The sequence below is a fragment of the Paraglaciecola aestuariivivens genome, assembly GCF_052983255.1.
In genome coordinates this window covers 288,357-346,027 of sequence record NZ_JBRKBA010000005.1, presented here as the reverse complement: position 1 = coordinate 346,027, position 57,671 = coordinate 288,357, and the positions used below count along the sequence as shown (strand labels likewise).

General features: G+C 41.2%; 42 protein-coding genes and 1 rRNA gene (2 of these 43 cut by a window edge). 19 read left to right on the top strand and 24 right to left on the bottom strand.

Features of this window, described 5'->3' with window-relative positions; genetic code table 11:
- Together ACVCDT_RS10180 and pssA are read right to left on the bottom strand one after the other, a co-directional pair.
- Positions 1–4: ribosomal RNA gene (locus tag ACVCDT_RS10180) — 16S ribosomal RNA — on the bottom strand (its annotated part extends 324 nt beyond the left edge of the window); the annotation flags it as partial.
- Between the two features lie 558 nt (positions 5–562).
- A complete protein-coding gene (pssA, locus tag ACVCDT_RS10175) occupies positions 563–1,375 on the bottom strand; it encodes a CDP-diacylglycerol--serine O-phosphatidyltransferase (protein WP_447132663.1) in 813 nt (270 codons plus the stop codon).
- A 239-nt stretch (positions 1,376–1,614) separates the two neighbouring features.
- Between pssA and prsT the strand changes: the two genes are divergently transcribed.
- Positions 1,615–4,404 carry an XrtA/PEP-CTERM system TPR-repeat protein PrsT gene (gene prsT, locus ACVCDT_RS10170; RefSeq protein ID WP_447132662.1) on the top strand — a complete coding sequence of 930 codons (2,790 nt, stop codon included), beginning with the start codon at positions 1,615–1,617 and terminating at the stop codon, positions 4,402–4,404.
- A gap of 82 nt (positions 4,405–4,486) precedes the next feature.
- On the opposite strand, the gene clpB is transcribed toward prsT, so the two are convergent.
- From clpB to rluD, 3 genes are all read right to left on the bottom strand, one after another.
- Positions 4,487–7,057 (bottom strand): ATP-dependent chaperone ClpB, encoded by a 2,571-nt coding sequence (clpB, locus tag ACVCDT_RS10165; RefSeq protein ID WP_447132661.1) that lies wholly within the window; start codon positions 7,055–7,057, stop codon positions 4,487–4,489.
- A gap of 107 nt (positions 7,058–7,164) precedes the next feature.
- On the bottom strand, positions 7,165–7,929 hold the full coding sequence (gene pgeF, locus ACVCDT_RS10160; protein WP_447132660.1) for a peptidoglycan editing factor PgeF: 765 nt from the start codon (positions 7,927–7,929) through the stop codon (positions 7,165–7,167).
- Between the two features lie 2 nt (positions 7,930–7,931).
- Positions 7,932–8,915 carry a 23S rRNA pseudouridine(1911/1915/1917) synthase RluD gene (gene rluD, locus ACVCDT_RS10155; RefSeq protein ID WP_447132659.1) on the bottom strand — a complete coding sequence of 328 codons (984 nt, stop codon included), beginning with the start codon at positions 8,913–8,915 and terminating at the stop codon, positions 7,932–7,934.
- Between the two features lie 172 nt (positions 8,916–9,087).
- Here rluD and ACVCDT_RS10150 point away from each other — a divergent pair, with 172 nt between their 5' ends.
- Positions 9,088–9,861, top strand: a complete 774-nt coding sequence (locus ACVCDT_RS10150) for an outer membrane protein assembly factor BamD (RefSeq protein ID WP_447132658.1) — start codon at positions 9,088–9,090, stop codon at positions 9,859–9,861.
- Positions 9,862–9,923: 62 nt separating this feature from the next.
- On the opposite strand, the gene ACVCDT_RS10145 is transcribed toward ACVCDT_RS10150, so the two are convergent.
- The 3 genes from ACVCDT_RS10145 to ACVCDT_RS10135 are packed head-to-tail and all read right to left on the bottom strand — an operon-like array spanning position 9,924 to position 11,831.
- Positions 9,924–10,592 (bottom strand): ChrR family anti-sigma-E factor, encoded by a 669-nt coding sequence (locus tag ACVCDT_RS10145; protein ID WP_447132657.1) that lies wholly within the window; start codon positions 10,590–10,592, stop codon positions 9,924–9,926.
- Positions 10,585–11,199, bottom strand: a complete 615-nt coding sequence (locus tag ACVCDT_RS10140) for a sigma-70 family RNA polymerase sigma factor (RefSeq protein ID WP_447132656.1) — start codon at positions 11,197–11,199, stop codon at positions 10,585–10,587. Before ACVCDT_RS10140 ends, ACVCDT_RS10145 begins: the two co-directional genes overlap by 8 nt.
- A 56-nt stretch (positions 11,200–11,255) precedes the next feature.
- A complete protein-coding gene (locus ACVCDT_RS10135) occupies positions 11,256–11,831 on the bottom strand; it encodes an LON peptidase substrate-binding domain-containing protein (protein WP_447132655.1) in 576 nt (191 codons plus the stop codon).
- A gap of 166 nt (positions 11,832–11,997) precedes the next feature.
- On the opposite strand from ACVCDT_RS10135, the gene ACVCDT_RS10130 reads away from it, so the two are divergent.
- The 5 genes from ACVCDT_RS10130 to ACVCDT_RS10110 are packed head-to-tail and all read left to right on the top strand — an operon-like array spanning position 11,998 to position 16,325.
- The gene (locus ACVCDT_RS10130; RefSeq protein ID WP_447132654.1) at positions 11,998–13,263 is read left to right on the top strand and encodes an NAD(P)/FAD-dependent oxidoreductase; all 1,266 of its coding nucleotides are present in this window, start codon (positions 11,998–12,000) and stop codon (positions 13,261–13,263) included.
- On the top strand, positions 13,263–13,991 hold the full coding sequence (locus ACVCDT_RS10125) for a DUF1365 domain-containing protein (protein ID WP_447132653.1): 729 nt from the start codon (positions 13,263–13,265) through the stop codon (positions 13,989–13,991). Before ACVCDT_RS10130 ends, ACVCDT_RS10125 begins: the two co-directional genes overlap by 1 nt.
- 3 nt (positions 13,992–13,994) lie before the next feature.
- Positions 13,995–15,248, top strand: a complete 1,254-nt coding sequence (locus tag ACVCDT_RS10120; protein WP_447132652.1) for a class I SAM-dependent methyltransferase — start codon at positions 13,995–13,997, stop codon at positions 15,246–15,248.
- Positions 15,232–15,774, top strand: coding sequence for a chalcone isomerase family protein (locus ACVCDT_RS10115; RefSeq protein ID WP_447132651.1), 543 nt, complete (start codon positions 15,232–15,234; stop codon positions 15,772–15,774). Before ACVCDT_RS10120 ends, ACVCDT_RS10115 begins: the two co-directional genes overlap by 17 nt.
- Positions 15,771–16,325, top strand: coding sequence for a DUF3833 domain-containing protein (locus tag ACVCDT_RS10110; RefSeq protein ID WP_447132650.1), 555 nt, complete (start codon positions 15,771–15,773; stop codon positions 16,323–16,325). Before ACVCDT_RS10115 ends, ACVCDT_RS10110 begins: the two co-directional genes overlap by 4 nt.
- A gap of 65 nt (positions 16,326–16,390) precedes the next feature.
- On the opposite strand, the gene ACVCDT_RS10105 is transcribed toward ACVCDT_RS10110, so the two are convergent.
- From ACVCDT_RS10105 to pomA, 3 genes are all read right to left on the bottom strand, one after another.
- Complete coding sequence (locus ACVCDT_RS10105) at positions 16,391–16,969, bottom strand: porin family protein (RefSeq protein WP_447132649.1); 579 nt, start codon at positions 16,967–16,969, stop codon at positions 16,391–16,393.
- Positions 16,970–17,253: 284 nt separating this feature from the next.
- Positions 17,254–18,171, bottom strand: coding sequence for a flagellar motor protein MotB (locus ACVCDT_RS10100; RefSeq protein WP_447132648.1), 918 nt, complete (start codon positions 18,169–18,171; stop codon positions 17,254–17,256).
- Between the two features lie 4 nt (positions 18,172–18,175).
- Positions 18,176–18,940, bottom strand: coding sequence for a flagellar motor protein PomA (gene pomA, locus ACVCDT_RS10095; RefSeq protein ID WP_447132647.1), 765 nt, complete (start codon positions 18,938–18,940; stop codon positions 18,176–18,178).
- A gap of 296 nt (positions 18,941–19,236) precedes the next feature.
- On the opposite strand from pomA, the gene xseB reads away from it, so the two are divergent.
- The 3 genes from xseB to dxs are packed head-to-tail and all read left to right on the top strand — an operon-like array spanning position 19,237 to position 22,292.
- Complete coding sequence (gene xseB, locus ACVCDT_RS10090; protein ID WP_447132646.1) at positions 19,237–19,479, top strand: exodeoxyribonuclease VII small subunit; 243 nt, start codon at positions 19,237–19,239, stop codon at positions 19,477–19,479.
- Positions 19,479–20,369, top strand: coding sequence for a (2E,6E)-farnesyl diphosphate synthase (ispA, locus tag ACVCDT_RS10085; protein WP_447132645.1), 891 nt, complete (start codon positions 19,479–19,481; stop codon positions 20,367–20,369). Before xseB ends, ispA begins: the two co-directional genes overlap by 1 nt.
- A gap of 51 nt (positions 20,370–20,420) precedes the next feature.
- On the top strand, positions 20,421–22,292 hold the full coding sequence (gene dxs / locus ACVCDT_RS10080; RefSeq protein WP_447132644.1) for a 1-deoxy-D-xylulose-5-phosphate synthase: 1,872 nt from the start codon (positions 20,421–20,423) through the stop codon (positions 22,290–22,292).
- 59 nt (positions 22,293–22,351) lie between these two features.
- On the opposite strand, the gene ACVCDT_RS10075 is transcribed toward dxs, so the two are convergent.
- The 11 genes from ACVCDT_RS10075 to ACVCDT_RS10025 form a co-directional block, all read right to left on the bottom strand.
- Positions 22,352–22,858 (bottom strand): phosphatidylglycerophosphatase A family protein, encoded by a 507-nt coding sequence (locus tag ACVCDT_RS10075; RefSeq protein WP_447132643.1) that lies wholly within the window; start codon positions 22,856–22,858, stop codon positions 22,352–22,354.
- A 33-nt stretch (positions 22,859–22,891) separates the two neighbouring features.
- Positions 22,892–23,854 carry a thiamine-phosphate kinase gene (thiL, locus tag ACVCDT_RS10070; protein WP_447132642.1) on the bottom strand — a complete coding sequence of 321 codons (963 nt, stop codon included), beginning with the start codon at positions 23,852–23,854 and terminating at the stop codon, positions 22,892–22,894.
- 76 nt (positions 23,855–23,930) lie between these two features.
- Positions 23,931–24,353, bottom strand: coding sequence for a transcription antitermination factor NusB (gene nusB / locus ACVCDT_RS10065; RefSeq protein ID WP_447132641.1), 423 nt, complete (start codon positions 24,351–24,353; stop codon positions 23,931–23,933).
- Positions 24,354–24,830 carry a 6,7-dimethyl-8-ribityllumazine synthase gene (gene ribH / locus ACVCDT_RS10060; RefSeq protein ID WP_447132640.1) on the bottom strand — a complete coding sequence of 159 codons (477 nt, stop codon included), beginning with the start codon at positions 24,828–24,830 and terminating at the stop codon, positions 24,354–24,356. It lies immediately after the preceding gene.
- Positions 24,831–24,923: 93 nt separating this feature from the next.
- On the bottom strand, positions 24,924–26,024 hold the full coding sequence (gene ribBA, locus ACVCDT_RS10055; protein WP_447132639.1) for a bifunctional 3,4-dihydroxy-2-butanone-4-phosphate synthase/GTP cyclohydrolase II: 1,101 nt from the start codon (positions 26,022–26,024) through the stop codon (positions 24,924–24,926).
- 40 nt (positions 26,025–26,064) lie between these two features.
- Entirely contained in the window at positions 26,065–26,736 is a 672-nt protein-coding gene (locus ACVCDT_RS10050; protein WP_447132638.1) for a riboflavin synthase, read from the bottom strand.
- Positions 26,737–26,754: 18 nt separating this feature from the next.
- On the bottom strand, positions 26,755–27,900 hold the full coding sequence (gene ribD, locus ACVCDT_RS10045) for a bifunctional diaminohydroxyphosphoribosylaminopyrimidine deaminase/5-amino-6-(5-phosphoribosylamino)uracil reductase RibD (RefSeq protein WP_447132637.1): 1,146 nt from the start codon (positions 27,898–27,900) through the stop codon (positions 26,755–26,757).
- Positions 27,901–27,946: 46 nt separating this feature from the next.
- Positions 27,947–28,396, bottom strand: coding sequence for a transcriptional regulator NrdR (gene nrdR, locus ACVCDT_RS10040; RefSeq protein ID WP_447132636.1), 450 nt, complete (start codon positions 28,394–28,396; stop codon positions 27,947–27,949).
- 170 nt (positions 28,397–28,566) lie between these two features.
- On the bottom strand, positions 28,567–31,740 hold the full coding sequence (locus ACVCDT_RS10035) for a TonB-dependent receptor (RefSeq protein ID WP_447132635.1): 3,174 nt from the start codon (positions 31,738–31,740) through the stop codon (positions 28,567–28,569).
- A 260-nt stretch (positions 31,741–32,000) separates the two neighbouring features.
- Positions 32,001–33,257 carry a serine hydroxymethyltransferase gene (gene glyA, locus ACVCDT_RS10030; protein WP_447132634.1) on the bottom strand — a complete coding sequence of 419 codons (1,257 nt, stop codon included), beginning with the start codon at positions 33,255–33,257 and terminating at the stop codon, positions 32,001–32,003.
- Between the two features lie 151 nt (positions 33,258–33,408).
- Positions 33,409–34,404, bottom strand: coding sequence for a Gfo/Idh/MocA family protein (locus ACVCDT_RS10025; RefSeq protein WP_447132633.1), 996 nt, complete (start codon positions 34,402–34,404; stop codon positions 33,409–33,411).
- 180 nt (positions 34,405–34,584) lie between these two features.
- On the opposite strand from ACVCDT_RS10025, the gene ettA reads away from it, so the two are divergent.
- From ettA to ACVCDT_RS09990, 7 genes are all read left to right on the top strand, one after another.
- Complete coding sequence (gene ettA, locus ACVCDT_RS10020; RefSeq protein WP_447132632.1) at positions 34,585–36,252, top strand: energy-dependent translational throttle protein EttA; 1,668 nt, start codon at positions 34,585–34,587, stop codon at positions 36,250–36,252.
- 90 nt (positions 36,253–36,342) lie between these two features.
- Positions 36,343–37,536 (top strand): methyltransferase, encoded by a 1,194-nt coding sequence (locus ACVCDT_RS10015; RefSeq protein WP_447132631.1) that lies wholly within the window; start codon positions 36,343–36,345, stop codon positions 37,534–37,536.
- 269 nt (positions 37,537–37,805) lie between these two features.
- On the top strand, positions 37,806–39,959 hold the full coding sequence (locus ACVCDT_RS10010) for a S8 family peptidase (RefSeq protein WP_447132630.1): 2,154 nt from the start codon (positions 37,806–37,808) through the stop codon (positions 39,957–39,959).
- 378 nt (positions 39,960–40,337) lie between these two features.
- Positions 40,338–42,392, top strand: a complete 2,055-nt coding sequence (locus tag ACVCDT_RS10005; protein ID WP_447132629.1) for a S8 family peptidase — start codon at positions 40,338–40,340, stop codon at positions 42,390–42,392.
- 193 nt (positions 42,393–42,585) lie between these two features.
- A complete protein-coding gene (locus ACVCDT_RS10000; protein ID WP_447132628.1) occupies positions 42,586–47,127 on the top strand; it encodes a hybrid sensor histidine kinase/response regulator in 4,542 nt (1,513 codons plus the stop codon).
- Entirely contained in the window at positions 47,093–48,889 is a 1,797-nt protein-coding gene (locus ACVCDT_RS09995) for a two-component system response regulator (RefSeq protein WP_447132627.1), read from the top strand. Before ACVCDT_RS10000 ends, ACVCDT_RS09995 begins: the two co-directional genes overlap by 35 nt.
- Positions 48,889–51,885, top strand: coding sequence for a sigma 54-interacting transcriptional regulator (locus ACVCDT_RS09990; protein ID WP_447132626.1), 2,997 nt, complete (start codon positions 48,889–48,891; stop codon positions 51,883–51,885). The genes ACVCDT_RS09995 and ACVCDT_RS09990 overlap by 1 nt, the downstream gene beginning before the upstream one ends.
- 21 nt (positions 51,886–51,906) lie before the next feature.
- On the opposite strand, the gene radA is transcribed toward ACVCDT_RS09990, so the two are convergent.
- The gene (gene radA / locus ACVCDT_RS09985) at positions 51,907–53,268 is read right to left on the bottom strand and encodes a DNA repair protein RadA (protein ID WP_447132625.1); all 1,362 of its coding nucleotides are present in this window, start codon (positions 53,266–53,268) and stop codon (positions 51,907–51,909) included.
- A 208-nt stretch (positions 53,269–53,476) separates the two neighbouring features.
- On the opposite strand from radA, the gene ACVCDT_RS09980 reads away from it, so the two are divergent.
- Positions 53,477–55,996: a PilZ domain-containing protein gene (locus tag ACVCDT_RS09980; protein WP_447132624.1), complete on the top strand. Its 2,520-nt coding sequence runs from the start codon at positions 53,477–53,479 to the stop codon at positions 55,994–55,996.
- A gap of 24 nt (positions 55,997–56,020) precedes the next feature.
- Here the strand turns inward: ACVCDT_RS09980 and serB are convergent, their stop codons facing one another.
- Positions 56,021–57,076, bottom strand: coding sequence for a phosphoserine phosphatase SerB (serB, locus tag ACVCDT_RS09975; RefSeq protein WP_447132623.1), 1,056 nt, complete (start codon positions 57,074–57,076; stop codon positions 56,021–56,023).
- 169 nt (positions 57,077–57,245) lie between these two features.
- Between serB and tsaA the strand changes: the two genes are divergently transcribed.
- Positions 57,246–57,671 carry the 5' portion of a tRNA (N6-threonylcarbamoyladenosine(37)-N6)-methyltransferase TrmO gene (gene tsaA, locus ACVCDT_RS09970; RefSeq protein WP_447132622.1) on the top strand. 276 nt of this gene lie beyond the right edge of the window, so 426 of the gene's 702 nt are visible here — the first part of the coding sequence; the start codon lies at positions 57,246–57,248; its stop codon lies beyond the right edge, outside the window.

Sequence of the window (57,671 nt, the reverse complement as noted above, 5' to 3'; positions counted from 1 at the left end):
ATTAAATATATCGAAAATATGAATTTTTTTGGTGAACGCTCACTTCGTGAGTGTCCACACAGATTGTCTTGTTCTAATTGTTAAAGAGCATTGCTAACCTGAGTTAGCGGCTTAAGATACTGTCCGAAGACCCTCTCAAGCGGGAGGCGCATATTACGCTATCTCCATTTGATGTCAAGAATTTATTTAAAATATTTTCAAATTAAATCTTGCTGCATCCCGCATCAATCATAGCCTTGGCTATTTTACAAAGTGTTAACAAGGTCAACATTTTGTGGGATTCCTAAGTGGCCTCCCTTGAAGCGAGGGCGCATTATAGAGATAACAGATTCCCATGCAAGGGCTTTTTTAAAATAAATGTTTGAATGCTGATTTTTTGAACAAAAAGACGATTGTAAGCTATAAAAATGACGGTAATAGAGTATTTTAGAGCTGAAACACCTAAAAGCGTAAATTACACTTTGTAGCAGCCTAGTTATATATAGGCTTAAAAAAAAAAGCACTTAATCAGATTAAGTGCTTCTGCAGTTTAGATAGTTAAGCTAATTACTAATTAAGTAAACTAGTCTTGGGTTTTATTCTTGGTTTCAGTATTAGTAGAGGATTCGCTTTCTGCTTGAAAATCGTGGTCGTGCTCATCAGCATCGCCAACTACATGCTCAAGTCTTACCTTGTCGACTGTTCTAAAGGTATTAATTGGACCTGCTAATGCATAAAGCGCAAATACAATAAAGAGAACCAAGGCTGGCTCTGTTGCTACCACCACAAAAATCAGCATGATCAATAATAAAGCCACAAAGGGGACTTTACCGTGCCAATTTACTTCTTTAAATGAGTTGTATTTAAAGTTACTAACCATTAACAGCCCAGCCAGGCCAGTAACAATCGCAACAATAATGCCGTAATCGTCACCCTTTATGTCATATTCTACCCCAACCCAAATCAAGCCCGCGACTAAAGCGGCTGCAGCTGGACTAGCTAAACCTTGGAAATAACGTTTGTCGGCAATGCCTATTTGAGTATTAAAACGGGCTAAACGCAGTGCAGCACCTGCTACATAAATAAAGGCTGCTAACCAACCAATTTTTCCTAAACCAGTTAACCCCCAGTTATAGGCTACTAATGCGGGCGCTACGCCAAATGAAACCATGTCGGCCATTGAATCGTATTCTGCGCCAAATTCACTTTGAGTATTGGTCATGCGTGCCACTCGACCATCTAACCCATCAAATACCATAGCCACAAAAATTGCGACAGCTGCAGCCTCGAATCGGCCGTTCATAGAAGAAACAACGGCAAAGAATCCTGAGAATAACCCAGCTGTAGTTAATAGATTGGGTAATAGATAAATACCCTTACGTTTTTGTTCTGTCATTTAAGTACCTCGACTGTTTGACAATAGAATATCACAGTCAAGCTGTTGCAAAAGTAAATTACTAATATTTGTTAAAAACCAAGTGGTTTAGGAGTCATTAATTATTAACAATATTTTTCTAGTTTTTAATAAATCGTGTAAGAAATATATAGCGTTAAGTCATTATGATTTATTAGTGCTTAACAAAAGTATTGCATAGAGGTTAAAATATTTAATCATAACTAAAAAAGGTTGAATAAATGAAGTCTACATTGAAGCAGCTGTTGTATTTTTTTGTTCTTTTTTGCTTTTTAGCTGACCTCAATGCCACTAATAGTCATTATGAAAATGCATTACAGTCATTTCATAAGCAGGAATATAACAAAGCTCAAAACTCGTTAAAAAACGCACTACAAACCGACCCTAAAAACTTACCAGCAAAGTTATTATTGGGACAAATACACACTATAAACGGTTACTATGCTGCGGCAATCAAAGAATTAAAAGAAGCCATAGAATATAAAATAGACATACATTTGGTATTAGAACCATTGGCTAAGGCACTATTATTTAATCAGCAATATGAAGAGGTCATAGAATTAGGCCTGAGTCATGAATTGAATGATGAGATCACTTTTGAATGGAAGATTTTATCGGCTGTAGCTTATAGGAATATGAATAACCTTCAAAAAGCTCGAGAAGAATATAAAAATGCATTGACAGTTTTTAAAACCAATACTCGGGCCATTTTAGGGTTGGCTTACTTAGATCTACTAGAGAATAATTTAGAGCAGGCAGAAAAAGCTAGTAAATTGCTATTAAAAACAGCCTCTAAAGATTATAGAACCTGGCATTTAAAAGGAAAAATAGCTGAGTTCAAAAAAGATTATAAAAGTGCGATAGCAGATTACTCTCAATCTCTAGCATTATATTCCAATGATCTGATAACAAAACACTCGTTGGCCTACTCTTTGATTCTTGATAATCAAAACGACTTAGCTATCAAAGTGCTTGACGAAATTATTTCTCAATCAGGCAACGCTCCATTTGCAAAAATGTTAAAAAGTTGGGTTAACACGTCAAATAAACAAAAAGATATGGCCCATGAAATTGTTAATAAACTAACAGGTAAACTCACGTTAGTTCCAGATGAGATATATAACAAAAATGAATCAATATATTTAGTACAAGGGATGACTCATTATTTTGATAATAATTTAGAGCAAGCTCGTCGCTCTTTAATTAGACATATAAATATTAATCCTCCTGAAATTCTTTCGTCTGTAATGTTAGCAGATATTTACTTATCTTTAGGCCAACCAAGGACTGCAATTCAAGAGTTAGAGAAAATAGAAGAGTTGTTAATTGACGAACTAGATATCGCGTTAAAATTAATAGATTTATACATTCAAAATGGAAAGGATTTTAAAGCAGAATATTGGTTAGCTGAATTAAGAAATCGACACCCTACAGAAGTTGAAGTCATCTTAATGTCTTCTAAAGCACTCACAGCAAGAGGGATGGTTACACAAGCCATTAATCTAATAGAGCAATATTTACAAAAATTCCCAAATACAAATAGTTTGCTTCTAGCAAAAGGTTATTTATATATTCAGAGTGGTCAGTTTGATAATTCACTGGATATTGCAGAAACCCTAATTAATAAGGATAGACTTAACCTTGATTATTGGAATTTAAAAAGTTCTGTTTTACTAAAGATTGGAAGATATAAAGACGCTGAAATTGCCGTCAATAACATGTTGACCCTAAACCCTAATCATTTTTTAGGGCGATTTAATAAAGCCCTTTTATTGAAAAATACTGAACAGTTAATTCAGGCTAAAACTCTTCTTCAACAACTTGTTGAGGAGCAACCCCAACATAGCCCATCACAATTTCAATTAGCATTAGTTGAATCAGAATTAAATTTACCCACTTTGGCAATTAATCGCTTGGAAAAACTTACAAGCATTGAGTTTAATAACTTTAGTGCACAATTGTTGTTATTGGATCTATATCTATCAACTCAACAAACAAACTTAGCTCTTATACGAATTAATCAACTAAATAAAGAGTTTCCAACTGAGCCTGAATTTGCAGTAAAGAAAGCTGAAATTTTAATTAGCCACAAAGATTTTGCTAGCGCCAAGTTGCAATTAAATAAGCTCTATAATTTATGGTTAGAAAATCCTAATGACTTGTACCGCCTAAGTAGCATGCAACAGAGTGTAAATGATTACTCCGGAGCGAATGATTCTTTAACTAGAGCACTCACCTATGCACCAGAAAATCTCATACTCAATTTAGAATATGCAAAACTAAATTTACAATTGGGTGAAATATTACTAGCAGAGCAAGTAGTCGATTCAATGGTAAAGGTTTATGGGCTCACTCCCCTTATTTCTCTAATTCAAGGAGATATTGCTCTAGAGAAAAAAGCATATAGTGAAGCACATAATTATTATGTTCAGGCCATTTCCGAAGAGTCAGACTCTCAATCTGCAATTACTCGTTTATTTGAATTAGCACAATTAAAAGTAAAAGAGCCAGAGTTTTTAACTTTAATAACTGATTTAGTAGATGCTCAACCGTCAAATGATTGGCGTAGAAAAGTACTCGCTGATCATTTAATGAGCCAAAATAAAAAACAACAAGCTAAAGTCCATTATTTGAGATTGCTTGAAAACCAACAATCTCAAGTAAGTTATATGGTATTAGTAAATTTAGCCCAAATTTACATGGAAGAAGAAATTCAGCAAGCTTATGAATATTCACAAAAAGCATTAGATAAAGCCCCAACCGAGCCCAAGGTATTAGATACTCATGGATGGTTACTAGTGAAAATGGGACAATTAGAAGATGGATTAAAGACACTTCGTCAAGCACACGCAATTAGCTCCAATGAACCGACAATTCGCTATCATATTGCACATACCTTACAGCAATTAGGCCGAATATCGGAATCTCGAACCGAAGTTGAAGAAATACTTTCTATTTATAAGGACTTCCCTGAATACGAATCGGCCAAAAAATTGCTAGCTAGTTTGTAATATACGCACCTCTGTTAAAAAAATGGCTTGATGAAAGTATCAAGCCATTTTTTATTTAACCACTAAAAATTGAATATTTTAGTTAGGTTATTTCAAGTTTATTTTCTAACAAATCAATCTTAATCAATCCATCTTGTGATAATTCGCCAGATAATATTTTCTGCGCTAACGGATTCTCAATTTCCGTTTGGATCGCACGTTTTAATGGTCTTGCTCCGTAAACTGGGTCAAACCCAGCTTCTGCTAGCTTATCTAAGGCTGAAGCGGTTAATTCTAAGGTTAACCCTTTTTCAGCTAAGCGTTGTTGTAGTCCACTTAACTGGATTTTTGCAATGGCTTTAATCTGCTCTTTAGCCAGTGGGTGGAATACCACTAAGTCATCAACACGATTTAAAAACTCAGGTCTAAAGTGCTGACTGACTACGCCCATCACCATCTCTTTCATTTGCTGATAATGACTTTCACCGCTGACTTCTTGAATGATATCTGAGCCTAAGTTTGAGGTCATAATAATTACAGTATTCTTAAAGTCTACTGTGCGCCCTTGGCCATCGGTTAAGCGCCCATCGTCTAATACTTGCAATAAAATATTAAATACATCTGGGTGCGCTTTTTCTACTTCATCTAACAAGATAACAGAATAAGGTTTACGCCTTACTGCTTCGGTAAGATAGCCGCCTTCTTCGTAGCCAACATAGCCTGGAGGCGCACCAACCATACGTGCAACTGAGTGTTTTTCCATAAACTCAGACATATCTATGCGTACCATGGCTTCTTCTGTATCAAATAAAAAGCCAGCCAAGGTTTTACAAAGTTCGGTTTTACCTACGCCTGTTGGTCCTAAGAATAAAAATGAGCCTATAGGGCGGTTAGGATCAGATAACCCTGCGCGCGATCGTCTAATGGCATTGGCCACAGCAGTGACCGCTTCGCTTTGGCCCACTACCCGCTCATGTAAGGCTTGTTCCATAGATAATAACTTGGCTTTTTCACCTTCGAGCATTTTCGACACAGGTATACCCGTCCAGCGTGACAACACATCGGCAATTTCGTTTTCGGTAACTTTATTTTTTAATAAAGTGGTTTCTACATTCTCAGACTCAGAGGCAAGTTCTAACTTGGCTTCTAACTCAGGGATGCGCCCATATTGTAATTCCGACATACGGCTTAAATCTGAGGCTCGGCGGGCAATTTCTAAATCGAGTTTAGCTTGCTCTAACTCAGAACGAATCGACTGTGTGCCTTGCATGGCTTGTTTTTCAGCATTCCAAATTTTTTCAAACTCAGCAAACTTATGCTCGGCTTGCTCTCGCTCAAGCTCAATCACTTCTAAGCGTTTGTGACTGGCTTCGTCTTTTTCTTTTGCTAGGGCTTGTTCTTCTAACTTTAACTGAATAATACGGCGCTCGAGTTTGTCCATATCTTCGGGTTTAGAGTCCATTTGCAAGCGAATACTTGAGGCCGACTCATCAATTAAATCAATGGCTTTATCGGGCAATTGCCTATCACTAATATATCTATGAGATAAAGATGCGGCCGCGACTATAGCCGGATCAGTAATTTCCACCGAATGATGTAACTCATACCTTTCTTTTAGCCCACGTAAAATTGCAATAGTATCTTCAACACTAGGCTCATCCACCAACACCTTTTGGAATCGGCGCTCTAAAGCTGCATCTTTTTCGATAAACTGGCGATACTCGTTTAAAGTGGTGGCGCCAACGCAGTGCAACTCACCGCGCGCTAACGCTGGTTTTAACATATTGCCGGCATCCATTGCACCTTCACCTTTGCCTGCTCCCACCATAGTATGGAGCTCGTCGATAAATAGTATTACCCGCCCTTCTTCTTTGCTTAGTTCATTCAATACAGCTTTCAGTCGCTCTTCAAACTCACCTCTAAATTTCGCACCCGCCACTAAGGCGCCCATATCCAAAGACAACACTCTTTTGTTTTTTAGACCTTCTGGTACTTCAGAATTAATAATACGTTGAGCTAAGCCTTCGGCTATGGCGGTTTTACCCACACCAGGCTCACCAATTAACACGGGGTTGTTTTTGGTTCGCCTTTGCAACACTTGAATAGTGCGACGGATTTCATCATCGCGACCAATTACTGGGTCAAGTTTGCCTTGTTCAGCACGCTCGGTAAGATCTGTGGTGAATTTTTCTAAGGCTTGGCGAACATCCTCAGCATTTTGATCTGTGACTTTTTGTCCGCCTCGCATTTTCTCTATGGCTTGCTCAATTTTTTCTTGATTGGCGCCAGCTTGTTTTAAAATATCCCCCAATACCCCTTTATCTTGCAGGGCCGCAAGTACAAAGACTTCGGAGGTGATGTATTCATCTTTGCGTTTTTGCGCGATCTTGTCGCACAAATTTAATAACACCACGGTATTTTTACCAAGCTGCACATCACCACCCACCCCATCTACTCGCGGAAGTCGATCCACAGCTTGAGCTAAGGCTGAACGAAAGCTATTTACATTAATGCTGGCTTGGTCAAATAAAGGACGTACAGAGCCGCCTTGCTGATTAAGCAAAGCTGTCATCATATGTACCGGCTCTATATATTGGTGGTCTCTACCAAGCGCCAAAGACTGGGCTTCAGAAAGAGCCATCTGAAATTTATTGGTAAATCTGTCTAATTGCATAATATCACTCCACTACGCCAATGTTTGATGTGGATATGGGTGTTATTTAACCAGTTATCAAGTGAGCCGCCCCAGTATTACTTTTGGAATAACAGCTAAGCACTTGATTAACTTATATAAATAGCAGTTACCATTCTGCCAGTTGTGGCGGTTTTTGTAGGATCGGTTAACTGATGAGTGGCACGCCTATGAGAGAAAAAGCGCCCTTGATCTTGGTAGGTGCAAAACTCTCCGCCATAGACTTGCCCTACCCCAAGTTGAGTTAAAATTTGCCGGGCAATAGCATAAAGGTCAGCAAAGTATTTTTGTTCTGATGCTTGTAAATTTGGCCTAAAAGCCTGTGGAAAGTCTGCAAACACCTGTTTTACCTCAACCCCAACTTCGAAGTGCTGCTGACTGATGGCCGGCCCCAGCCATGCCATTAAATTTGAGGTTTTTACTGCCATGTCGGACACTGTATTTTGTATTATGCCATCGGCCAATCCGCGCCAACCAGCATGAATGGCCGCAACTATGCTGCCTTTAGTGTCACACAATAAAATAGGTAAACAATCTGCGGTCATCACTGCACAAACTTTATTTTTAGTGGTACAGAAACTTGCATCGGCCTGAATAGGCGCAGTAGTTTGAGGGGTAATGGTATCAATATTGACACATTTTGTACTGTGCGTTTGATTCAACCACACAATGTTTTGATGCTCAGCTAACAAAGTACGATTTTGCTCAACATTTAGAGAATTGTCCCCAACATGTTGAGCCATATTTAAACTGGCAAAGGGCGCCACACTGGTGCCCCCTTCCCGACAACTGGTATAGGCTTTAACCTTGGCAGGGGCTGGCCAGTTAGGCAAGATAAATTGCGCCTTAGGCACAGTTAGATTTCTCCCGAGCCATGTTCGGCTTTGTCTTCGCGTAACACTTGTAATAGGGCTTGAAAGTCGTCGGGTAAAGGCGCTTGCCAACTCATCCACTCGTGGGTGATGGGATGAGTTAGTTCTAACTGGATAGCATGTAAAGCCTGACGTCTAAATTGACGCAGCATATTGACCATATTTTCGCTACAAGCCTTAGGAGGTTTAGGGCGCCCGCCATAAGCCTGATCGCCAACTAGCGGATAACGCAAGTGCGACATATGCACTCGTATTTGATGAGTACGGCCAGATTCTAGTTTTAACCTTAGGTAAGTATGAGCGCGGAACTTCTCTTTTACTCGGTAGTGGGTCATAGCGGGCTTGCCCGACTCTCTTACTGCCATATTGGTGCGTTTGGTAGGATGTCGACCAATAGGCTCGTCTACTGTGCCACCCGCTACCATAGTGCCAATCACTACTGCTTCGTATTCGCGGCTAATTTCACGGGCTTGCAGTTGCTCTACTAAATGCGTTTGTGCAGGAATAGTTTTAGCCACCACCATTAAACCTGTGGTGTCTTTATCTAAACGATGCACTATGCCAGCTCTAGGCACATTGGCAATCTCTGGTGCATGATTTAATAAGGCGTTTAATACTGTACCATCGCCATTGCCCGCACCTGGGTGCACCACTAAGTTCATTGGTTTGTTGATGACTAAAATATGCTCATCTTCATAAACTATATCTAACTTAATATTTTGTGCCTTATGCTCAACTTGCACCTCAATCTGTGCATCTATAGTTATTTGCTCTTCACCCAAGAGTTTTTCTCTGGGTTTATTTTGAATTTGGCCATCAACTTTCACATTATTTGCCAAAATCCATTCTTTTATCCTCGAACGCGAATAATCAGGGAACATTTCGGCTAATGCCTGATCTAAGCGTTTACCAAATAAATGTTCGGGTACTTGGGCCTGTAATTGAATTTTTTCATGTGGAGTAGACATGCTTTAAACATCCTGAATGTGTTTCATAACGATTTATATGTGCATAGCCCAATTTGCTAGGGTAGAATGCGCTGCAGTTATTGATTCGGTAAAACACTATTCTAACGGATTTTTGGCCCTAATGAATCATGCTTAATCAATCGAATTATAAATGAGAGTAAATAAGAGCAATATGATCAGTAAAATCAATGTAAGAAATATTATTTTAAGCAGTGTGTTTGTCGCTATAGTGGGATGTTCATCCGCACCAGAAGATGAAGATGCAGAATTAGTCCTTAGAAATAGAAGTGCGCAAAGTTTATATGACGAAGCACGCGAAAGAATGTTGTCGGGCAACTTTAATGCTGCTACCGAAACGCTAAGTGCCTTAGATTCACGCTTTCCCTTTGGCCCTTTGTCACATCAAGTGCAATTAGATTTGATTTTTGCCTACTATAAAACTGGCAAAACCGATGAAGCCTTAGCCACTATCGACCGTTTTATCAGGCTTAACCCTAATCATTCAGACGTAGATTACGCCTACTATATGCGTGGGTTAACCAATATGGAAGTTGACAGCAACTTGTTTCAGGAGCTTGCTGGTATAGACCGCTCAGATCGCGATCCTTCTAACTCTAGGCAAGCGTTTAACGACTTTAGACGATTAATCGAAAAGTTTCCGAGCAGCAAATATGCAGCCGATGCGCAAAAACGTATGTTGCACATTAAAAGTCGCTTAGCCAAATACGAAATAGCCATTGCCCGTTATTATATGCGTCGTGATGCCTATGTCGCTGCAGCAAATCGCGGGCGCTACGTATTAGAGCATTACCCTGATACCCGTCATGTACAAGAAGCGCTAGAAATTATGGTGGAGTGTTATGATCAACTAGATCTACAAGAGTTGAAAAACAACACTTTAAAAACCTTAAAACTTAATTATCCCAATAGCAGTTTTATTAGTTAAGGTTAAAGCCAAGCATAAAAAAACGCGCAATTTGCGCGTTTTTTTGTTTGGATTTTAATAGGCTAAAAAAACAATTTGCTAAAGGGGTTAAGTAAACGCGCAATACCCGAAGTAAAATATAAGGGTTTATCCACAATACTAAATACTAAACAGCCATCCTCGGCTTCTGAATGAGGTAAGTGTTTATGTTGGTTGTTTAAAATGGTTAAATCACCGCAGTCGTATTCATGAATACCATCACCATACTGGCCATCAATCACTAAGGTAATTTCGCTTCCTGTGTGGGTATGCTCAGGCACCCTGCCACCCTTTTCCATGTATATAAAATTCGCTTTGCCCATGTCGCCTAAATCAACCGGGGCTTGCCAAAGCTTGCCAACTAAACGTGACCAATTACCAGTGTTTTTAACATAACGCTTAAGGGTTCTGGGTAATTCAAATGCCTTACCATCTAATTCTAGAATACCAGGATGCGGGGTGATCACTGGACTGGGTTTTACCGGCAATTCAGTAATATTTTGCATCATGTGTAAATACTCTGCATCAAGCGAGCCAGGTTCATCGGCCTGCTCAAACACTTGTTCTGCTAATTGAGCTTGATAGGCCTGACAGGCTTTTTGGCATTGGCTACACATATCTACGTGAGCTGAAATCATCAGCGCTTTGGCTGGTTCACTGGTTCCTGCTGAAAACCCTTGTAAATCTGAGGCTGAAGGGTGAAAACTAATCATCGTCTTGTAGGGTCTCTTTTAAACGTTGTAATGCTAGCCTTGTTCTTGACTTAACTGTTCCTAACGGAATACCAAGTTCATCTGCTACTTCTTGCTGAGATTTACCATCTATATAAATGGCTTGTATTACCAGTTTTTGTTTATCTGGTAGTGACTCAACTAATAATTCAATTTCGTCCATGGTAACTTGATGATCTAAAGACACCTCGTTTTGGTCAGCAGTTTGCTCACACAATACCGGCCATAAATCATCTGAACATAAATCTTCTTTACGGTTACGCTGTTTTCTCAACATGTCAAAACGAATGTTTCGCGCTATGGTGAAAATCCAGGTGCTAGGCGAGCCTTTAGCGGCATTGAATAAGTGCGACTTTTGCCAGACATTGGTCATAGTATCTTGCACCAATTCCATAGCTAGGGCTTCGTTGCCCATTTGCTTGAGCGCATAGGAGCGTAAACGCGGGGCAAAATAACTGAACACTTTAGAAAAAGAGTGCTTACAGCGTTCTGTGGCGACTGTGCTTAAATACTCAGACATTTCATCTGCGCACTCTATTGGTTTCATCGTCTTAATCTGTTTAGTTTCCGAAGAAATACCAACTAACATTTAATGCGTACCTGAATTAAAGATACTAACTGATACTAGTTTAGTTGATGAATGGATCACTCCACCAATTGTGTCAGAAAATCTAAAGCTTGAATACAGTCTTTTTGTTGCAGTAATTTTTGCTTTTGTTGCACCTCTAAAGGCAGCAGCTCTAACCAGCGATAAATAACCCACAAGGGGTCTTCAAACTTTGGTGAACAATAAAGAGTTTGTAACTCAGTATATTTGGCAAATATTTCTTTTAACCTTGCATCTAGAGGGTGCAAAGGCTTGTTTGAATGCCATTGCCAGTTTGCTAATTTTTGGCATTGACCAATTCTCAAACCATCTTTTTGTTCCTGAATATGCTTAATTTTAAAACAAGATTGGCCTTCAACCGTAATACCCAAAAGTCCATCTTTTAACAAATCAAAATCGATGATTTTTACTAAAGTACCTATGGCAGGAATATGTTGATTCGAGGCTTTATCGCCCTGCACATCTAACATGCATATTCCAAAGCCAGAATCAGAAACACAAGCTTGCTTTACCATACGTATATACCTTGGCTCAAATATCCTTAAAGATAAGCGCCCGCCCGGCATGATATGCGCAGATAAGGGGAATAAAGGCGTGTCAAAACAGCTTGGCATGGATCATTATTACACTCTGATGATGGAATATTTATGCTTACGCGGCTGATATAAGAAAGGATCTCAATTAAATAAAGTATAAGTGATCTAGTTGCTTTAACTCACAGTATGTTATTAACAAGCGCCATTCTTCAACCTTAAAAACATTATAAATAATAGGTACTTAATGAGTAAACGCATCGCTATTATTGGCACCGGCATTTCAGGCCTAACCTGTGGACACCTGTTGCATAAAAGCCACCAGGTCACCTTATTTGAAAGTAATCATTATATTGGCGGTCATACTGCAACCAAAGATGTGCAGGTGAATGGTAAAGACTATGCTATTGATACTGGCTTCATTGTATTTAACGATTGGACCTATCCCAATTTTATAAAACTTATGCAAAAACTAGGGGTTGCTTACCAACCCACTGAAATGAGTTTTAGTGTTAAAAACTCAGCGGCCAATCTCGAATACAACGGTAATAACCTTAACAGCTTATTTGCGCAAAGACGCAATATATTGCGACCTAAGTTTTGGCGTATTGTGCTAGAAATATTGAGCTTTAATAAAACCTGCAAAAAGCTCAATGCAAACGACCCTACCCTAACAAACCTGAGCTTATTTGAGTTTTTACAACAACATAAATTTAGTCACGATTTTTGTTTTAACTACATATTGCCTATGTGTGCAGCCATTTGGTCAACTAGCCTTGAAAATATTAAGGCTTTTCCCTTTGGATTTTTCTTACGATTTTTTAATAATCATGGGTTATTAAACATTACTGATAGACCCCAGTGGTTCACTATTACAGGTGGCTCAAGAGAATACATTCAGCCTATTACTCAAGGTTTTGACCAGCAGATAAAATTAAACTGCGCGGTTAAATCGGTTTCGCAGCAAGATTCAGCCCCCGTTATTACCCTAGCGGATAATAGTCAACATGTTTTTGATGAAGTCATTTTTGCCTGCCATAGCGACCAAGCTTTAGCCTTATTGGCTTCACCTTCAGCCGAGCAGCAAGAAATATTATCTAATATTCCCTATGCCACTAACGAAGTGGTTTTACATACGGATGAGTCGGTTTTGCCTAAACGCAAACTTGCTTGGGCCAGTTGGAACTATTCCATATCGGCACACGCAGAAAAAATCAACGCCCCTGTAGCCTTAACCTACAATATGAATATTCTGCAAAACATTAAGTCGGAACAGCCTATTTTGGTCAGTTTAAATCACCGCCAAAGCATCAACTCAGATAAAGTTTTAGGTTGTTATCACTATGCCCATCCACAATTTAATCAACAAACCCTTAAGGCCCAATCTAGGTGGGCAGAGATATCTGGCCGTGATGGATTACATTTTTGTGGCGCCTACTGGTTTAACGGCTTTCATGAAGATGGAGTAAAAAGTGCAATTGAGGTGTGCAAAACCTTAGGAGTGGAATGGTAATGCAAAGCGCCATATACACTGGTGAGCTAAGTCATGCTCGCTTACAACCTAAAAAACATCAATTTAGCTACCAGATATTTTTATTGTGGTTAAATCTTGATGAGTTAGAGCAAGTAACCACAAAAGTCAGCGGGTTTTCAACCTCTAGGTGGGCGGCATTGCGCTTTAAGCGCTCAGACTATCTTGGTAGTGAGTTACAACCATTAAAACAGGCGGTATTAGCCAAAATGACTGAGCTGGCCAAAACGCCCCTTGATGGTAAGGTATTTCTGTTAGGTCAAGCTCGAACCTTTGGTTTGTATTTTAGCCCAGTTAATTTCTATTACCTGCAACAGCCTACTGGGTTGTACAGCCATGTATTGGCAGAGGTTAGCAATACCCCTTGGAACGACAGACATTATTATCTGGTGGATTTAGCCAATCAACAGCCAAGTGAAAAAGCCTTTCATGTTTCACCTTTTAATCCCATGGATATGCAATATAAATGGAAGATTGCCCAGCCCAATGAACAATTAAAACTGTCTCTATCTTGTTTTCAACAAACTAAACATTTTACCGCCAGTTTGCGTTTACAGCGCAGTGAAATGAACTCTAAAAACCTATACCGCGTGTTGCTAAGTATTCCGAGCATGACGCTCAAAACCTTATGGGGAATTTATTGGCAAGCGCTAAAACTATTTTTAAAAGGGATGCCAATTTATCCGCATCCAGACCAAGGAAACCAATAATTTATGTCAAATGCAGAACAAAGCCTAGTGGCAGATAACCCTCCTTCGTTGCAAGAAAAACTGTGTAAGTCTTTTATGCTAAAAGTCTTTGCCAGCTTACCTTCGGGCTATTTAGTGGTAAAAGAAAAAGGCAGTTTAGTCAGTACCTTTGGCCATGCTTCAAGCGACTTACATGCAGACATTGATATTCAGTGCTTGAGTGTTTACAAAAAGCTCCTAGTAGGCGGCAGTGTCGCCTCAGGCGAAACTTATGCGCAGGGGCTATGGACAACTAATAATCTAACCAATCTGATTAGGATTTTTGCTCGAAATTTAGCTGTACTAGATAAATGGGAAGCTAAGATGAAATGGTTATCTTTGCCCCTTTTAAAGCTAAAGCATTTAGCCAACAAAAATACCACTAAGGGGGCAGCTAAAAATATTGCCGCTCACTATGACTTAGGCAATAACCTATACCGACACTTTTTGGACAGCAGCATGTTGTATTCGTCTGCTATTTACCCACAAAACACCAGCAGTTTGGCCGAAGCACAAGCCCACAAATTAAAATGTATTTGCGATAAATTGCAATTGAGCCAACAAGACCATTTGTTAGAAATAGGTACAGGATGGGGAGCGTTAGCTATCTTTGCCGCCAAGCACTATGGTTGTAAAGTGACCACTACCACCATTTCTACAGAACAGTATGAATTCACTCAGGCCTTAATCATTGAACAAGGCCTGCAAGACAAAATTACTTTGCTCAAAAAAGACTATAGATTGCTCGAAGGGCAATACGACAAATTAGTCTCTATAGAAATGATAGAAGCGGTCGGCAAAGAGTTTTTGCCGACCTTTTTTAGCACCTGTTCAAGTTTATTAAAACCCACAGGATTGATGTTGCTACAGGCCATCACTATTAGCGACCAAAGACTAGAGAATTACAGCAATAGCGTAGATTTTATTCAAAAGCATATATTTCCAGGTGGCTTTTTGCCTTCGCAATTATTAATTAATCAACACTTAAAGCAATACACTGATCTTATGCTAAGAGATTTGCACGATATTGGCTTAGATTACGCCAAAACCCTTGAAGATTGGCAACACAACTTTAACCAGCACAAAACTGAACTGGCCGAATTAGGCTACGACCAAAACTTTAGAAATTTGTGGAATTATTATTTTAGCTATTGTGCCGGTGGTTTTTTAGAGCGCACCATAAGCACGGTACAATTGGTCTTAAGTAAGCCTGCTTTTACCCATGCCATTACCCGCTAAGCTCTGGAATATAAGCTACTGTTTAAAACCTAAGGCATTACTTAGCTTAGGTTTTTACCTATTAATAGGCTCTGCTTTTGCTAGCCCAGAGCAGGGTTTAACTAAAGTTGGCGAAGCTAAACTGTCGGTATTGTTTTGGGATGTTTATCAATCTAGCCTTTATACAGATTCAGGCCAATATCACAGTCATGCGCGACCTATTGCTTTAAAGCTAAGCTATTTGATGGATATTGAAGCCCAAGAATTACTTAAAAGCACTCAACAAGAATGGCACAAACTTGGTCTTAAACCCTCTCAATACAAACCCTGGCTAACGTTATTAGCAGAGATTTTTCCTGAAGTAACAGCTGGTGACACTATAGTGCTGTTAGTTAATCAACAAAATATCAGTGAGTTTTATTTTAATCAGGTGCTAATAGGTAAAATACCAGACCCACAATTTGGCCCTAGCTTTTTACGCATCTGGTTAGACAAAAATAGTCGATACCCCAAAGTCCGCAATCGTTTAATAGGAAAGATAAAATGATCAGCAAAGTCCGCTATGGCATTTTTATTATTATCTTTAGCCTTTTTTCTTGTAGTCAGGCCTTAGATCAATACCAACACACTCAGCCAGAATTTAAATTACAAGCTTACTTTAATGGTCAGGTGACCGCCTGGGGCATAGTTCAAGACTATTCGAATAAACTCTCTCGGCGCTTTTGTGTAGACATTATTGGTACTTGGCAAGGTAATGCGGGGCAGTTACACGAAACCTTTTATTTTAATGATGGTGAAAAGCAAATTCGCATATGGCAGTTAAAGATCAATGAACAAGGTGAAGTAACTGGCACGGCTGATGACGTTATTGGCATAGCCCGAGGTCAAGCTCAGGGCGCGGCCTTTAATTGGCAATATACTCTTAGGGTTCCGGTTGAAGATTCGGTCTACAATCTATTTGTTGATGACTGGATATATGTATTAGATGAACAGCGCCTAATGAACCGCTCATATTTAAAAAAACTAGGGGTAACAGTGGCCGAAATATCATTGTTTTTTGATAAATCAGCGCCAATTAAAAGCTGTAAGCCTAACTAGCCTTTTAGGAATAGCAACAGCCCCCAGTAGCGACTATGGGGGCGCAGAGCTTAAAGTTTTAATGCTTAAAAGCGATACTCTATGCCAACACTGGCCTGCTTAAAGTCGGTATCAAAATTTTGATCATCAATATCTTCAAATTCCATACCCGCATCGTAAACGCTATAAGTAGCATTTAGAATGACAGCAGAACTTAATTTAAAGGCTAATCCACCACCAACAAACACACTTTGATCATCAACTTGCTCAGAAAAATTTAACGCTTGGTAGTCGGTTTCAGACCACAGTTGACCTAACTTCATAAAAACAGAAAAGCTATCTGTCACAGGTAAGCTACCTTTTAAAGCTGCGGTGTAACCTTCTGTTGATAAGTTGATGTTATTATTTCCGTAGCTGCCAAAGTCTAAATAACTTCCTTCTAAGGCAAAAAACTGATTAAAGCGATAACCGGCTATGCCTTCGACTACATCCTTGTCTTCATCAAAATTATCATCAGAGTCTACCTGCAAATACCCATAATTAGCGCCAATATAAAACCCATTAGGGTTGTATTCGTTAGCGTTATTAGATTGCCCAAAAACACTAAAAGAGCTCAATGCCGTTAGTGCGGCCAAGGTAGAATAAAGGTTTAATTTGTGCTTCATGCGTTAACCTCGCTTAATTAATTTAAAAAACGCTGCTAGAGCAGCATTGTGTTCCCTTTTAAAAAAGCAAAGCTCATACCAAGCACAAAAACACGATCACAAAACCCACAAAAACACCTTAAACCATTGATTAACAATGATTTTTTAGACAAAGGTGTGGGAGTGAAAAATGTAATAAAAATAAGAGTGAATATTTAGGCCAGCCACAGAATGGCATTTTTTCTAACCAAGGTGTAATTTTTACAGGCTTATCTCATATTATAGTTAAGCCTGTAAAATTCGTATTATTCAAGCACCGAAATAGGCTCAGATTCTTTGGCCTTACCTTGCTTAACAGCAATTTCGACGCGTCTATTGCGACTACGCGCGGCTTGATCATCGGCTTCGGCTAAAGGTGCAGTATCGGCCTTTCCTACTACCGACATTCGACTTTCATCAAAGCCTTCGGCCCGTCTTAGCTCTTCGGCCACAGCCACAGCACGTTGTGCCGATAAGTCCCAGTTAGAGCGGTATAATTCATTGGAAATTTGCTGGCTATCACTATGCCCAGACACCTCTATATCACCGGGCATTTGCGCGAGTAACTCACCTATTTTACGCAAAATAGGAATAAATTGCGGTTGCAAAAAAGCAGAGCCAGCAGAAAACGAACCTTGTTCACGGATCCTAATGGTAATTTGTTGACCCAAAGATTCCATTTCGATAGCGCCGTCCACAATTTCTTTTTCTAACTTTTGCGCCACTTTACGCATTTGTTCTTGTACTTCTTCTTGGCTAGCACTTTGGCTAGTGGTTTGTTGCTCTGTGGCAGTTTGTTGAGCCGCACCGCCACGCTGCTCGCCACGTTGTTTTTGACGTCCACCGGCTGAATCTTCGTTACCCGCCTGAAACTCAAGCATTTCTTGAGTCATGTCAGTGGTTTTTTGTTGGATGGTATCTATAGGAGTAGGCTCAGGGCGACCAGGGCGAAACTCCATAGCAATCACACTGGTACCTTTAGGAATATCTTTTACTTCTATTTTATTTTGCACCCCAAAGGCAAATTTCATGGAACCTGCTATTTGTTTGAATTTCAGTACGTCCATTTCGGAAAATGACAACAACAATACAAAAAAGCACATCAACAGTGACATTAGATCGGCGAAGGTTCCCATCCACGCGGGCAGTCCTTCGGGGGGGCATTTAGGGCATTCGTCTTCCATGCGCTTACTCTGAATCTTCGTCTGAGCCGCGTTTACTGGCAGCTAAATAATTTTTCAATATGCCCTCAATAACACGAGGATTTTGCCCATCAGCAATACCAATAATTCCGTCTAACACTAAGCTTTGATTGAGTTTTTCTTCTGCGGCACGGTTACCTAATTTTACCGCTATAGGTAAACATAATAAGTTTGCCAACATGGCTCCGTACAAAGTGGTTAACAAGGCAACCGCCATGGCAGGCCCGATAGATTTAGGATCATCCATGTTAGACAACATCGCCACTAACCCTACTAAGGTACCTATCATACCCATGGCTGGTGCTACGTCCCCTAGGCCTTTAAAAATGGTTTGACCAAATTCATGTCTTTCAGTGGTCATGGCAATGTCTTTGCCTAAGGTGGCACGAACCACTTCTACGTCGTGGCCATCTACCAACATATCTACCCCTTTTTGCATAAAAGGGTTTTCGATTTCTGCTTCTTCTAATGCTAAAAAACCGCCTTTACGTGCGGCATCGGCCATCTCAACTATTTTTTCAATTTGGGATTCAGGCGTATCGATTTTAAACATAAAGGCCTTGCCAGCAACTTTACCTGCACCAAAAAATTGCCCAAGCGTGTATTGAGATAAAACCACAAACAAGCTGCCACAAAATACAATCAAAATTGAAGGAACGTTTATAAACATGGCAATATCGCCACCTTGGACCATTGCCATGACTACAAAGCCTATGGCCCCAAGAATTCCGATTATGGTTGCTAAATCCACATTGTGCTCCCAATAGAATTAGTGACACCGTCACTATAAAGCTAAAATACTGTGCTAAATGCTGTAAAAATCAAAAACCTAAACAAATTAACTGTTTATCACTCTATTTTATCGACAGCGGAGAATATTTCTATAGTAACTGCATAGCAGAAATTAAGTGATGCTTTATTTAGGTTAAATTTTCTAACTTAGACGCTTTGCAAGCATAGCCTGTTGAAAAGTGTTTGACCCTATTTTTGTGCTCAGGTAAGGTGCCTGCCAATTGATACCTTGCCAATATTCTATTGAAGAAATCTATGACAACAAAGAAAAAAGCCGAATCTTTAAGCTTTGAACAATCCATGCAAGAACTAGAAGCCTTAGTCACCAAAATGGAGCAAGGTGACCTGCCTCTTGAAGAAGCGTTACAAAGTTTTGAACGCGGCATCGAACTTGCCCGCCAAAGCCAACAAAAGTTAAAAGACGCAGAACAAAAAGTACAGATTTTAACTGCCCAAAATGGCCAGCAAAGCTTAGACGTATTTGAGCCAAATCCTTAATGATGTTGACCGATTTTCAGAAAAGTGTGAGCGCCAGAGTCGATCACACTCTTAGCCAAACCATAGCCGCTCTTCCTGAGCATGCGCCTAAATTAAAGCAAGCCATGAAATATGCGCTATTAATGGGTGGCAAGCGTATGCGCCCGTTTTTGGTTCAGGCAACAGGACAAATGCTAAAGGTAGATGAAAGGGATTTAGACGGACCAGCTGCGGCCATAGAAGCTATGCATGCCTATTCGTTAATTCATGACGATCTACCCGCCATGGACGACGACGATTTAAGACGTGGTCAACCAACTTGCCATATTCAGTTTGACGAAGCCACAGCGATTTTAGCTGGCGACGCCCTGCAAACGTTAGCGTTCGAACTTTTGTGCCAATATCCATTATCGGCAAACAAGCAAAATAAACGTATTGAATTAGTTAAAGTTTTAGCTCGTGCCTCTGGCTACCATGGTATGTGTGGCGGCCAAGCCATTGACTTAGCTGCCACTGGCCAACAGATTAGTCAAACTCAATTAGCACAACTTCACAGTAAAAAAACTGGGGCCTTGTTAGTGGCTTGTGTTGAAATGGCCATAGCTTTAGCCGATGAAATCGAACCATCAGATAAAAATCAATTATTGGATTTTGCTCAGACCATAGGCTTAGCGTTTCAAGTGCAAGATGATATTTTAGATGTCACAGCTGATGCTAGCGTGCTTGGTAAACCTCAAGGTTCAGATCAGGCCCACAATAAAAGTACTTATCCAGCTCTAATGGGTTTAGAGCAAGCAAAACACTATCTTGAGCAACTACATAAACAAGCACTTCAAGCTTTGCGTACTTTGCCTTACAATACCCAGATATTGGAAGCCTTTACCGACTTTGTTATTCGTCGCGCTTATTAAATAGGCTTAAGCTTCTTAAAAAAATAAAATTAACCAGTTGATAGCCATTTAATGACTTTAGATATTACTCACTACCCTATCCTAGCGAAAGCGAATACACCCGAAGAGCTAAGAGAGCTACCTCAAGATAAGTTACAGCAACTTAGTAAAGAGCTGCGTCAATACTTACTCACCAGCGTTAGCCAAAGCAGCGGGCACTTTGCCTCTGGATTAGGAACGGTTGAGTTAACTGTAGCCTTACACTATGTCTATAACACCCCATTTGACCGACTTTTATGGGATGTAGGTCACCAAGCTTACCCGCACAAAATATTAACTGGCAGGCGCGAACGTATGCCCAGCATACGCCAAAAGAATGGCTTACACCCTTTTCCTTGGCCTGGAGAAAGTGAATACGATACTTTTGCCGTAGGGCATTCGTCTACTTCAATTAGTGCCGCACTAGGCATGGCTGTAGCGGCGGAAAAAGAAGCCTTAGGCCGCAAAGTGGTGGCGGTTATTGGTGATGGAGCCATGACTGCTGGCATGGCCTTTGAAGCATTAAATCACGGCGGCGATATAGATAAAGACATGTTGGTGGTATTAAACGATAACGAAATGTCTATTTCGGAAAACGTTGGTGCCCTCAATAGTCATTTAGCTCGTTTATTAACCGGAAACTTTTTTAATTCTATTCGAGACGGTGGCAAAAAGCTGTTAAGCAATGTGCCGCCTATTAAAGAGTTTGCAAGCCGTGCAGAAGAACACATTAAAGGTATGGTAGTACCTGGTACTATCTTTGAAGAACTAGGCTTTAAATATATAGGCCCTATAGATGGGCACGATGTAAACGGCGTGGTAGATACGCTGCGTAATATGCGCAATATCAAAGGCCCGCAGATCTTGCACGTGGTCACTAAAAAGGGCAAGGGTTATCACTCTGCCGAGCAAGATCCTATTAAATTCCATGCTGTACCTAAATTTAACCCTAAGGATCAGGCACTGCCCAAAGCGGCGGCAAGTCATCCTACTTTTTCTGCCATTTTTGGCAACTGGTTATGTGACATGGCCAAACAAGATCCTAAGCTTATGGCAGTAACCCCTGCCATGCGTGAAGGTTCGGGCATGGTGCAATTTTCCCAGCAATTTCCTGAACAATATTTTGATGTCGCCATAGCCGAACAACATGCTGTGACTTTTGCCGCTGGGTTAGCCAAAGAAGGCTACAATGCTGTGGTCGCCATCTACTCAACCTTTTTGCAGCGAGCCTACGATCAGCTTATTCATGATGTAGCCTTACAAAACCTTCCAGTATTATTTGCCATAGACAGAGCCGGTATTGTAGGTGCAGATGGACCTACCCATCAGGGCGCCTTTGATATTAGCTTTTTGCGTTGCATTCCTAATATGGTGATTATGACTCCCAGCGACGAAAATGAATGCCGTCAAATGCTTTACACAGGGCATAAATTGCAAAAACCTGCGGCAGTTAGATACCCAAGAGGCTCTGCCACTGGGGTAACACCTGATGCACAGATGACAGCCTTAGAGTTAGGCCAAAGCCGCACGCTTAGAGAAGGTGAAAAAGTCGCAATCTTAAACTTTGGTACTTTATTGCCTTTTGCTCAAGAAGCAGCAGAAAGCCTGAATGCCAGCTTAGTCGATATGCGTTTTGTAAAACCCTTAGATACAGCTGTGATAGCCAAACTTGCTAAAGATCACTCATTATTTGTCACCCTTGAAGATGGTGCCATTATGGGTGGCGCTGGCAGTGCGGTTGCCGAATACCTTATAGCTAGCCCCTATCAGGCCAAATTAATTCAGCTTGGTTTACCAGATGAATTTATTATGCAAGGCACGCAGCAACAGATGTATGCCGAACTGGGCCTAGATAGCGCTGGGATTTTGGCTAAAGTTAAACAATTTAACCAAGCTAAAGGATAGTAGCAGTGAAAGACAAGGCTTAGCTAAAACTAAGCCTAGTTGGGTATAACCAAAAGGATTTAGCTAAAGGTGGTGGTGGGTAGCCACGACAAACCCAATAAAATATGCAATCCAGCCATGGCCATGATCCCGGCTAATACATCATCTACCATAATGCCAAAGCCTCCCCCAACCTGTTTGTCTAAATAGTTAATAGGCCAAGGTTTAACAATATCGAAAAAGCGAAACAACACAAAACCGACTAATAGGGTTTGCCAATTCAAGGGCACAGCAAGCATAGTAATTAACATGCCTGCTACTTCATCCCACACAATAGAAGAATCATCATGTACCTGCATGTCGTTGGCGGTTTTTTCACATATCCAAATGCCCAGCAAGCTCACGGCAAGGGTAACAGCTAAATAACTCTCAAAATTGGCAAAGTAGGCTAACAAAACCACTAAAGGTAAAGCGGCAAGTGTGCCAAAGGTACCAGGCATTTTTGCCGCTAATCCACTTCCAAAGCCTAAGGCTAAAAAGTGCACTGGATTGCGCAAGCTAACTCTTTGGCGTAATTCTTTGTCCACTGCAGACCCTTTTTGATTCGCTTTAAACTTTGCTTAAAAGTGTTGGTAACCCTTTTTAGCATAATTAAAGGTTTTGTCATTTAAACGTAAATCTAATTTTCCACAATTTCCGTTTACTTGGCCAATATAAGTGGCCGAAACATTGGCATTGGCTAATGAGGTTTCAAGGTTTCCTTTTTGCTCTTCACTTACAGTAAACAACAATTCGTAATCGTCACCTGCACTTAGCGCATAGTCGTAGGCCTGTTCAATCGACACTGACTGCTTTAGGGCACGAGATAAGGGTAGCTTATTCACATGCACAGTTGCGCCACATTGAGAGCCTTTGAGTACATGTTGAATATCTGAAACTAAACCATCTGAAAGATCGATACAGGCACTGGCAATGCGTCTTAGGTTGGTGCCAAATAACAATCTAGGTGTAGGGTAATTGAGCCTATTAATCAGATACTCTCGATTTAACTTATCGCCAATGCTCAATTTGTTGGTAGCTAAATCTAAGCCCAAACCTGCATCCCCTAAGGTTCCAGTCACATAAATAGAATCACCTGGTTTGGCTTGGGAGCGCGTTAAAGCTTGATGACATGGAACAAAGCCTTGTGCGGTAATAGTGATGGCTAATGGCCCTTGAACCGTATCTCCACCAATTAATTGAATAGAGTAATACTCAGCATGCTGCTGTAAACCATTAGAGAAGTCCTCTAACCAAGCTTTATCTATCTCGGGCAAGCTTAAAGATAAACTTATCCAGGCCGGCTCTGCTCCCATAGCGGCCAAATCACTTAGGTTTACCGCTATGGCTTTTTGCGCAATGGCATGGGCAGATGTGTCAGGTAAAAAATGCACACCACTTAGCAAGGTATCTGTGGTGGTAACCAAGGCTTGTCCTTGAGGAACATGGGTCACTGCACAGTCATCACCAATGCCAATAATGACATCTTTGCGTTGAAAACTTTTTGCTTTGAAAAAGTTTTCGATCAAATTAAATTCTTTCACTTTCACAACTTATTTTTATTAGCATCGCACCAAGCACTAGGTGCCAAGCGTCATATCAAGCACCTAAATTGGCTGCTTAATTAAGTTCGTCTTTACGTAAGGTTTTGATGGCTTTATCTAACACACCGTTGACAAACTTATGGCTTTCATCTGCGCCAAACTCTTTTGCTAGTTCTATGGCTTCATTGATCACTACTTTATAAGGCACATCAATGCGATGAACTAATTCATAAGTCGCAATCCGTAAAATGGCATATTCCACCGGATCTAATTCTTCAGGCAAACGTCCTAAATAAGGTTTAAGCTTTTTATCTAGTTCAGCACAGTTTTTTACAACCGCTCTTAATAGCTCCAAAAAGTACTCAGTATCGACTTTTTGCATATTGTTGCTAGTCACAGTACTAAGTTCGATTTGCTCTACTGGGTTTTGAGTCATTTGCCAAGAGTATACGGCTTGCACAGCAAGCTCTCTGGCTAAGTGGCGGGCTTTAGGTTTCACCTATTTGGCCTCTTCAATGTTAGCTAATACATTTACCATTTCTAAGGCACCTACTGCCGCTTCTGCACCTTTGTTTCCGGCTTTAGTACCAGAACGTTCTATCGCTTGTTCAATACTATCTGTGGTAATCACACCAAAAGAAACAGGAATACCATATTCAAGTGACACTTGGGCTAAGCCTTTATTACATTCACCAGCCACAAAATCAAAATGCGGTGTGCCACCTCTTATCACTGCACCTAAGGCAATGATGGCATCGTATTTATTTTGTTCAGCAAGCTTTTTAGCGGCTATGGGCAATTCATAAGCCCCAGGAACACGCACTAAAGTGATATCTTGAGTGTTGACTTCGCCATGTCTTTCTAAGGCATCTAATGCACCTTCTACTAGGCTTTCAACCACAAAACTGTTAAATCTGGCCACAACAAATGCAAATTTTTTACCTGTCGCGCGAATGTTACCTTCAATAATATTCATCAAAACAACCTTACTAGAAAAATCGGCGCGCAGTTTAGCACATCCGAATGGGGAAATATTGTGATATTTTTATCTGTCAATTTTATCAATTTATTAAATTTCGATGTATTCAACCACTTCTAAGCCATAGCCCGATAACGCATGGTACTTTTTAGGCTTGCTTAATAAACGCATTTTTTTCACCCCTAGGCTGGCCAGAATTTGACTGCCCACCCCAATAGTGCGAGACGAGCCTTTCCAGTCGGCTTTTATTGGCTTTTCACCTTTGTCTTCTGCTTCGAATTGCTTTACTTGGGTTAAGAGGTCTTCGTCTTTTCCTAACAGCACTAACACCCCACCATTATCTGCAATGTATTTAATTGCTTCGGGCAACCCCATACTGCGTGAAATTGCCCGTTGTGAACCCAACAAATCACTAAAACTATTTTGCAGGTGCACACGCACTAAAGTAGGCGAGTCGGGCTGAATCTCACCTTTGCACATAGCAAAATGTACTTGATTATCTATTACATCTTTAAAAGTTACTAAATCAAACTCACCATATTCAGTGGGCAGCTTACACTTGGCAACTTGCTCGATAGTGGTTTCGTTTAAGTTTCTATATTCGATTAAATCAGCAATGGTGCCAATTTTCATATCATGCTTTGCAGCAAACTCTTCTAGCTCTGGCAACCTTGCCATGCTGCCATCTTCTTTTAGAATTTCCACTATCACTGCGGCAGGCTCACAGCCTGCAAGCCTAGCGAGGTCGATGCCCGCTTCGGTATGCCCAGCACGATTTAACACCCCACCTTCTTTACCAATAAGTGGAAAGATATGCCCAGGTTGCACTATGTCTGCGGCTGTGGCGTTTTTATTCACTGCGGCTAAAATCGTTTTTGCTCTATCTGCAGCTGAGATCCCTGTGGTTACCCCTTCGGCAGCCTCAATCGACACAGTAAAGTTAGTCGAAAACTGCGCGCCGTTATTATCTACCATTAGCGGCAGGTTAAGTCGTCGGCAGCGCGCTTCTGTCATTGGTAAACAGACTAAGCCTCGGGCATGGGTAACCATAAAATTAATGGCTTCTGGGGTAACATGCTCGGCGGCCATAATTAAATCGCCTTCGTTTTCGCGATCTTCGTCATCCATTAAGATAACCATTTTACCTTGACGAATATCTTCAATTATTTCTTCACTGCTATTGAAAGGCATAATAATGTGTCTTCTGTTTAATTAAATTAAGAGGATTGGATTACTTTAAAAAGCCATTTTCAGCCAAAAAGGCCAAACTTATATCTTGCTTTTTATCCTCAGGTAACTGCTGTGCTGCTTTGTCGCCTAACATGAGTCTTTCAATGTAACGGGCGATAACATCCACTTCTAAATTTACTTGGGTTCCCACTTGGTATAAGCCAATTATGGTTTCTTGAAGACTGTGAGGGATCAAGGTCAGCAAAAACTTGGCGCCCTCAACCTGATTCACAGTTAAACTCACACCATCTACCGTAATAGAGCCTTTATGGGCTAAATATTTGGCGAGTTCATCAGGCGCTTGCACCCAAATTTCTACGTATCGCCCAACTTGCTTGATAGACAGTACCTTGCCTACCCCATCTACGTGCCCACTGACTATATGGCCACCTAAACGACTGTTCGCTAGTAAGGCTTTTTCTAAGTTAACCTTGCTGCCCGCTTGGTAATTGGCAAAGCCGGTAAGCTTAATGGTTTCGTGTGATACATCGGCGCTAAACCCTTGCGCGGTTTTAGCCACCACAGTTAAACATACGCCATTATTGGCTATGCTGTCGCCTAGTTCGACGTCAGACATATCTAACTTATTAACTTTAATCGCTAAACGAATATCTTCACCACTGGGCGTGAGACTTTCAATCACCCCGACATCTTCAATTATTCCAGTAAACATGTTTTCTCTATTCTTGCTTTAGTGATTAAAAAGTGCAGTCATTTTTATATCTGACCCTACTTGCCTAATGTCTTGCCAGCTTAATATTGGCACATCTTGCATTGATTCTAATTCGGCCATTTCAAACAAATTTTGTCCCGCCCCGCCTATAAGTTTGGGCGCTTGATATAAAATCAATTCATCTACTAAGTTATTTTTTACTAAGGCACCGGCTAACTTAGCACCCGCTTCAACCCACAGTTGATTGAGCTGTAATTCACCTAACTTTTGCATAATTTGTTGCAAGTCTAAGCGATTTTGATTATACCTTGCTTGCCATTGACTTACATGCTCTGCGAAGGGTAATGGATTGATCTGGCTATTAATTAACAATACTTTGCCGCCAGTATTGCCTTTTAGCGGTTGTAAGCAATTAAGCTGGTTAGTTAATTGATTACGCCCATCTAAAATCACCCGCAAAGGTTGACGTAAATCTTCTTCTAACAAGTCTTGTTGGGATAAATTTAATTCGCCATACCGCACATTTAACCAAGGGTTATCGGCCATAACAGTGCCAGAGCCCGATAATATGGCACAACTTTTAGCCCTGTGTCTTTGCACATCTTGGCGAGCAGCGGCACTGGTAATCCACTGGCTTTTGCCATTTTTTAGTGCGGTTTTACCGTCTAAACTGGCAGCTAACTTCACTGTCACCCAAGGGCGCGAATGGCACATTCTATGAATAAAGCCACGGTTTAACTCGGCACTCGCTTGGCTTAACAATCCTTGCGTTACCTCAATGCCTGCCTGTTGTAATTTGGCGATACCTTTGCCAGACACTAAAGGATTAGGATCAACCATAGCCACTACAACTTTTGCCACCCCGGCTGCAATTAAGGTATCGGCACAAGGTGGGGTTCGCCCCTGATGGCTACAAGGTTCAAGAGTCACATAGACTGTAGCCCCTTTAGGACTCAAACCTTGTTGCTTGATTTGGTTTAACGCATGGACTTCGGCGTGAGCAGTGCCAGCCTTTTTATGCCAACCTTGGCCCAGAATATTGCCGCTCTTATCAGTAATAACACAGCCCACATTGGGGTTGGGCGAAGTAGTATATTGGCCACGTTTAGCTAAGGCGATGGCGCTTGCCATCATTTGATGATCTAACCTTGAAAAGCTGGTCATTTAGTTGTGATACCCGGTCGCTGAAGCTAGGCTAAGTTGCATGGTCTTAGTCACCTAACCTAGCAATTTCTTCACCAAATTCTCTGATATCTTCAAACGAACGGTAAACCGAGGCAAAACGTACATAAGCTACTTTATCCAGCTCTTTTAAGGCATTCATAATTAAGTTACCTAAAAACTCACTGGATACCTCTCGTTCACCTGTAGCCCGCAAAGATGACTTTAAGCGGTTAATGCACAATTCCACTTCTTCGGTGCTCACTGGACGTTTTTCTAATGCTCGTTGTAAGCCTGCTCTGAGCTTATCTTCATTAAAAGGCTCTCGTGAGCCATCACGTTTTACCACTCTTGGCATAACTAATTCTGCCATTTCAAAGGTGGTATAACGTTCTTTACACACAGTGCATTCTCTGCGGCGCCTAACTTGGCTGCCGTCAGCAACTAAACGCGAATCAATCACTTTGGTTTCTTGTACTGCGCAAAATGGACAAAACATAAGGCTCTCGATTGATTTAAAAAACGTTGGGCTAAATTAGCAAAAAAAGCGACAAAGGAACAGCCACGCACTTTTTTCCGAAGCATTATTATACCTCAAAAAAAAACCAGAGATAATCTGCTTATCTCTGGTTTTAGGCCAATTTAATAATTGGTTAAACTAAGTGTTAATTAAAACTTGTAACGTACACCTAGTTGTACTTTCCATACCGAAGGTATTTTAGCTACATTGGCTTGTGGCTGAGTAAAGTTACTGTATACATACTGACCATTATCAATTGCCACATCTACTACAGGGGCATTAAATGGTTGTACGTAACTCTCTGCACGTCCCCAATCGTCGTTGATCATGTTACCAATGTTTTCAAGATCTAGGATCACTTCTACAGCTTGCTCACCAGTGATTTGAATTTCTTGCATGAAACGCACATCAAAACGATTGATCCAGCTACTAGTACAAGCATGACGACGAGAAATTGATCCCGCGTTGTTAGCTAAACAGTCATTACTGTTGATGTAAGACATAAAGCCAGCTTGATCAAAACCATCAGCGTAAGTGACTAATGGATCACTTGCTCCATTTGGAATGTACAACAACTGTGAACCAAAGGCGTTCCAGTCAGCAAAGTCTGCCACTGGGAAACCACCAAAAGTATCTACTGTAGAGCGCATGGTATGGCTATAATGACGACCAGAACGACCTGTATATGCCACAGCAACAGTGGTTAAGTGATCACCAATTAAGGTATCGCTCCAGCTTAAGTTAGCACTAAAAGCATGGCGTACTTCAAACTCAGAGTTATATTCAGTTTGTGACTGGAAGTCTGAGTTAGCTGGCATTGCATAACCTTCAAAGGCAATGAAAGAGTTACCAGGGTTAACTTCTGTCACGTCTTGATAGGTGTAGCTGATATCAAAGTTGTAATTACCGTGATCGGTATAGTAGTTTTTCGCTGCCGAGAAACTCCATACTTGTGAACCACCTTTACTTGTGTTTTCTAACGACAAGTCAAATGGCACAGTTTGATCATAAATAGGACGGCCATCTGGCGCTGTGCCCACTTGTGAGAAGTTTAGTTCACGGTAAACCGCTGCATTTTTCACATCACTAATGATGGCATCTGCAGTTAATAACCACGAATCACCTAAGAAACCTAAGTCCTGATTACGCTCTATGCCTAAGTTTAACTTCCAAACACTGTTGATTTCGAAGTCTGGAGATATAGAGTTAGTGTCGCTGTTGCCGCCACTAAAACCACCAGCAGCTAAGAAATCTAGCACTTCTTGTGGTGTGCCTCGACCATCTGAACAACCACCAAAACAACCAGCAAAGGTTTTACGTACCCCGTCGTTGCCGTAAGAGTTGGATAACCAAACGTTCGGGCCACCGCCGCCAAACAAGCCAAATCCACCACGGATTACCGTGTCATCGTCATAGGTATAAGTGAAACCAGCACGTGGCTCAACTAAGGTTAGGCCATCAAAGTTACCTTGGTTAGTGTAACCATGACGATCAACAAAGTTTTGGTTTAATGCAGGTAAGTCATCATTGCTGTATTTAGTGTAACGTACACCGTAGGTGACAGTTAGGTCGTCGGTTGCCGCCCACTCATCTTGCAAATAGAAAGTATCAATGTCGTATGAGAACTCATCAACCGCACTTTCAGGGTTACCGTCTAAGGCATTTTGGTAAACGTGGAAGCCTAAGTTGTTTTCAAAGTCCTCGATACTAGCAAAATTAGCAAAACCTAAAGAGCCAAATACAAATAAGTTGTAGATGTCTAGTTGCTCATGCTCCCAACCAAAGGTTAACTTGTGCTCATCTGTTAGGTAATAATCCGCTTTAATTTTTAAACCAAAACGATCATTTTCTAATTCGTTTGCATGACGGAATTGATCAGGACCAATAAATAACGAACCGCCGTTTGGCGTGGCAATATTAAACTGCGAGAAATTTGCCCCTAAAAGAGGATCTTGAGCAGTGGTTACTTTTTTGTTCGACAATTTAAATTCGGTCGATAAATCGTCAGACCAATCAGAAAACACCTGTAATACTGTGGCTTGTAAAGTTTCAGCCTGATTATAACGGTTAGACTCAGCAGTAGCAGTTGGCGCACCAGGGAAAGACTCAGCCCAGAAATCACGTACTGTGTTACCTGAGTTGTCTTGATAGGTTAAAGACGCACGATGATCGTCGTTAATGTACCAATCTAGTTTCACTAACAGTTTTTCATCTTCTTCTACTTTAGGAACGTCATAACCACCTATATCGTAACCCCAAACATCGTTAGCAACTTGAGCAATACGATCAAAATCGGCCTGACTTACGCCACGACGTTCGTTTGGATCGGCTATGCCATCTAAGTTATCTAATGAAAATTGATAAGGTGAAACAGATTCAAATTTTTCGTAAGAAGCAAAGAAGAACAATTTATCTTCAACTACCGCACCACCTAAAGAGAAACCATAAGTGTCTTCTTTAAAATCACCAATATTTAATGATTCACCTTCGCTTTTATCACCAATCATGCTGTCGTCTGAACGGAAGTAAAAAGCCGAGCCGTGAAACTCATTGGTACCAGACTTAGTTACTATATTTACATTACCGCCTTGGAAACCACCATAAGTCACATCAATAGGCGCAATGTTTACAGATAACTGCTCAATAGCATCTAAAGAAATAGGTGAACGACGACCAGGGTAACCATTTTTGTTCAAACCAAAGTCATCATTTTGCTTAACGCCATCAACAGTTAAACTGTTGCCACGAATATTACCACCGGCTACCGATAAAGCAGGGCCACCATCTACTGTGGTATCAACAGTAATTTTAGAATCACGCTTTAATAAAGATTTAATATCACGGCTGATGGCAGCAGTGTTGTTAATGTCTTGTTCGCTAAACTCTGTTCCTGGCCCTTTTTTATAAGCCGCTTCCATGGTCACTTTGCCACGAACTTCAATTACTTCTAAATTGGCGCCGCTTGCAGTAGCTTGCAAGGCAACACTCGAAGTTCGACCTAGTTGCAAAAATAGATCTGAAATACTTTGCGCCTGATAACTTGACCCGTCTTGTAGTTGTACCTGGTAAGGTCCACCTACAGCCATACCACCTGATTGGAAAATACCGTTTTCAGAAGTGGTTAAGGTTTTTTTACTGCCAGTTGGCACGTGAATAACCTCAACAGTAACGCCAGATAAAGGGTTACCTTGAATATCTACAACTTGACCACGAATGGCTGAAGAAGTGACCTGCGCAGAAGCGAGTCCACTAAAGGCAAGCGAGCTTGCCACTAACAACGCTAGGCGAGTTTTCTTGCCAAAAGCTAATGTACGATTAGTCATAATGATGTCCGTGTGTGAATGGAATAAAATTATTCTGATTTAAAACGCGCTTATTTTACAATTTTTTAGCAAATTTGATAGGGAAAAAACGCTAAGTATCAGTACTTAACATAGAAATAGTAGGCGAGGTTTAAATAACTAGTTAGATATTATTTGAGTAAACCTTAGTATAGCTAGTGTTTAACTAAGGTTTACTAAGCAAAGAGTAAAATCAACTAAATAACCAAGACCCCAATGAGCCTTGGTTAAATAGCAATCATTTAGGCATAAACAGGGAACTGTTTACACAAAATCACTACTTCTTTTTTGACTTTTTCAATCACAGATTGATCATTGATATTATCTAAAACATCACAAATCCAATGAGCCACCTGTTTGGCTTGTTCTTCTTTAAAGCCACGACGGGTAATAGCTGGCGAACCAATACGTAAACCACTAGTGACAAAAGGTGAGCGAGGGTCGTTAGGTACAGAGTTTTTATTAACAGTAATGTTGGCACTGCCTAGGGCCGCATCTGCATCTTTACCTGTGTATTCTTTACCAATTAGATCAAGCAAAAATAAATGATTGTCTGTACCGTCAGAAACCACTTTAAAGCCACGCTCTTGTAATACCGCCACCATAGCTTTGGCGTTCACTACTACTTGTTGTTGATACACTTTAAATTCAGGCTGTAGCGCTTCTTTAAAGGCTACCGCTTTAGCGGCAATAACATGGCACAGAGGTCCACCTTGATTACCAGGGAAAACCGAGCTATTTAATTTTTTATAAATGGCTTCATCACCACAGGCTGATAAAATCAAACCACCACGCGGACCGGCTAAGGTTTTGTGGGTAGTAGTAGTCACAACGTGAGCATGAGCAATTGGGCTTGGGTAAATACCCGCTGCAATTAAGCCAGCTACATGCGCCATATCCACTAATAAATATGCCCCAACTTTATCCGCTATCTCACGGAATTTTTGCCAGTCAACTATGCCTGAATAGGCAGAAAAACCACCAATGATCATCTTAGGTTTATGTTCTAAGGCTAATTCTTCTACTTGCTGCATATCAATTTCACCGGTTTCAGGGTGCAATCCATATTGAACAGCATGGTAAGTTTTACCAGAAAAGTTAACATGTGAACCATGAGTTAAATGTCCACCATGGGCTAGGCTCATACCTAATACTGTGTCTCCGGCATTTAATAGCGCCATAAATACCGCTGAATTAGCTTGAGAGCCTGAATGCGGCTGCACATTAGCATAGTCACAACCAAATAATTGCTTGGCGCGTTCAATGGCTAAATCTTCTGCTACATCAACATATTCACAACCACCATAATAACGCTTATGTGGATAACCCTCAGCGTATTTGTTGGTTAGTTGTGAGCCTTGTGCTTCTAAAACGCGCGGGCTGCAATAGTTTTCAGATGCAATCAATTCAATATGATGCTCTTGGCGTTGGTGTTCATTTTGAATGGCTTCGGCTAATTCTGGATCAAAATCAGCAATATTCATGTTACGTGTCAGCATCACTTTTCCTCAACATAAGATAAAAACGGGTTAGGCGTCCCTTAAATTTAGTGCGCATAGTGTAGTGATTTTGACTCATTTGTATAGTGACAAAGTGGCATGAGACACAACCAAAAGTTGTAACGCTAGATTCACAACAAAAAAACAGGGTCTATAGCTGTTCTATAGATACCGGAAATTGTAAGCCAATTTGTTGCCTTATACTGTCCATCACCTTTAATACCCCTATGCTGTCTTGATGCGACATACTAGAATGACAAGTTAAGCCTTGCTCAATAGCTTGCCCACATGCCTCAATTTGATATTCAAAACCATTTACCCTATGAGGCCAATCTATGCATTCAAGCATTTGATTATCTTGATAAATTTCAGCTTGGTTAGTATCCCAAAAATTAGCGGGTAAAATGGCAAAACCCTGACTGCCGACTATCCGCATGCTATTGCTCGATTGTGACTGCATAGAGCAACTAAATTGTGAATACCGACCCGAAGGATAAATAAGATTGGCTAATACCTGACTATCTACTTGCTGCTCAGTTAATTGGCCACAAGCTTGTATTTGGCTAGCTTGCTCTTGCAATAGAAATTGCGCAACAGAAATACTATAAATGCCTAAGTCTAATAATGCGCCACCTGCCAAATCAGCTTGGCTTAAGCGCGCTTTAGGACGAGTTTGAAACGCAAACCCAATATCTGATTGAATATATTGAATGTCGCCAATAGCCCCACTTTGCAGGCGCTGGCGCAATTGCCCTAAAGCTGGCATAAAACGACTCCACAAGCCTTCTTGCAGCAGCAAGCCCCGTTGCTCTGCAAGTTCAACTAAAGTCTGCATTTGTGCTGCATTTATAGTGCAAGGTTTTTCAATTAAAACATGCTTACCAGCCTCAAGGCACATTTTAGCTTGTGGATAATGAAAATTATGCGGGGTAGCAATATACACAATTTCAATGTCAGGATCGGCTAATAACAAAGCGTAGTCGTTATACTCTTTGGCTATTTGATACTGTTGCGCAAACTGCTTTGCTCGCTGGGAAGAGCGACTGGCCACAGCTAAAATCTTGGCTGACTCAACACTTTGCATAGCAGCGGCAAAGGTGTGGGCTATTTTACCAGGGCCTAAAATCCCCCAATTTAACGTTCGCATAAAGTTCCTTAGTGTGTAGTTAAGCTATTCACCTTTTACTCTGTCAGATAAAAATACTACCCTTTAATCTTAAATGTTGTGCCATTTTATTCGCATAATTAAGTGAAAATAAATTTATCTGTTTTACCCAGCTGGCCCAGTGAATTACACTAAGCGCAAATCAACAAACAAAAGACAGTTATGGCTCAATACGTATACAGCATGCTGCGCGTGGGAAAAGTAGTACCACCGGGTAAACACATTCTTAAAAACATCTCATTAAGCTTCTTTCCAGGCGCTAAAATTGGCGTATTAGGCTTAAATGGTTCGGGTAAATCTACCTTATTAAAAATCATGGCTGGGCTAGATACCGAGATCGAAGGTGAAGCCATTCCACAAGCCGGGTTAAAAATAGGCTATTTACCTCAAGAACCACAATTAGACGAAAGCAAAGATGTTCGTGGAAATATCGAAGAAGCGGTGGCCGATGTTGTACATGCCTTAGCCCGCATTGAAGAAGTATATGCGGCCTACGCTGAAGAAGGCGCAGACTTTGATGCCTTAGCCAAAGAGCAAGGCGAGCTTGAAGCAATAATTCAATCAAAAGATGGACACAACTTAGACAACGCCCTTGAACGAGCGGCCGACGCGTTACGCCTGCCCCCTTGGGATGCCGACGTGAGCAAGCTTTCAGGTGGTGAACGCCGACGGGTAGCCTTGTGTAAATTGTTATTAGAAAAACCAGAAATGTTGTTGCTGGATGAACCGACTAACCACTTAGATGCAGAATCTGTGGCTTGGTTAGAGCGCTTTTTACATGACTACGAAGGTACAGTTGTGGCTATTACCCACGATAGGTATTTCTTAGATAATGTAGCGGGTTGGATTTTAGAGCTAGATCGTGGCCAAGGTATTCCATGGGAAGGTAATTATTCTTCATGGCTAGAACAAAAAGATGCCCGTTTAGAGCAAGAAGAAAAAACCGAAAGTGCTCGTCAAAAGTCCATTAAAACCGAACTTGAATGGGTGCGTTCAAATGCTAAAGGGCGTCAGTCTAAAAGCAAAGCGCGTATGGCAAGATTTGAAGAAATGAGCACGGGTGACTACCAAAAACGCAACGAAACCAACGAGTTATTTATTCCACCTGGTGAGCGTCTTGGGGATAAAGTCATAGAAGTTAAAAACTTGAAAAAGTCATACGGCGATCGTTTATTAATTGATGATCTTTCGTTTAGCATGCCTAAGGGTGCCATAGTGGGAATTATCGGGCCAAATGGCGCAGGTAAATCAACTTTATTTAGAATGCTAAGTGGTGATGAACAACCTGATGCAGGCCAAATTGAATTAGGCAACACAGTACAATTAGCCAGTGTTGATCAGTTCCGCGATCACATGGATGGCAATAATACGGTTTACAAAGAAATATCTGACGATTCAGATATTACTCGCATTGGCAATTTTGAATTAAATAGCCGCGCCTATTGCAGCAGGTTTAATTTTAAAGGCACAGACCAACAGAAATTTATTAAAGATTTATCTGGTGGTGAACGCAACCGTGTACATCTAGCTAAATTGTTAAAAGCTGGCGGCAACGTGTTATTGCTGGATGAGCCGACCAATGATCTTGATGTAGAAACCCTGCGCGCCCTAGAAAACGCCTTGTTAGAATTTCCGGGTTGCGCCATGGTAATTTCGCACGACAGATGGTTCTTAGATCGCATAGCCACGCACATTATGGACTATCGTGACGAAGGTAAAATTAATTTCTTTGATGGTAACTACACTGAATATGCCGCTTGGCTAAAAGCCACCTATGGTACAGATGTAGTCGAGCCGCATAGATTAAAATACAAAAAAATCAGTAAATAAGCTGCTAAGCGTGTTGCTAACTTTTCGAGTTGCAACACGCTTTTTTACTGTGTGTAAATTTAGTTTCCTTCCCTTATTAACCAAGTTTGTATGTACCAGCCATTAGCCCAACAGTTTAGCCAGTTAAGTGCGGCCCTTACCGCCAATCAACACTATTGGCGAGGCGTCGCATTTTTTGACTTAAACCTGCCTTGGCTGACACAAAATAAAGCCTTAGCCACTGAATTATTTAAATTAACTTGGCCACAAATTGATGAACTAGCCAATGACGATACAGCCTTAATCAGTTTTCTAAATCGCTATATTGCTGATCTGGATAAAATCCATCAGTTATCAGCCGTTGAGCGCTTTAGTTCACGACATCAGATTACACTTTCGCCGCGCCAGCTAAGTGGTATGCCAGGAAGAAAACAACAACAAGTACAAGATTTTGCCAGTAAATTGAGTAAGCCCTATCAACCCACCTTAGAATGGTGTGCCGGCAAGTCACATTTAGGTTTTTATCTAACGCGCGCCTTTAAGCAACAACTCACCGCCTTAGAGTGGGATAGTCATTTAGTTGAGCAAGCAAACCAATATGCTAAACAAAACCAGCTTAAGCTTAGTTCGCACTTAGTGGATGTCATGCAATCCTCAGCTGCAGAGTTTTTACAAACTAAGCAACATGTAGTGGCTTTGCATGCCTGCGGTGAATTGCACGAACAACTTTTGCATCAAGTAGCTAAAAAGCAGCCTGCCAATCTTAGTTTAGCCCCATGTTGTTATCATAAACGCAGCGACGACCTCTACTCACCTTTATCTAAACTTGGCCGTCAACATGATTTAGTTTTAACCAAACAAGGATTACACACAGCTGTAATGCAAACAGCCACGGCTGGTGCAACTGTGCAGAGCCAGCGCAAAAAGCTGCAGATTATGCGATTAGGCTTTGATTATTTGCAGCGTGAAGTACGCCAATCTGATACTTACTTAGCTGTGCCATCGTTAAGTAACCAATGGGCAAAGGCCAGCTTTGCCGACTTTTGTCGACATTGCGCTGAACTAAAACAGCTTAACTTACCTAAACAACTTGATTGGGCACACTACCTTGCTTTGGCAGAAAAAAAGTTTCAGCAAGTATCTGCGTTAGATTTAGTACGCTTTGCGTTTAGACGCCCAACAGAAGTATGGTTGTGTTTAGACCGAGCCTTATATTTGCAAGAACATCAGTACCAAGTTGAAATTGGAACCTTTTGTTCGCCCCAGCATAGCCCTAGAAACATCCTGATTAAAGCCAAGCGATAATCTTTGCCCTATGAGTAAAAGCCTTTAACCAACCAACAGTTCAACCTCCCAGCGCCAATGAAAAAATTGACTGCAACCACCCCATAAAACACCTTCAAAATAACCATTCAAATATTTCAAACCAAACCATTCAAATATTTCAAACGGACAAATAATCATTTAAAAACAACAAGTTAAAATATGGCATAAGTATTGCCTTATTGGAGAGCGATAAACAAGTAAAAGCGTTTTTACTCAAGACTGCGTTTGAAACATAAAGGAATAGTATAGTGAAAGTTAAAATCTGTAATAACAAACTCGCTATTATAGCGGCGGCATTAAGCATCTCTGCTTTTCCTGCCTTTGCAGGTGACAAAGGAATTCAAGATCTTAATCTCGAACAAGTTGTGACTACCTTAGATGTACAAGAGTTAACCTCTAGCTTAGGGTTACCCAGACTACCTCTATTAGATAGTTTAATTAGACTTAACAACGAAGTTTTGATCCAAGGTAGTGATGTAGAGCTGCTTAAGCAACTAATTGACAAAATTGGTGGCGAAGTTACACATAACTTACCTCTTATTAACGGTATTGGGATCCGTGTTTCAGACTTGCAACTGCAAATTTTGCAGAAGTTACCAGGCATAATTACCGTAACTAAAAACGAAGCTGTCTTTACTTCTAGTGCGTTAGATCATTGTTTAGTCTACGGTAGCCACGTAGTTGAATTAACGGGCAACAAAATCCGTTGGAACCTATACAACGCCAGAGATAGTCGCGCTAACACCAAAAAAATGACCTTTTCTTGGCCAGAAGAGTTAGGCCAAGTGACTACTGTTAAGTTTGACGGCCGAACAGTATTCTGGAGCTTATTTGGACGTCAAGATGGCGAGTTAACCCTTGAAAAAGAAGACTTGCTAAGACACGCAAAAATTAATGCCTTTGATAGCGCTGAAGTAGAGCTTTCTTTTACTCGCTATAAAGCTGACAAGTTCCAGCAAGGCGATTTTTCAATGAATGTACAGTTTGAAGAAAACTGTAAACGCGATCTGGTTAAAGGCTACGACACCCAAGCCAATGTTAACGACAGCAACAGCTATTATGTGAACAACATAGGGGCAGATGAGTTACATCAGCAAGGGATCACTGGGCAAGATGTGACTGTTGCTGTTATCGACAGTGGAGCTTGGGCTAAACATAAGGCTCTGAAAAAAGATACTCATAACAAAAAGCGCATTGTCGCCGCTTATGATGCGATTAACGATGCTGAAGTAAAACCCAATAAAATGACCGATGAAAATAGCCACGGTACCCATATTACTGGCATTATTGCCAATAGTGAGCGCGCTATTATTAACGGTAAAAAACACGATTTTTACCAAGGTGTGGCACCAGATGTTAACTTAGTGGTGATCAAAGCATTTTATGAAGATGGACACAGCACTTATTTAGATGCCCTACGTGGTTTACAATATATTGCCGACAACCACGAAAAGCATAACATTCGCGTGGTTAACCTATCTTTTGGTGCGCCGCCTCGTTCCAACTATTGGGCAGATCCTATTAACCAAGCTGTGATGCAGCTATGGCAAAAAGATGTGGTAGTAGTTACCTCTGCGGGTAACACTGGTCCAAGCGCTATGACTATAGGTGTACCAGCTAACGTACCTTACGTAATAAGCGTAGGAGCCATAAGCGACAACTATACCCAAGACAACCCAAATGACGATACTTTGCTTTCATTCTCGTCACAAGGTCCTACTCATGAAGCCTTTATCAAGCCTGACTTAGTTGCGCCTGGTGGCCACATGTTTAGCTTGGCCAGCAAAGACATGTACGTACCTAACAAGTTCCCTCAATACATGATAGGTAATGATCGCTTTATTATGTCGGGTACTTCACAAGCCTCTGGTGTGGTAAGTGGTGTGGTGGCGTTAATGTTGCAAAACGACCCAAGCTTGTCTGCCAATGACGTAAAATGTCGCTTAATGAGCAGCACTACTATGGCTCAATTTAATGGCAAACTTGCTTATAGTCCTTTCCAGCAAGGGTCGGGCAGTATTAATGCGGTAGACGCTGTGTATTCAACCCGCTCTGGTTGTGCCAACAATGGCATGGATATCACTGCCGACTTAAGTGGTGAACAACACTACATGGGCGCAGCTCGCCAAGATGAAGATGGTAACTACTACATTAAAGGCTTCGAATTTGAAGTATGGGAAGAAGCCTTTATGTGGGATGAAGCTTTCATGTGGGACGAAGCCTTTATGTGGGATGAAGCTTTCATGTGGGACGAAGCCTTTATGTGGGACGAAGCTTTCATGTGGGACGAAGCCTTTATGTGGGATGAAGCCTTCATGTGGGACGAAGCTTTCATGTGGGACGAAGCCTTTATGTGGGACGAAGCGCACATGAACCAAGAAAACTTTATGCTGCAAGAATAACAAGCTTAGATAGATAACTGCCGACTTAGCTTGAGGGGCCCCTCAAGCTAAGTCGGCTTTTTTATGCCCGGTTTATTACTGGGTTTAAAAAAAAGACAAATTTAGATCCAAACTTTCCCTGCATATTTTACTTATTTGTGTAAAACGCCAAAATCACACCCACAATGAAAATAATGACCGCACCCATTACCACCACCCTTCAAAAATACCATTCAAATTTTACAATAAATACCAACCAAATATTTCACCACCCAAATAAAACCAACAAAAACAATAAATTACAACTTGGCACAAGCATTGCTATAAAGGGGTGGAGTTAACAAAATTGCTGTTTAATGGTTATCAACAGCCTAATGGGAATAGTGAAGGAATAAGATAATGAAACTAAAATTTAATCGTAAAAGTGCATTATTGCTGTCGAGCTTGATAGGCTTTAATGCCCTTTCATTCTCGGCCTATAGTGACGGTCTTTTAGGTTCAGTTACCGACGCATTAGCACCAGTGGTTGAGTTGAATAACCATGTATTAATCCAAGGTGAGGACATTTTAGGCCTTAAAAAGATCATGGAAAAAGTTGGTGGTGAAATCACTCACGAACTTCCTATTGTTAGTGGTCTTGGGGTAAAGGTCAGTGATGAGCAATTGGCTGCCTTACAATCACTGACAGATTTAATTAAAATCACCAACAACGAAGGCGTATTTTCTGCCAGTGCAACAGACAGCTGTAAAGTGTACGGCAGTCATGTAGTAGAAATGTCGGCCAATAAAATTCGTTGGAACCTTTATAACGCCAAAGATGAGCAAGCTAATTTATCTAAAATGGCATTTAGCTGGCCAACCGCTTTAGGCAATGTACGCTCGGTTAAATTTAACGGCAACAGTGTGTTTGTTAACTTAAACGAGCAACACACTGGTGAATTAGTATTAGATGCTCAAGACATTCCAGCTACCGCATTTTTAGATGGATATCAAGGCGCCACAGTTGAACTCGCATTTAGTAACAACGGCACTGAATATTACGCCCAGGGCGATTTCGACATGGAAGTGTCATTTAAAGAAAACTGTGGCCGTGAACTAGTTAAAGGTTACGACACCCAGGGAATAGATGGCGACACCAATAGTTATTATATAAACAGCATAGGTGCAGACCAGCTGCATGATAAAGGCATTACTGGTAAAGGCGTGACTGTTGCAGTAATCGATAGTGGCTTGTGGGCTGCTAACCTGGCATTAAGTCGCGATACTGCTAACAAAAGCCGGATCAAAGCCGCTTATGATGCCATTGAAGACGTCAATGTGTCGCCTAACAAAATGACAGATGAAAATATTCACGGTACTCATGTAACCGGCATTATTGCAAATAGCGACAACGCAGTAATGGGTGGACAAAAGCGTGACTATTACCAAGGTGTAGCACCAGATGTTAATTTAGTGGTGGTGAAAGCATTTTATGAAGACGGCCACAGTACCTACTTAGATGCCATACGCGGTATACAATTTGTGGCAGATAATCACAAAGCGTTAAACATTCGAGTTGTGAACTTATCTTTTGGTGCGCCACCTCGCTCAAACTATTGGGATGATCCGGTAAACCAAGCGGTTATGGCACTGTGGCAAAAAGATATAGTGGTGGTTACCTCTGCTGGTAATACTGGCCCTGCTGCTATGTCTATTGGTGTACCTGCTAACGTTCCTTATGTTATCAGTGTAGGTGGAACTAGCGACAATTACACAGCCGACACTAGCGACGATAAAATGCTAACGTTCTCTTCACAAGGTCCGACTCATGAAGCTTTTATTAAGCCAGACTTAGTTGCACCAGGCGGACATATCTTTAGTTTAGCCAGTGAAGACATGTACTTAGCCGCTAAGTTTCCACAATATATGGTAGGCAAAGAGCGTTATATCTTATCTGGAACCTCTCAGTCTTCTGGGGTGGTATCGGGCATAGTTGCGCTAATGTTGCAAAAAGATCCTAGCTTAAGTGCAAATGATGTGAAATGCCGCTTAATGAGCAGCACTACTATGGCACAAACCGCCAACGGTAAATTAGCCTATAGCCCATTCCAACAAGGTGCTGGTAGCGTCAATGCCGTCAAAGCAGTAGCCTCAACGCGCACTGGTTGTGCCAACAAAGGCATGGATATAGCAGCAGACCTAAATGGTGACAAACACTACATGGGTGCCGCTCGTAAAGATGAAAATGGTAACTACTACATCCAAGGCTTTGAATTTGAAGTATGGGAAGAAGCCTTTATGTGGGACGAAGCCTTCATGTGGGACGAAGCTTTCATGTGGGATGAAGCCTTTATGTGGGACGAAGCCTTTATGTGGGATGAAGCTTTCATGTGGGATGAAGCCTTTATGTGGGACGAAGCTTACATGTGGGATGAAGCCCAACTGATCCAAGAAAACTTTATGAAACAAGAATAAGTAACACAAGACCAACGCCCTTAGCCTAATAATCAGTGATTATAAAGCTAAGGGCGTTTTAATATGTTTTACATTATCCAACAGATGCAACATCTTGATTAATAACAAGAGATTGAAACTAGTTATAGGCTATTGGCTTCAATAAAGGATTGCGTTAATCTAGATTCAAATAAGACAAAGATGTCCACAATCTATGCAAAATAACGGAAAGTTTTGGTTAGTATTCTTGCTATTTTTTAGCCTTGCAAGCCAAGCAGCAAACAATCCCAACTTTAGTTTCTCCATCGCTGAAATAAGCAATCAACTCAATCAAAAAACTGCCCGCCAAATCTACCAAGACCAAACGGGTTATTTATGGGTAGTCACCCAAGAAGGTATTCACCGCTACGATGGTTACCAATTATTAAGCTTTGTGCATGAACCTCGTAACCCCAACTCTTTAAGCTCAGATAATGTTCGCACTATATTACAAGATAAAGCCCAACGATTATGGATAGCGACAGATGGTGGTGGCTTAAACTTATATAACTCAGCCAATCATACCTTTAGCCACTGGAAACAAAGCGACAACTTAGCCAAGTCACCCTTGTCTAATCAAATTCGTAGTATGGCGTTAGATAATGACGGTTATATGTGGTTAGGGTACAACAACGGCAAGTTCAGTCGCTTAAATCCAGACACTATGGACTTTAAACATTTTGACCCTCGCCAACTGCTACCTAGCCTAGACAAAGACGCCAGTATTACCGCCATAATAAACGATGGAAATCAACTATGGTTAGCCACAGATGGCAATGGTTTATTCAAATTAGATAAACAAAGCCTGACTTTATCTGCCTATAACTCCACTACAGAGCAGGTCTTTTTTAGTGACCAGCTCACTAATTTATTTATAGATATTCAGCAACGCCTTTGGATCAGTAGTAAAGATGCTGGCGTAAGTATGATGAATCCGCAACGCAATAAATTTACCCACTTCAAACAGCAAGAGAAACAACCAAACAGCTTGGCCGACAACCTTGTACACACTATTTATCAAGATCAAAAACAACGTATTTGGTTTGGTACAGACTCTGGGGCAAGTTTATGGAATGGTCGCGATCAATTTATTACCTTTAGCGTCGCACACGGGCTTAGTGATAAAAAAGTTCTATCTATCTTGCAAGATCCTTCAGGTCTAATGTGGTTTGGTACCTATCATGGGATCAACAAGACCATTGAGGTCCCTTTTGAGCATATTGAAAATGGATTAGCCAGCAAAGTGGTTTTAGGCTTTGCAGAAACCATTTCAACTAAAGGTGAACGTTCAATTTGGGTGGCCAGTTATGGTGGCTTAACTCGGTTAGACAGCCAAGGAAATGTGCTGCAAGTACTTAACGAAGACAGCCAACCAGCTCTGCGTGATACGCGTATCATGACAGCTCGCGGAGATAACAATATTTTATGGTTTGGCTCACGTGGTGGCGGCTTAGGTAAATTAAATGTAGATACTATGCAAATCGAGTATTTTGAGCATCAGGCTGATGACCCCACTAGCTTGAGTTTTAATGCTGTGACTAGTGTTTACCCTGATAAAACAGGTAATATTTGGGTTGGCACCTTTGGTGGTGGTTTAAATGTTCTTGCCGCTGGTACTAAAGAGTTTGTGCATTATCGTTTTGATGAAAACAATCCTAGAAGCATAAATAGCGATCGCGTCATAGCCGTTTATCAACTTATCGATGGCACTATAGTGGCGGGCACTGAGCGCGGCATCAATATGCTTGATCCTGTCAGACTAGACTTTGATCGAATTGAACATGATGCCAGCGATTTTGAAAGCTTATCTGCCACTATGGCCTGGGCTTTTTATCAAGATCCTAAAGCCCAATTATGGGTAGGTACTCAAGGTGGAGGCTTAAACAAATGGTTACCCCAAGATTTCAGTGCCTTAAACAATAAGTTTACCCGTTACAATAGTTTTAGTGGCCTACCTAGCAGCCATGTCTATGCCATTTTAGGGGATGAATCTGGGCATTTATGGCTTAGTAGCACAGCAGGCTTAACCCGCTTACATTCAGAAACTGGCGAAGTTCGGCATTTTGACGACTCGCAAGGCTTAAAATTTAATGAATTTAATTTTGGCGCAGGATTTAAAGACAGCCAAGGCATAATGTATTTTGGTGGGAATAGTGGCGTGGTTAGGTTTGACCCTGATGACATTAAAGACAGTGATGTGGTGCCCCCTGTTGTATTAGTGAGAATTAAAAAGTTAAATGAACAAGTTTGGTTTGATGTGCCTTATCAAAGCCTGCAAGAGCTGGAATTAGACTATAAAGATTATTTTATTTCTTTTGAATTTGCCGCACTGGATTTTAACTCTCCCAGTTTAAACTTATACAGATATAAACTTGAAGGTTTAGATCCTAACTGGATTGAATTAGAGCATAGACGCTTGGCTTCCTTTACTAATTTACCTGCCGGTGAATACGTACTTAAAGTGCAAGCCAGTAATAACCGAGGATTATGGAATACCAATGGCGTTTCCCTGCCAATCTCTGTGTTACCTCCCCCTTGGAAAACCCTTTGGGCATATAGCTTATATGCCTTAATTGCCTTATTAATCGTATTGAATTTTGTTTGGCGCTACCGTCGTAAACGTCAATTAGAACTACAACACTTACTCGAGCTAGAAGAAAAAGTCGCCGAAAGAACCAAAGAGTTACAGCATGCCAATACTCAGCTTGAACATGCGATGCAAGAAACCGAAAAGGCCAGAGAATTAGCCGAACAAGCCAGTAAAGAAAAAAGTGACTTCTTAGCTATTATGAGTCACGAAATACGTACCCCAATGAATGGCGTGTTGGGTATGACAGAAGTATTACTGAGCTCAGACCTTAAGCCTAAACAACAACATTTTGCGCAATTGGTGTATCGTTCGGGGCGCTTGTTATTAGACTTATTAAACAATATTTTAGATTTCTCTAAATTAGAAGCTGGAAAAGCTACTTTAGAATCTGTACCCGTTGATTTAGAAGCCTTATTAGAAGAAGTCTGTGACTTATTTAGCGAATCGGCTTACAACAAAGGCATACATATTAATGCCATACTCTCGGCAAAGCCGCTTCCTCAGGTTTACGCTGATCCAGCCCGATTAAGGCAAATTGTTGCCAATTTAACCAGTAACGCCATTAAGTTTACCGAGCGCGGTGAAGTGAATGTCAGCATTAAGGCTGTGCCTTGTCATAACCAAGCTTTGTTAAATAATGACCAAAATAAAACCTATTGTGGCTTTGTTTTTTGTGTGCAAGACACGGGTATTGGCATGGCCCCAGATAGACAACAAAAAGTATTTGAAATGTTTACCCAGGCCGATGCCACTACCACACGTAAGTATGGTGGAACCGGCTTAGGCTTAGCCATTTGTAAACAATTAACCGCCTTAATGGGCGGCAATTTAACTGTGCAGTCTAATTTAGGTGAAGGCAGCCGCTTTAGTTTAGAAGTGGACTTCCCAGTGTCTGAGGCTGCATTAGCCACTTTAGAGCCGATAGATAATTGCCCAATAGTGCATTTAGTTGACTTGCCTATGGGCTTAGGCAAAGCCTTAGAGACTATGTTAACTAAACTTAACATCAAAGCTGTGCATGTCTCGCGGGTGAAAGCTGAATTGGCCACAGCCAAAGAAGGCTTATGGATCAGTCAAGCTCAGCAGCAGCTGAGCATTCAGCAAGCCGGTATTGAACAAACTAAATGGATTTGTTTATTACCCACATCTCAATGGCAAGAAAACGATAAACGCAATATCTTACCTTTGCCTGTGCATTTAGGTGGTCTTCATCAAAGCCTTTGCCGTGCCTTAGGCATAGTCACAGATGCTCAAAAACGTCTGAAAGATGACCATAGAAATCATCCACAATTTAACGCCAATATTTTAGTGGCAGAAGATAGTCGTACTAACCAAGAAGTCGCCAAAAGCATGTTAGGTTTATTAGGATGTGACATTTGGATAGCCGATAACGGTGCCGAAGCGGTTGAACATGTTGAATTAAAACAACCAGACTTAATTTTGATGGATTGCCAAATGCCGGTTATGGATGGTTATGCCGCCACCAAAGAAATTCGTAAAAACTGGCCAAATATTCCTATTATTGCCCTTACCGCGGGAATGGGAGAAAACTTAAAAGAAGAATGTTTAGCCTCGGGCATGAACGATGTCATGTCTAAACCTTATTCATTACAAGAGTTAGAGCAAACCTTGTTACACTATTTGCCTATAGTTGAGGCAAAAGCAACGAGTAAGGGCGAAGACCATACTCAAGAGCCGCCAAAACCAACAACCGAGTCAGAGCAAAGTACAGCTCAGGTTTCTGACAGTTCAGAACAACAAGAAGAGCCAAGCTTGTTAGATATGAACACCATAGATACCTTATTAAACATTTCCCGAGATACTGGCAATCCAGTATTCGAGCGCGTTTTAGATGCCTTTGTGCAAGAGTCTGAAAAGCTGATGGCGCAGTTAAATCAAGAAGTTGCGAAAGCTGAGCTCAACAGCCATGCCTTAGGCGAAATCGCTCACGCACTTAAATCTATGGCAGGAAACTCAGGTGCCAAAGCTCTATTTGAGTTATGTAAAGAGCTCGAACAAAAAATGAAAGACACACAACTTGAGGGAACCGATACTTTAGTGCAGAGTATTCAAACAACATTAGCTATCAGTTGTGAAAAATTGGAGCAATTTAGACATGTCGAGTGAGAAAAAGATCCCTATATTGGTCTGCGATGACGACCTAACCGCTCGCATTTTAATGAAAGAGACCTTAGCCTCAGATACACTAGAGGTGCTAGAGGCTGAAAATGGTAAACAAGCTTTAGAACAATTTGAGAAACATCTGCCCGCCCTTGTGTTGCTAGATGTATCTATGCCAGAAATGAATGGCTTTGAAGTCTGCCAAGCCATTAGAGAGCATGAAAAAGGCAAACATATCCCTATTATCATGGTCACAGGCTCTGACGATTTACAGTCAATTCATAAGTCTTATGCTGTGGGTGCCACAGACTTTATTTCAAAACCGATAAAGTGGCCCATTTTAGGGGAGCGAGTAAAGTATATCTTGCGTGCCAGTCAGGCATTCGAAGACTTAGTTACTCAGCAACAAGAACTCCATCAATTAGCCTTTTATGACAAACTAACTGGCTTACCTAACCGCCAGTTTTTAATGCAAGATCTACAAAGGTTTTTAGCCATGGCTAGGCGCAATGATTACCAAGCCGCCATGTTGTTTATTGACTTAGATAGGTTTAAACGCATTAACGATACTATGGGTCACAGCTACGGCGATAAGTTATTGCGCAAAGTGGCGTTACGACTGCAAGCCAATTTACGCGACAGCGACTTATTTGCCCGAACGCATTCAGAAAAAGCTGAAGAAGAAACTACCCAATTGTCTAGTTTTGGCGGCGATGAATTCACTATATTTTTAAGTCGATTAAACGATCCTAATGAAGCCATGTTAGTAGCAGAAAGGGTAATACGTAGTTTTAGTACTCCTTTTCAGTTAGAACAATTTGAGGTGGTGATTACTCCTAGTATTGGTATTTCTATGTTTCCTCACGATGGGGAAAATGCAGAAACCTTGCTTAAAAATGCCGATACCGCCATGTATTTTGCCAAAGAATCTGGACGTTGTTGTTATCGTTTTTACCAAGATTCTATGAACTCTAAAGCCGCCACCCGTTTGCAACTTGAACAAGACTTACGTAAAGCTCTAGATAACCAAGAGATAGTGCCCTTTTATCAGCCTCAGGTTTGTGTACAAACGGGGCGAATTGTAGGCGTTGAGGCCTTAGCTAGATGGGTAAGACCCGAAAGTAGACCTATTTATCCAGATGAGTTTATTCCCATTGCCGAAGAAACTGGCATGATCATTAAACTTGGGCAACAAATTTTATTCCATGCTTGTCAACAAGCCAAAGCTTGGTTAGACCTAGGGCATAAAATTAGGGTGGCGGTGAATGTATCTGGCCATCAATTTAAACAACCCAGTTTCCCTCAAGTGGTTCAAGATGCCCTTAAAGAATTTGAGATCCCTGCATCTTTATTAGAATTAGAACTCACAGAATCAGTGATAATGAGTGATGCAGCAGAAAATATAGCCCGCTTGCAAGAGCTTAAAGCTTTAGGCGTTACCCTAGCGGTAGATGATTTTGGTACAGGGTATTCTTCGTTAAGTTATTTGAAAAAATTTCCCATCGATATACTTAAAATTGACCGCTCTTTTATGTGCGACATTAATTCTGAACCAGATGATATTGCCATAGTTGAAGCGATTTTGGCGTTAGCAGAAAGCTTAAATCTAGGAGTCATAGCCGAAGGCATAGAATACAGTGGGCAAATCAGCACCTTACAAACCACTAAAAACTTGTTGTTACAAGGCTATTTGTTTTCGCGCCCTGTTACCGCTGAATTTATATCGCCTTTATTAACCCAAGACTTTAACCATTTGATGCCTCAATAATGCCAAATACACCAGCACTCATGGATCCCAAAGCACCGATGCCCAACACTATTAACTTGTACATAGACGAGTTAAACCAAGCCCTACAACCTGAGCTGGATAGCTTAGTGGATGCTTCACGCTTTGATTTGCAATTAATCAGCTTAGAAAATTTAGCTCAACCTTTGGCTGGTGTTCCTATCTTAATTGCCTGTGAGAATGCAGCAAAGGCCAAGCAGCTTAGTCAACAACATCAATTAGCCAATCAAACAGTATATTGGCTACTAGCTTCAAACACACAGGCGTCCGCAGAGCTGCAGTCAACTTTGCACCAAGTGATAGATTGGCGCGCGCAAGGGGTGCTTAATTTATTGTGCCAACAGGCCACCTTAGCTCAACAAAAACAACACTCAGAACATAAATTAGCCTTATTAAGTGACTGCCTTGGCCAGTTGTCTGTCACCTTAGATCCTAAGGGCAATATAGTTGATATTAATAGTGAATTTTTAGCTATTCTGGCAGAGCAAAAGGTGGTGGGTAAAAACTGGCTTGAGTGTTTAGATATTCCTTCTAATACTGCCAAAGCCCGCATGCAAGAGGTGTTAAGCAAACTAGGTAAAACTCACTCCATGACTAGGCTACCGCCCTTCCCTATTCAATTAGGCAATAGGGTTTTGATGGTCGACGGTTTTGTTGGCCCTTTACCTAAAGAAGAAAATTTACTGATTTTACGCCAAGTGGCGAGCTGGCACAGTCATGAGTGGTTAGAGCAAACTAAACAGCAAGGCACAGCTGTGACGCTGTTACTGATCAACCCCGATGATTTTGCGCAAATTAACGCCAAGCATGGTCGCGAAATAGGCGATCAAATCTTAGCTGAAATCATTCAAAGTATGACTGATATGTTAAGAGGTGACGATTTTGCCAGCCGCTTTAGCGGTGCGGTATTTGCCGCCCATTTACCTGATACCAACGAACAACAAGGCCAAACGTTAGCCGCACGTATGCTGCAAATGTTACGCAACAAACGTTTTACTAAAAAACGATTAAGCCTAGCATTTAGTTTTGGTTTAGCCTCCCTTGAAGCCGATGAGCAACTTGGCGAACAATCCTCTCTAGAGCTTTTTCGCAGAGCCAACGCGGCGTTACAAGCAGCGCGAAGTGTAGGCGGTGGAAAGTTAGTTAGTTGGAAACCTCAGTTTGACGCTAACATTTTAGCTAACCTAGACCGCATGAGTGGAAAGTTTTCTGAAGCACCAAACGAAGACTTTAGGCTGATAAATTTACAATGGGATATTATACGCCTAATAGGCAATACCCATTCGTTGCAGACATTTTGTGCGCAAGTGTGCCAATTATTAAGCAGCGGCCTACAAAGTGAATACACTGGGCTGTTTGCGGCTCAAGGCAATCAATTAAGTTTACTGTCGAGTAGTACCGAGCTAGCCGACCTTGATGCGCAGGTAATTCAGGCTTGGGTTCAGCATAACCTAGATACTAATGCCCTGAATAACCAGCCTATTCAACCCAAAGCTAAATTAGGCTCCTCTTACCCTGTAGTGTTGCCATTAAGCACTAGGGGCCAATGTTTAGCTGTATTAGTGTTATCTTGGCCAGAAACCCAAACCCAAGAAGCACAAAAATGTACTGAACAATTGCTGCAACTTGCCCCTAACCTAGCTGCAGCGCTCGATCGTATTATGTTACTTGAGCAGGATAAAAACCGCGTCACAGTAGTGGATAAAACTGACTCACAAAGCCATGAACTGTTATTTGAGTCACCTGCTATGCGTACATTAATGCAACAGGTTCAGTTGGTGGCTCCTACTGATGCTTCAGTGTTAATTATTGGAGAATCGGGTACGGGTAAAGAAGTGATTGCCCAACAGATCCACAATTTAAGCCTAAATCCAGATAAACCTTTTATAACAGTAGATTGTTCAACCATAGTTGAGCATTTGATCGAAAGTGAATTATTTGGACACAGAAAAGGCGCCTTTACTGGGGCCACCCATTCACAACCAGGCAAAATAGCCCAAGCAGACGGCGGCACCCTGTTTTTAGATGAAGTGGGTGAACTGCCACTAGATATTCAATCAAAACTATTACGTTTTGTGCAAGAAAAAACCTTTATTCCTGTGGGTGACCAGCGCGTGAAAAAGGTGGATGTACGTTTAGTATTGGCCACCAATAGAAACCTCACTCAAGAAGTGGCAGAAGGACGTTTTCGTGCAGACTTATTCCACCGAATCAACGTATTCACCTTAAATTTACCGGTTTTGAACGCTAGGGATGGCGACCCTTTATTATTGGCTCGCCACTTTTTAGCGAAATTTAGCCGTCAATACAAAAAAGACATCCAAGGGTTTTCAGCCCCAGCCATAGAAAAAATATCTACTTATAGCTGGCCGGGTAATGTACGAGAGCTGCGAAACTGTATTATGCGCGCGGTGATTATGTGCGCAGGACCATTCATTGAGCCTGAGCATTTAGTGGTGCAAGAAACTAACCACACAGCAACAACTAAGCCGCCCGCCCCCCAAACGACACAAGTGAGCCAGCACAGCAGTCAATCTAGCTTTAATGTATCCAATGAATTTAGCGCACTGTTAGAAGAAGTGGTGGCCATTGCGAGTCATCAAAGTCCCTCGTTTTCTGTCAGTCATTGGCTAGAAAAACAATGGTTAAACCAATGCTTAGAAAAGTGGGGCAGTTTATATCAAGTTGCGCAACAACTTGATCTATCAGAATCAACTCTACGTCGACGCTTTGCAAAGTTAAATGAACTAAGCTTTGAGCATCAAGGTCTTGCTCCACTTACCGAACAATGCCAACTTTGGTTGGCTGATAAGTTACACAACCACTTCCATGCACAACTTTGGCCAAGCATTGAAGGCTGTCTACACCAAGTTGTATTTGAGCAAGACACCAGTCAACAGCACAAAGCTAAACTACTTAATGTTACCCAGCCAACTTTACGTAAAATCATTAAGCAAGCACAACTCAATGCAAGCTAGCTCTCAGGGCTAAGTTTGTATTTACAGTGCCTCTAAGGCTTCAGACAACCTAGAAACGCCTATCACCTCAATGCCATTTACCTTTTGTTTGGGTACATTGGCTTTGGGCACTATGGCACGTTTAAAGCCATGTTTGGCCGCTTCACTTATTCGTTCTGAGCCATTAGGTACAGGTCTAATTTCGCCAGCTAGCCCCACTTCGCCAAACGCCATTAAAGACTGATCTAACACTTTATTTTGAAAGCTAGATACTATGGCTAAAAGTAGCGCTAAATCTGCACTGGTTTCATTAACTTTTACCCCACCTACCACATTGGCAAATACATCTTGATCATTCATTTGCACATTGCCATGGCGGTTCAAGACTGCCAATAGCATAGCTAGGCGGTTTTGCTCTAACCCCACAGCCACTCGCCTAGGATTAGCCATTTGTGAATAATCCACTAAGGCTTGGATTTCCACTAATAATGGCCGTGTACCTTCCCACACAACCATTACTATACTGCCGGGAGATGCTTGCTCATCTCGACTCAGAAAAATCGCCGAAGGGTTATTTACTTCTTTTAGGCCCTTTTCGGTCATCGCAAACACCCCAAGCTCATTCACCGCCCCAAAGCGATTCTTTTGACTTCTTAGGGTGCGATATCGACTGTCACTTTCTCCCTCTAACATCATAGAGCAATCAATACAGTGCTCTAACACTTTAGGACCAGCTAAACTACCTTCTTTAGTCACATGCCCTACTAAAAACATGGCGATATGCTGTTGCTTGGCAAAACGAGTAAGGTAAGCCGCACTTTCTCGCACCTGCGAGACACTTCCGGGAGCCGACTGTACATCTGGCACTTGCATCACCTGAATAGAGTCTATGACCATAATTTGTGGCTTATGCTGCAAGGCTAGATCACAAATTACCTCTACATTGGTTTCGGCTAATAAGTTTAATTTATCTTTGGCTAAGCCCAAGCGCTGAGCGCGCATGGCTACTTGTTGCAAGGATTCTTCACCAGTTACATACAAGGCAGTTTTGCTGCTGGCCATTTTACACATGACCTGCAATAACATAGTGCTTTTACCCGCTCCAGGTGAACCGCCAATTAACATGGCTGAGCCAGGTACTATGCCACCACCTAACACACGATCTAACTCTTTATACCCAGAGGCGATTCTTGGTAAAGCTTGTAAATCAATGCTTTCTAACGATTCCACTTTAGCTTGAGTTTGCCCCGAATAACCTCCTGAACTTTTGGCTGTGTTATTAGCCGACGAAATTACAAATTCAGTGATACTATTCCAAGCTTGGCAGTCCTGACATTGTCCTTGCCAGCGTGGGTATTGGCTTCCACAATCAGAACAGACATAAGCGGTTTTTCTTTTTGCCATAACAGAGATTTTGCCTTTTGTTAGGTTTTGGTGTGTGACTTTAGTATTTTAATGCTCTTAGCTCAGCCTATAGTAAAAACCAATTCCTTTATAAGCTAGTTCCAAATAAGCTGTTAAAGTGCATAATAATCATAGTTTTAACTTTTTGGCCGATAACAAAGCGTTGCCTGATAGTTTTTTAACCAAAAGATGAAATAAATCACACTACATGAGCCAAGATTTAGAAGAATACCACGACATTATCGAAGAGCTGAAACCTATGATCAACGAGCCTGAATTTAATCAGGTGTTGAGCCAGGTGGCTGCGAGGGTGCCTAAACAAAAACGCTTTTTATTAAAAATGGAACTAATGCGTTTAGCTAGACCTTGTATTCGATTAATTGATCTGCGTGGTTTAGTAGATGGCCAGTGTAAAATTTATGAGCATGAAGGCAAAGAGCACTTTTTAGATGAATTAGCCATTGAAACCTTTGAACGCCAAGTACGCATATTTGGCGAATATACCATAGGGGTATATGAAGCCGTCACTAACACAGAAAACAACTTTCGTGTTATCTATAAAAAAGAGCAATTGGCCGCGCGTAACAAAAGAAATACCTCTGTAGTTGAAGCGCCCAAGCAAGAACATTTTCACGCCCCATTAATCGACTTTGCGAATTTTGCCCAAAGAGCCGAAGAGCGCATGAATTTTTCGGTCAATATAGAAATGTTTACTGAGCTAAATAAAAGTGTACAAGCTACCACTATAGATGTGTCGGTCAATGGGCTAAAAGTCAAAGCCAGCAAAGAACACTTGTTTAAACCTGATGAAAAACTCACAGTGCAATTTAGGGGCCTTGAGAAAGAATATTTACTAGATAAACGTCAGGGCGTGAGTTATGTGATCAGTAGCGTGGAATCAACCAAAGACGCGCAAAGGCTTAATTTAAAGCGTCAGTTTGATGTGCCCTTCCCGTCTTTTGATAAGTTTTTTGAACGTTTTATCCATGGCAACAAAAGACGCTACAAAGTCAATTTAGACAACACTATTAAAGCCATTCAAAATAAAACCTATGAGCAATATTACATTCCTAATTTTGCTTCTATCCCTATTTTTATTGATCAAATAGGCGATAAATTTGAGCCTAGGTATGCTTTAGCCAACGATTGTAATCGCGAAGAAATACAATATTGGGCCAATGAATTACAAGACTTAAAAGTTGGATATTTACTTTCACAAAGCCGAATAAAACAAGCACTTTCGCTACCTAAAGGTCAACAAGAGTTATTTATTTTTGTGTTTAACCACATTAAAAATGACAAAGTTTATTTTTACTCTGCCACTCATAGCGAATTAGAAGCTAAGCCCGAATTAAAAAAAGTCTTTTTAGGTTATGGTGCCAGAAAGGCTAGTTGGCGCATTTATAAGTTACAAATGACAGCAGTGGATCCTGAGCAGAGTTATCGCCCGCTTTCTATTGGCAACAGCATTAACGATAAAGTAAAACGTCAGAATCAAAAGCCATCACCACGTTTGATGTCACGCTTAAAAAACATTAAGCACATAGCCGTGCTGACCAATATTACTGATGAGCCAAGCACCCAACATTATCAAAAATATAAAATCAAACGCGAGCAACTCGCACAACTAAAAGTATTTGGGCATCCGCGCAACAAACCGCCTGCCGCTGTGACTGTATATCGTTTTAAATACTTTAATCAGCGCCGCGAAACTCGCTTTTTATTACGCACCGCTGTGCAGGTCAATATTGACAATTTAACCTTTGAAGGCCACACAGAAGATATTTCAACCAAAGGGCTACGCATTGAGCTAGACAAGTTTTTCCCACAATCGGCCAAGGCTAAGGTAAATTTAAGTTTTCCGCAGCTGCAATCTGTCACCAGCAAATTTGATTTGTCGGACTTACCTTATGTGGTGCGCCATGTATCAAAAGACCATCACGTTTTGCATTTACAAAACTTTGTCACCGAACAAAGCAATACCGCTAGGCGCTTTTTTGAGGCTCTAATCAAGTCCAACCGTTCTAAGTTAAGAGCTTATCGAGATGAAGAAGAAGTGCCAGGAATTGGCGAGGCTTTGCGTAACATCTATGCACATAACGTACTTAACCTTGCCTACTTTTTACGTAAAGAAGGGGTAGACGTGGTTCCCGACCGTGTGGCCACATCACAGACAGACACTAGGCTGTTGAAACTATTACAATTTAAAAGCGAAAATGAACAGGTAAATCTGTACCCAATTTTTAGAAACAACAAACTGCATCACGATTTTATTCCCCACACGTTAGCCAATGTAAAGCCTAACGACCGCCCACAAATGCGCGAGTTATTCATTGCCTTTGATCCAAGTAAAGAACGGTTAGCCGATGCCGTGAATAGTTACTACGCTGAGCAATTTACTCAGGCTGAGTTAAAACGCCAGTTTATAAGTCAGGCGCTGTTAAATGGTCAATTTATTGCGGTAAAAGTGTTTTTAGCCAGAACTGGCCGACCCGACTTTGAAACTATGCAATCTGAATTAAACTATGTCAGTGTGTATGCGGTTCACAAAGCCAAATTGTTAGAAGAACAACTATGGAATGTGACGGCCATGGGAGATTTAGTGGATATAACAGATGAAGTGCTAAGGCGTTATGAATTCGACGAAAGTGTGATACTAAAAAACCACCAGCCTCCCCCTACTCATAAAGTCAAAGAAGTGGGTATAGAGCAATTGTTAAAGGCCTAACCCTGGCCTGTTCCAAACTAAATATTAAGCGGCTAAAACCCAAAGCAAGGCATCTAAACTGGCCCACCTTATGGCTATATCTGCTTGTTGGCGAACAATAGGTTTAGCATGCAAGGCCACCCCTAATGCTGCGGCATTCATCATTAACAGATCATTTGCGCCATCGCCCATAGCTATGGTTTGCGAAGACGGAATTTGCCATTTTTGTGCGAGTTCTAATAAATTTTGCGCCTTGGCTTGGGCATCCACTATCGGCCCTACTACTTGCCCGGTTAGTTTGCCTTGTTCAATCTGCAAATCATTGGCTTTGGCCGCATCTAATGCTAAACGCCCCTGTAAATAATCAGCAAAATAACTAAATCCACCAGATGCAATGGCCACTTTCCAATTATGTTGCTTGAGCACAGTCACTAAGTTGGCCACGCCGGGCATTAATGGCAGGGCATGTTTTACTTGTTCTAGTATGCTTTGGTCGGCCTCGGCTAAGCAGGCCACTCGGGTTGTGAGACTTTGTGCAAAGTCTAGTTTACCTTGCATAGCTTGGGCTGTGACCTCAGCGACTTCTTGCCCAACTCCAGCCGCGGCAGCAATTTCGTCAATGCATTCAACGGCTATAACTGTGCTATCCATATCCATCAGCAATAATCCAGGCTCAGCTAAGCTTGGGGCTTTATCCACTAAACACAGCTCAATGCAAAATTGTTGCGCAAGGTTTTCTAATTCTGGGGTTAATATTTCCTGAGTGTGCGCTTTGACTATGGCTGAGATTGCAAACCCTTGTACGCCACTGACTTGGATCACAGAATAAAACTGAAACTCTAAACGAGCTTTAAGTGCATGGCTTACTTGTAGTATCTGCTGCAAACACAAGCCTTCGGCAAACATCAGTAATTTTTTGCTTGGCTTTGTTGGGCTAAATTCCAGTGTTTCGGCCTCTGCCTTTTGACAGCTTAGCAAAGGCTTAGGCGTCACTAAAACTCGCTCAGTTAAGCCAAAATGGTGCAATTTATGCTGCTCAATTAAATCACGTAAAAACTCATGAGATGCCAGTTGCTGATCAGATAAGACTTGCTCAAACACAGTAATTTTTCCCTTTTTAAGATGTATTTATGGTATCCAAAGCAAACTCAGATTGCTATGCCAGCCTTATGCTTGATTGGGTTAGTTTATAATTTATCAGTTGATTAAGCCTGAGCTTTGCGCAACCATTGGTGGCTCTTGAACATAACGTTGTTAGCTAGATTACTTTATGACTCTTGCCATTGCGCCCATAGCCCACATTCGCACACCTTACAGTGAAAAGTTTGCCATTCCCCGACAACCTGGCTTAGTTAAGCGCGCCTATGGCGACATTATTTTTTTACCCGAATTTAACGATCCCAATTATTTGCGTGGTATTGAACAATTTAGTCACCTGTGGTTAATTTTTCATTTTCACCAAAGTGCCAATAAAAGCCACTCGGCGCTTATTCGCCCTCCTCGTTTAGGCGGCAATAAAAAGCTAGGGGTGTGGGCCAGTCGCAGTAATTTTAGACCCAATAATATAGGCATGTCTGTAGTAGAGTTTGCCGCCGTGGAATGGACCAAGCAACAGTTAAAGTTAAAGGTCAAAGGGCCAGATTTAGTAGACGGCACCCCTATTCTTGATATCAAACCTTATGTGCCTTATGCCGAT

Excerpts from the sequence above, each read along its gene's own strand:
- ACVCDT_RS10120 (WP_447132652.1), top strand. The coding sequence starts at position 13,995 with ATGTCAAATGCAGAACAAAGCCTAGTGGCAGATAACCCTCCTTCGTTG.
- ribH (WP_447132640.1), bottom strand. The coding sequence starts at position 24,830 with ATGAATATTATTGAAGGTAACATTCGCGCGACAGGTAAAAAATTTGCA.
- ACVCDT_RS10110 (WP_447132650.1), top strand. The coding sequence starts at position 15,771 with ATGATCAGCAAAGTCCGCTATGGCATTTTTATTATTATCTTTAGCCTT.
- ribBA (WP_447132639.1), bottom strand. The coding sequence starts at position 26,024 with ATGCCTTTCAATAGCAGTGAAGAAATAATTGAAGATATTCGTCAAGGT.
- ACVCDT_RS10145 (WP_447132657.1), bottom strand. The coding sequence starts at position 10,592 with ATGATTAGTTTTCACCCTTCAGCCTCAGATTTACAAGGGTTTTCAGCA.
- ACVCDT_RS09990 (WP_447132626.1), top strand. The coding sequence starts at position 48,889 with ATGCCAAATACACCAGCACTCATGGATCCCAAAGCACCGATGCCCAAC.
- ACVCDT_RS10025 (WP_447132633.1), bottom strand. The coding sequence starts at position 34,404 with ATGCGAACGTTAAATTGGGGGATTTTAGGCCCTGGTAAAATAGCCCAC.
- xseB (WP_447132646.1), top strand. The coding sequence starts at position 19,237 with ATGACAACAAAGAAAAAAGCCGAATCTTTAAGCTTTGAACAATCCATG.
- ACVCDT_RS10005 (WP_447132629.1), top strand. The coding sequence starts at position 40,338 with ATGAAACTAAAATTTAATCGTAAAAGTGCATTATTGCTGTCGAGCTTG.
- ACVCDT_RS10050 (WP_447132638.1), bottom strand. The coding sequence starts at position 26,736 with ATGTTTACTGGAATAATTGAAGATGTCGGGGTGATTGAAAGTCTCACG.
- ribD (WP_447132637.1), bottom strand. The coding sequence starts at position 27,900 with ATGACCAGCTTTTCAAGGTTAGATCATCAAATGATGGCAAGCGCCATC.
- ispA (WP_447132645.1), top strand. The coding sequence starts at position 19,479 with ATGATGTTGACCGATTTTCAGAAAAGTGTGAGCGCCAGAGTCGATCAC.
- prsT (WP_447132662.1), top strand. The coding sequence starts at position 1,615 with ATGAAGTCTACATTGAAGCAGCTGTTGTATTTTTTTGTTCTTTTTTGC.
- ACVCDT_RS10115 (WP_447132651.1), top strand. The coding sequence starts at position 15,232 with ATGCCATTACCCGCTAAGCTCTGGAATATAAGCTACTGTTTAAAACCT.
- glyA (WP_447132634.1), bottom strand. The coding sequence starts at position 33,257 with ATGCTGACACGTAACATGAATATTGCTGATTTTGATCCAGAATTAGCC.
- ACVCDT_RS10000 (WP_447132628.1), top strand. The coding sequence starts at position 42,586 with ATGCAAAATAACGGAAAGTTTTGGTTAGTATTCTTGCTATTTTTTAGC.
- ACVCDT_RS10100 (WP_447132648.1), bottom strand. The coding sequence starts at position 18,171 with ATGGAAGACGAATGCCCTAAATGCCCCCCCGAAGGACTGCCCGCGTGG.
- ACVCDT_RS10105 (WP_447132649.1), bottom strand. The coding sequence starts at position 16,969 with ATGAAGCACAAATTAAACCTTTATTCTACCTTGGCCGCACTAACGGCA.
- ACVCDT_RS10130 (WP_447132654.1), top strand. The coding sequence starts at position 11,998 with ATGAGTAAACGCATCGCTATTATTGGCACCGGCATTTCAGGCCTAACC.
- ACVCDT_RS10125 (WP_447132653.1), top strand. The coding sequence starts at position 13,263 with ATGCAAAGCGCCATATACACTGGTGAGCTAAGTCATGCTCGCTTACAA.
- pssA (WP_447132663.1), bottom strand. The coding sequence starts at position 1,375 with ATGACAGAACAAAAACGTAAGGGTATTTATCTATTACCCAATCTATTA.
- dxs (WP_447132644.1), top strand. The coding sequence starts at position 20,421 with ATGACTTTAGATATTACTCACTACCCTATCCTAGCGAAAGCGAATACA.
- ACVCDT_RS10135 (WP_447132655.1), bottom strand. The coding sequence starts at position 11,831 with ATGCCAAGCTGTTTTGACACGCCTTTATTCCCCTTATCTGCGCATATC.
- radA (WP_447132625.1), bottom strand. The coding sequence starts at position 53,268 with ATGGCAAAAAGAAAAACCGCTTATGTCTGTTCTGATTGTGGAAGCCAA.
- ACVCDT_RS10035 (WP_447132635.1), bottom strand. The coding sequence starts at position 31,740 with ATGACTAATCGTACATTAGCTTTTGGCAAGAAAACTCGCCTAGCGTTG.
- ACVCDT_RS09980 (WP_447132624.1), top strand. The coding sequence starts at position 53,477 with ATGAGCCAAGATTTAGAAGAATACCACGACATTATCGAAGAGCTGAAA.
- nrdR (WP_447132636.1), bottom strand. The coding sequence starts at position 28,396 with ATGTTTTGTCCATTTTGCGCAGTACAAGAAACCAAAGTGATTGATTCG.
- ACVCDT_RS10140 (WP_447132656.1), bottom strand. The coding sequence starts at position 11,199 with ATGTTAGTTGGTATTTCTTCGGAAACTAAACAGATTAAGACGATGAAA.
- clpB (WP_447132661.1), bottom strand. The coding sequence starts at position 7,057 with ATGCAATTAGACAGATTTACCAATAAATTTCAGATGGCTCTTTCTGAA.
- ACVCDT_RS10150 (WP_447132658.1), top strand. The coding sequence starts at position 9,088 with ATGATCAGTAAAATCAATGTAAGAAATATTATTTTAAGCAGTGTGTTT.
- ACVCDT_RS10015 (WP_447132631.1), top strand. The coding sequence starts at position 36,343 with ATGTACCAGCCATTAGCCCAACAGTTTAGCCAGTTAAGTGCGGCCCTT.
- ettA (WP_447132632.1), top strand. The coding sequence starts at position 34,585 with ATGGCTCAATACGTATACAGCATGCTGCGCGTGGGAAAAGTAGTACCA.
- rluD (WP_447132659.1), bottom strand. The coding sequence starts at position 8,915 with ATGTCTACTCCACATGAAAAAATTCAATTACAGGCCCAAGTACCCGAA.